Here is a 57,671-nt window from a genome sequence, read left to right as displayed (position 1 = left end):
TAAAGCCGCAGATGGATATATAATGATTAGCCCTGAGTACAATCACAGCATGAGTCCAGCCCTTGCTGACTTACTTAATCATTTTGGTAGCTCACTATTTTCGTATAAACCAAGTGCAATAGTAACTTACTCAGCAGGACAGTGGGGTGGTGTAAGAGCGGGCATTAGTATGCGCACGTTTTTATCTGAACTTGGCTGTTTGCCGGTATCAGCTATGATCCACGTGCCAAAAGCGCAAGATGTGTTTAGTGAGGATGGCAAACCTGTTGCAGGAGAGGGTCAATCATCGTGGTTTAATTATTTCTCACGCACGTTTGGCCAACTAATATGGTGGGCGCAGGCTGCTAAAGAGCATACCGAGGTGGTTGACCCACAAAGTTTGCTAAAAAGCTTTAAAACAGATCCTTCTCAGCGCAATGCGCCTTAATATCCGCTAACTAATTGTTTGGATTGATTATAGAAACATGGCTACATATAGTGGTATCATTAACGCTAAATATTTTTAATAATGCATAATACCAATTCGCAATAATAGTTAATCAATTTAAGGGATTAAATCGCTAACTAGTTTAAGTTTCTGATGTACAACATCTTAATAACGAAATTTTTGCTGTGTTCTCAACACGATTTTCTTGTCTCAAAATAGGTCACTGAATTATGCGAATTGGTGTAAGAAACAAGGAAATTGTGTCTTGAAATATCTAGCCTTACTAAGTGTGCTAACGCTTAGTGCATGTAGTTCTGTTCCCCATAAAATTGAAATGAGCCAAAGTACAGCTGCAAATATGAACCTTATCGCTTTAACTGAGCAAAGTGCACCTAAGGGGGTTGCTGGCACTTACCTGTTTCATATTAAAGCGGCGGGAGCTCAGGGGAGTTGGTTGTACTTAAATACAGAAACTGATTATCGCGACAGGCGTTCTATTACGATATCAATACAGCCTAATGTGGTAGCAGAGCTTCAAAGTAAATACGGGCAACCAGCAGACACCTTTTTTATTGATAAAACAATAGAAGTAACAGGCGAAGCTAAACGAGTAACTATCTATTTTATGATCCGTGGTAGAGCCACTAATAAATATTATTATCAAACGCACATAGCTGTGTCATCAATTAAGCAGCTTCGTGTTATAGAAAGTTAGCAAAAGCAATGTACTGTATTTATATACAGTGCATTGCAAAAGCTTACTTTGAGCTTTAACGTTTACACTTAAATTTACTGCTATGGCGCTACTTTAGCGCTGTTTTATTCCACGATTTCAAAACTCTTATTTAACCTATTGTAATCTCATTACATAAAACTAATAATTAGGGCGTGTTGATCTTTGGTGGGTGAATTTGCAGCAGTATGTTTGGTTTTTAGGCAAGGCGGAGCCTATGTAGTGTGGTTATTCCCCATGAATAGGCGATAACGCAGCATAAATACCAAACATGCGCTGCCCTTTGGGTTCTTTCTAGGGACGATTAACTCTTTGTTGCTCGGTTTTTACTTAGCCCACTAGGTTACAAACCTCGCGCCGCGATTTAATCTTCCTTGGATTGAACAAATTTCAATCAACAAAGATCAACACGCCCTAGTTAGTTTTATAAATTTGAGTACCTGTATTGAAAGCCAAAGAAATCCGCAATTTTTATATCAACGAAGAGCAATCTGTTTATTTGCTTTCGCACCGCGATGCTAAAAAACACCGCCAGTGGCTTAATATTTGTATTAAGCAGCTAACACTGCTGGGCTACAAAAACGTTGAAATGATTGGCTCGGGTGCTTTTGGTTTTGTGTTTGCAGGTGATGACGATAACGGCTTACCTTGGGTATTTAAGTTTTCGCGTATTACGCTTGCCCAAAGTGTACGCGACCGCCTAGAAGACGAAGCGTATATGCTTTCGCAAATTAATAACCCCTTAGTGCCTACCTTTTATGCATTTGAGCGAATTAAAAAACAAGGGATTTTAATGATGGCGCGCGCCATTGGAGAGGATCTTGAAAAAGTATCGCTTAAAACAGGGCGCTTTAGTGCCGCGCAAATAATGGCGTTAGCTGTTAGGTTACGTAATGTATTAATTGATTTACGTAGTCACAAAAACGGCGTTAGCCCACAACCTATAGTGCATGGCGATATAAAACCTTCAAACCTTGTTTGGGATGCAAACACTGACGCGCTTTCATTAGTGGATTGGGGCAGCTCTGTGTATGCACAGCTCGATAGTGATGGTAACCCTGTTGCCAGTAACTTTATGGATTTAATGTCGGGCGATTTAAGCACAACGAATGCCCGTATGGGCGATGTGTACTTTATTGGTGAAGCGCAAATGTCGGGAGAGCAATCATCCCCACGATTTGACGAACAAGGTGTAGCCGCTACGTTATATGCGTTAGCGTCGGCGCAGTCGTGCCGCTTTGGTGCACAAGCCATCCCTGCAAGCAGCTTAGGGCTCCCAAAAGAGCTGGCTAAGGTGATTGATGGCATGCTGTCAAAAAGTAAGGCCATACGTGATGGTGCTGGTGATTACTTTATGCGTAACATTACAACTATGGCCAAAATGTATTTACCTGAACTTGATAAAAAACAAAAAAAAGCAGATATCCCTTTTTGGTATGGCAACGACGAGCAGCCCGACACGGTGGTATATAGTTCACGAAAACAGTTTTTACGCCAAGCCGATCATAACGAGCAATTACTAGATATAAACGACGCGCAACTTGACCGCTATTATAAAGAGTTTTTGTTTGATACAGGCGATACCGAAAAAGCTTTTTTGGCATCAATAAGCCGATTAGCTAAGTACCCTGTAGTAGGTGGGCTTAGTTTTCATTGGAAGGATGAGTCAATGTTTGTTGAATCATCTTTAATAATGCATGACGAATCATTGGGTGATGCCTTTAGTGATGCGATTAATAACACAGTGATGCTAGCCCAAGCGATTAATCAAAAAGGGTTATTTAAGTGTTGTTTGTTCGATGCCCGTAAAACTATTCAGTTAGAGAGAGATGGCACCGGTGCATTTAAGTTTGATAGTCTGCCAGAGCTTGAATACGAAGTTGTAAGCATGAAAGTAAACGACATAACCCGTCCCCATTCATACTTTGAAGACGGTAAAGACCCTGATGAGCAACTACAGCTACCTAAAAAAGTTATTAAATGCGTATTTGAGCTTAACCAAATTCATCATACGGGGTGTATTATTTTTGAAGCACTGCCCGACAGAATGAAGATTCACCATTACTACCGCTTACTCGATTCGAGCAAAGAGGTTGAGTTTAAACGCCTTCTTAATAAACTAATGCAATACGCGGTAAATATTACGGACGTGGGTGTTGCGGGCTTTATGAAACTCCCATATAAAAACACCCGTGAGTTTAGTTTATGTGAGCAGCAACAAGAGCATTATTTTCCTAAAAATCCCAAGCTTGTATCTTTATAGAAAGAACCCTTCACTAAAGAGTGTTAAATAAGACGACAAAAATAAAAAAGAGCACAAATTGGTTTAACTTGTACTCTTTGCTACTTAATTATTTGGGTAAGTATCACTAATTAGTAAACACCTTACTAAAGGGCGACATTGGTGATAGCTCAAATTGATGAGTTAGCTTTTGCGTTTTATTAACCGCTGTAATTTGATAGTGCTGCTTGTGCTCATTGTTACTAAATAGCTTAACGTTAAAGTTAACCTTGGTTAGTTTACTAGGCAAAGAGTAGCGCCCAGTAATGGTTACTTGGTCTATATTGTTGCTTTTATGTGTATGCGACGCTTCTGGGTTTAGTAAAAGTCCGTCAATAGTAAATTTATACTGATGATCCGCTAAATAAACGTTCTTTTTAACTCGTTTAGCTATTAGCTTTTTATGAGCGTTAAACTCAATTATTGACACTTTGCCATCTTTGTTTTCATCAACCCTTTTAAAAGCCGACATAGGGATTGAAAGCACAATAAACACGTTATTATCAATAAAATTAAGCGTACCGTGCTCTGCAACCATTAAATGTGCGTTTGCTAAGGTTGATGTGCTTAGTAAGCCCAAGGTGGCCGCACTTAACAGATAATTTTTCATATAAGGCATAACTTACTCCTAATTAAACTTCGCCTTTAACGCAGCGTTGAAAAAACGGGTAAGTGTCTGTTGCGTAGTAGTGGTATATCCCATCAGGAAACTCAGGTGTTACGCCAACACGGCCATTACATTCGTCTAAATCACCAGAGCCTGCTACGTATTCCCAATCTTGTGCAAATGTACCTAATGGGTATATATCAGTAGAAGGGCGGTTTGCGCTTACCGTTGTTACGTGCTGGTAGCTTGCGGTCATTGCGGTTAGGGCTGAAGTTGCATCACTTGAGTCTGAATAGCCGTAACGTGCATAAATAGGAAAGCCGTCTGCTGCCCAGCCTATTAGAGTCATAGTGGAGCTATTACCACCTCGCAGTGTTACAAAGCCTTCAGGCATACCATGATAATGATATGTGCCATCGGGTTGTACGTGTGCATTGTTGTCGTCTGTTCCAAAACTAAACGTGTCTTGGCTTAAGGCTTCTATATTCCAATTACCGCTGTTGTCACCTAAATCGCAATCGGTGCCTGAATCATCGCAACTTCCGCCTGTGCCGGCGTCTATTTTAATGCCGTTAAGTACAACGCCTATCATTCCACGAGGGCCACCAAGCATGGTTGCTTGTGTTGTTTCTACAGGCTCAAGTGTGTAGCTTTCATTTACTGATTGTTCAGAAATAGTATTTGGGTTATCTGCATTAGGAAAGGTGCCTACTTCGTGATCAGGTATGCCATTAGCTACTAAGTCGCGTGTAGTTCCTGTGCATGACCAATCTGCAGCGCTGGTGGCTTGTACTGATTCTGACTCGTTATATTCACTGTAGCTATATTCACAAAGCACGCCTTGGGTTGAGCTACTCGTACCTGTACCGTTATCTGTGATATTTTGAGATGAATCTAAAGTTGTTGAGGTATCAACTATGCCTTCTCCACCTCCGCAAGCAACTAACGATGAAACAACTAGAGCCAAGGTACTTAGCTTTATAGCATTTATCCTATTTGAGTTTTTAATATTAAGTGCGTGTAGTTTCATTGCTGCTTACCTGTTCAATTAAGTTACTCAAACAATAATCAGCAATTGTGCAAATAGTGTGTAAACAATGATGACAAATTAGCAATGATGTTAATAGGCGAAGTATTAAAGCTAAGTTGAGATTTAACTTTATTGGATTGTGTTTTATTTTAAAATTTCAAAAAGTTAAACTAATGCAAAAATAGCTAATATAAAAGGTTACCTTAATGGCTAAAACAAAACCTGTAGTGACGTTACAAAGTCACGGTATTTACTCTAAGTGGGATAGCGAAAGTAAAGCATTGCCACAAATAGAGCAATTTACAACAAATGTAATAGCTGAGGTAGATGTTGAGTTTGGCTTAATCGTAAATATTAAAAAGGGCAAAGGCGAAAAGCTTCGCTACTGTATATACCACCCAGATATTCCAGACAGTCACGGTGATGTAATGGACCCCTTTGAAGGCGATGTATACGTTAAAAACAGTGATTGGAACTTTTATTTAGGCGACACGCTTTGGTTGCCAATAGAGAATAAATTGGGTGATTGGCGTATGACGATTGAGCTTAATGGAAAAATCATTGCTGATAAAACATTTAAGGTGGCATTAGAGGCAAAGCGTACTGAAACAGATTTTTGGAAAAACCGAGGGTATTGATTTCTATTTTTTCTCTATAAGGCGTGGATGTAATAGAAATTGATAAAAGAGAGTTGTAGAGCCATTTAAAATAGCTCTACAAAATTAAATTAGCGTGTTTAGTTACCCCAAGGGTTACTAGAATTAGAGCGTTGTTTACGATCGCGAGCACGTTGCTTTGATGCTTTTTTTTCCATAATGCGTTTTGCATCACTAAAACTTAACTCACATGGCTCACCAGGTTTATGATCAGCTGGGATCACGCGATCGCGTGGCGGTAATTCGTATTGCACATCATCAGGCTTAGGTAAGTTTTTTAGGCGATAAAGGTAAAAATTATCTACTTTTTCTTGTGCCCATTGTGTTTTACGTAAAAATTTAACCGCTGACTTTATATCAGGATTGTTTTTAAAGCAGTTAAGTTGTAAATAAGCGTGTAGGAGCTCCCACCCGTATTGTTCAACCAGCTCTTCAACCACTTGTTCTAATTTAACGCCTTGCAGTGGATTATTACTGAAAAGTTCTTGGTTGCTCATAGGTGTTGCCTCGTTATTAAAATACAAATTGCATTATAAATTTAATAACGAGGCTTTAACAGTGTAAATAGCTTAACTTTGACAATTAACTACAACACGACCGCGAATTTTGCCTTGCATAAGTAGCTCTGCGTTATCAATTACGTGTTCTAGTGATATTTCAGTCGAAATTTTATCTAAATAATCGGCGCTTACTAATTTAGCTAAACGATCCCACGCTTCAATTCTGTCGGCTTTAGGGCGCATTACGCTATCAATGCCTATTAGTGACACACCACGTAATATAAACGGGGCAACTGAGGCAGGTAAATCCATGCCTTGGGCAAGTCCGCAGGCGGTTACTACACCCCCATATTTTAATGATGCACAAATATTGGCAAGTGTATGGCTACCTACAGAATCTATTGCCGCTGCAAAGCGCTCTTTTTGTAAAGGCTTACCAGGGTTTGAAAGCTCATTTCTGTCAATTACCTGTTTAGCACCTAACTCTTTTAAATACTCACTTTGATCTAATCGACCTGTTGCTGCTGTTACGTTGTAACCAAGTTGGTTTAATAAATAAATAGCAAAGCTGCCTACGCCACCATTGGCACCTGTTACCAGTATTTCGCCAGATTCAGGCGTAATACCTTGTTTTTCAAGTGCTATAACACTTAGCATAGCAGTGTAACCAGCGGTACCTATTTGCATCGCTTGTTTTGGTGAAATACCAGTAGGTAAGGGGATTAGCCAATCGCTATTAAGTGCCGCTTTTTGAGCAAGCCCGCCCCAATGTTTTTCGCCTACACCAAAACCATTTAATATTACGTTATCGCCATTTTTAAATTCATCGCTGGTGGAATTAGTAACTGTACCCACTAAATCGATACCTGGCACCATAGGAAAACTGCGCACAACGGGGCCTTTACCAGTAATTGCTAAACCATCTTTATAGTTAAGTGTGCTGTATTGCACGTCAATAGACACGTTTTCGTTTGGTAAATCACTGCTTTGGATAGTCGATAATGAGGCGCTGTAGTTATTATCTTCTTTATTAATAACAATGGCTTTAATTGGGTTATTCATGGGATATCCTTTTAGACCGATCGTCTTTTAATTGGTAAATAAAAACGCATTAGGTTAGTAATGCGCGTAAAAACATTTCTGTATATAAAGTAAGTGGGGTATTTGATTTTGTGAGCTTTGCGCGCATAACCGCACCTTCCCACCCAATCCAAAAGTACTCACTCATCAATTTTGTATTTACATGGCTTGCAATAGTGCCTTGTTGCTTAGCTTGGTTTAAGCAAACTTCTACATGGTTTTGCCAAGCGGTATAGCTTTGCATTAACCTGGTTTTAAACTCTTCACTTAAATGGTTAAGCTCTTGATTTAAGTTACCGACTAAACACCCACGTTTGTAATCGTATTTTTTCATTCCTTTAATTGCGCTTTGGGTAAAATTAACGATTCGTTCAAGTGGGGGAACATCTTCTTGTTGCAGGTAATGGGTAAGCTTGGCAATAAAATAACTGTCGTATGCATCAACTAGGGCAATGCCGTAGGCTTCTTTACTTTTAAAGTAATGATAAAAAGAGCCTTTAGGTACAGCCGCTTTTTTTAAAATAGTATCTAACCCCGTGGCGCTAAAGCCAAACTCAGTTAATGTTTCTAGGCCCGTGCGAATAAGTAACGCTTTGGTATCGGCGTTCTCTCTGGCTATTTTAGGTGGGCGACCACGACGTATTGGCGTTGATGTATTTTTATTCATTCTTCTATATTAGACCGATCGACTTTAAATAATCAAGTGTAAATTTAAATTGTTTAAAAATAGATCATATTTAGGGTGAACTACTTATTTAGGATTAATGAAATAAAAGTGTCACGATTACATTTTTGTTCGGAACTTAGTCAAAATACACAGGTCGTAAATATGTACTTAAGTACATTTAGCGATTATTGAGTCGCATTTTATTTAGCATAAAACCGGTCAAATTAAATGTTGTATGACCACTTACTTTTTTAAATGTTAATTCATTTTTGCATCAGCAGCTTAGTTAAAGTCAAACAATTTAATTGCTTTTGCGATTTGAGTTTTACATTTTTATTAACTATTCATTAAATGTAGATTTCACTAATGCTACACAATATATAAATAAAAAGGTGAGGATATTACCGATGAAGAGACAGAAAAGAGATCGTTTAGAAAGAGCTCATTCTCAAGGTTTTAAAGCAGGTTTAGCAGGTCGCTCAAAAGAGCTATGCCCTTATCAACAAGTAGATCCCAAATCAGAGTGGTTAGGAGGTTGGCGTGAAGCGATTGAAAACCGCAACATGTATAAAACCTAAAATCAAGAATCGAATTTAAGCAAAAAGGCCTCCACATTGGAGGCCTTTTTGTACGCATTTAAAAAATTAAAACGCGCTAGTGTCTTGGAACAAGCCCACTTTTAAATCTTTTGCTTCGTAGATTACTCGGCCATCTACTTCTACAGTGCCATCTGCAACGCCCATGAACAATTTACGTTTAATTACGCGTTTCATTACAAGGCGGTAAGTTACTTTTTTATTAGTTGGTAAAATTTGGCCAGTAAATTTAACTTCACCCACACCTAGCGCACGGCCAAGACCAGGGCCACCAGACCAACCTAAGTAAAAACCAACTAGTTGCCACATAGCATCTAAGCCTAAACAACCTGGCATTACTGGGTCGCCTTTAAAATGACAATCGAAAAACCAAAGGCTAGGGTCAATATCAAGCTCAGCAACAATTTCGCCTTTCCCATGAATACCGCCATCAGCAGTAATAGAGGTAATGCGATCCATCATTAACATGTTGTCACTTGGTAAACGGCAGTTACCTTCACCAAACATTTCACCTTGACCACACAGGATCAACTCTTCTTTTGTATAGCTATTTTTAGGTTCCATAACACTTATCTTCGCTTAGAAATTGCCAAGTACTTTAGCGTACACTTGTACGCTAAACAACTCGGAGCAGTTAAAAAATCAAAATATTGCATATTAAATCATCAATCAATCAACGCGATTGGTTTTTGCACTATAAAACCGCGCAATTACAATCAGAAATCATTATAATTAACGCTGTCTTATAACCAGTCTAAAGGAAGTTTATGATCCTTTTTGTTAACTCACTAACTGTGATTGATTTTTCTTACTTATGTAACAAACGCGGCGCCGTTGGCGAGAGCTGGATTGTTGATTTAACTTTGCACGGTAAACTTAACGAAGAGTCTATGGTTTTAGATTTTGGTTTAGTTAAAAAGCAAATTAAAGGCATTATAGATGAGTGTATTGATCACCGTTTAGCAATTCCTACAGGGCTTAATGGCACTGTATCTGAATTTGACGAGCATAAAACACTCGACTGTACATTTGGTGAAAACAACCACTTAGCTATGAGTGCCCCTCATCAAGCTTATTGCATGATTAACGCAGACGAAGTAACTGTTGAATCGGTTACCGAATTTTTAATTGCGACTATTTTACCGAAGCTACCAGATAACATTGAAAAAATTGAGCTGTCTCTTAAGCCTGAACACAGCCAAAGTTTTTACTATCATTACAGCCATGGCCTTAAAAAGCATGACGGTAATTGCCAGCGTATTATTCATGGGCATCGTTCTCAAATTGGTATTAGCCTAGATGGTATTTCTATGCCACGCTTGCAAAAAGAATGGTCTCAAAAGTGGGAAGATATTTACTTAGCCACCAGTGAAGATCAAATTAACGCAGCTGATTTAAAACACATACCAGCCAAAGCGGGTGATGTATGTTTTGCTTATACATCGGCACAAGGCTATTTTGAAATGGCTATAAGCGAGTCTCGTTGCGACATTTTGCCAGTAGATACCACTGTAGAATGTATTGCTGAACATGTAGCAGGCCAAATTAAAGCCCAATACCCAGAAAAAGCTGTGAAAGTAACGGCTTATGAAGGTGTTGGAAAAGGATCGATTAGTTATGTTTAAAACACTTTTAGTAACAGCGCTTGTTGCCTCTGCTAGTTTTAGTGCTATGGCGCTTGAGTTAAAAGGACATTTAACACAAGGCGGTTTAGTTACTGGAAAGCTAGAAAACGCTAAATCAGTAAGCTTAGATGGCAAAAGCTTAAAACTTTCACCAAAGGGTGATTTTGTATTTGGTTTTGGTCGAGACGCAGAAACTACTCATACTTTAAAATGGGTAGATAACAATGGTAAATCGCATTCACAGCCAATAGCTATCACTAAGCGCGAATATAAAATTGATAAAATTACCGGCGTAGCTAAAAAATATGTCTCTCCGCCAAAAGAAGTTAGTGCGCGTATAAGCCGCGAAGCCGTTGCGGTACGAAAAGCCAGAGAAGTAGACTCTGATTTATTGTACTTTTTAGACCCTGTGCTAAAGCCTGCAGAAGGGCGCATATCGGGTGTTTATGGTAGCCAGCGTTATTTTAATGGCGAGCCTCGTCGTCCGCACTTTGGCTTAGACATTGCCAATAAAACGGGCTCACCTGTTTACGCGCCTATTAGTGGTACCGTGGTATTTGCTGAACCTGATTTATACTACTCTGGCGGTACATTAATTATTGATCATGGTCACGGTATTACCTCAACTTACATTCACTTAAGTAAGCTTGATGTAAAAGTGGGTGATAAAATAGAGCAAGGTAACAAAGTAGCTGAAATTGGTGCAACAGGGCGTGTAACGGGTCCTCACCTAGATTGGCGTTTTAACTGGAAAGGCGAACGCCTTGATCCTGCATTACTAATGCAAGATACATTAGCAAACAAAAAGTAGAGATTATGACTGACGTAAATCGCGATGCAATAATTGCTCAGCGTATTGAAGACTCAACCACATCGGTAACTAAAACCGTGTTTCCAGGGCGTACTAATCATCACAATACTTTATTTGGTGGTGATGCACTGGCGTGGATGGATGAAGTGGCATTTATAGCAGCAACTCGTTTTTGCCGTAAGCCTTTGGTAACTATATCATCTGATAGAGTCGACTTTAAAGAAGCCATACCAGCAGGTACTTTTGCAGAGTTAATAGCTAAAGTAGTGCATGTAGGTAACACCAGCTTAAAAGTTGACGTAGATATATTATTAGAAACGATGCACAAAGACGATAAACATTCAGCCATTAGTGGCAGCTTTACGTTTGTTGCAGTTGATGATAACCACAGACCGACGCCGGTAGTATGCGATAAAATGATTTATGGTTTTGATTAATTTAAAGCTTTGAATATACACTAAAGTAAATTTATATGAGCACCTTAATTGGTGCTTATATAAAACCCCTTAAAGAACACATCATACTAAATATTTATTAAGTATAACCTCAACAACAGAGCTGATATTAACTAAAAGATAATCAAACTTGGAGGGATTGATAGGGGTGAGCGTTGTTGGTTTTGGATACTAAAGAGGTATGCTTTTAACATACCTTCTTAGTTATATTTAGCTTTTAATTACACTTGCTAATACTTACAAAAATACTACTTAAAGCACCATTGCTGCAATCCAGCCAAATATCAGCAGCGGAATGTTAAAGTGAATAAACGTTGGAATAACAGAGTCTCTAATATGGTCGTGCTGGCCATCGGCATTTAAACCTGATGTTGGGCCAAGCGTTGAGTCTGAAGCAGGGGAGCCCGCATCACCTAAAGCGCCCGCAGTACCAACCAGTGCAGCGGTAGCCATAACAGAAAACCCGAGGTCTAAGCACAAAGGAACAAACAAAGTTGCAATAATTGGCACTGTTGAAAACGAACTACCAATTCCCATTGTAATTAATAACCCGACTAACAAAATAACACCGGCAGCAAGGGGTTTATTACCATCAAAAAGAGCGGCCGTGCTGTGCACTAAGCTTGCTACATCGCCAGTGGCTTGCATAACCGATGCAAAGCCTTGTGCCGATATCATAATAAAGCCAATCATGGCCATCATCGCAACGCCTTTGCTAAATACGTCGCCGTTTTCTTCCCACTTAACTACACCAAATACACTAAATATCATTACACCTACTAAACCACCTAAAATCATAGAGCCACTTAGGTTTTGTGCAACAAGTGAGGCAAGTACTGCAAAAAGCCCTACAACCATTACTTTTTTAGGGTTTTCGACATCAGCCGATTTACTCTGGGTTGTTAATGTTTGTTCAATATATTCACGGCGTTTTCTGTAGGTAATAAATACCGCAATAAGTAATCCAATAAACATACCTAATGCAGGAATTATCATCGCCATAGGTACTTGGGTATTTACAATATCTAGGCCGTTATCAACCAGGTTTTTATGCAAAATAGAATATAAGTAAATACCGCCAAAACCATAAGGCAGCACCATGTAAGACGTTGCTAATCCAAATGTCAAAATACACGCTATAGCACGCCTGTCTAATCTTAGCTGATTAAAAACAACGAGTAACGGCGGAATCAAAATAGGAATAAATGCTATGTGTACAGGTACTAAGTTTTGCGAAGAAATTGCACAACCTAAAATAATTAATAAAATGAAGTAACTTAAAAATGTTTCATTACCGCTGCCTTTTGCATTTACTTTAGCAAGTAGCTTATCAGCGAGAATGCGTGTTAAACCCGACTTAGAAATAGCAACGGCAAACGCACCGAGCATAGCATAACTTAGTGCAATTTCAGCTCCAGCTGAAAGGCCAGAATTAAACGCATCAACACTTTCTTTTATGCCCAAACCTGCAGTAAGACCTGCAACTAACGCGCTTATGATCATGGCAACAATGACGTTAACGCGAGCCAGAGATAGCCCGAGCATTAAAATAACGCCTATAACAACAGCATTCATAGTATTCTCTATTTGGAAATTTTAATTAATTTTATCAGATCTTTAGCCTGAGTTTTACGCTCTTTCGTAAAAGGTTTTTTACCATAGCGTACTTGGTTAAATAACTGCCTAAAAGTGTTTATGGATTGTGCAGAATGAGGAAGTTGACCAGCAAAAAAGTCTAACTGCTGACTCGGTGTTAAATTATCGGGTGTATTTATTTTTTGTTTTTTTGCCCATACTTTTACTTCATAAAACTCTTTAACCATAGGCGCTAATTTAGCTGGGCGTTTTGGTAAGTTTAAATAAATAAAATAACCTATAAAACAAAAACCAGCTGTTAGTAAAACCATTAATGGTACAAGCCAAATATTTTTACTACCAAAAATTGATTTTAAAAAATCATTTTGTTTTTCTTCGTCAAAACCAAGTACCCAGCTAGACCATTGATAATCGAGATTTTCAAGTTCCAACCTTAACCAATTAATAGCGGGGAAATTACTTAAACTCACTAAACCAAAATCAAGATTACTTTTAAATTCGTCATTCAGCTCTTCGTTTTGCGAAAGCGAGCCATTTAAACGCTCCGGTGCGACAACAGCAGTTGCATCAAAAATAACCCAACCTTCGTTTTGTAAATATACTTCTACCCATGCATGTGCGTCGTACTGGCGAACTGTTAGCGTATTATTATCTTGGTTTAATTCACCACCTAAATAGCCACTTACTAGTCGAGCGGGTATACCTGCGTTTCTAAAAATGTACGCGGCGGCACTGGCATAGTGGCCACAAAATCCACGTTGGTTATCAAATAAAAATTGGTCTATGGTGTTATCGCCACTCATAGGCGTGGGTGTTAATGTGTAAGTAAATCCCGTACCTGCAAAGTATTGTAATAAGCGGTTATAAAACTCGCGATCAGAGTGTGTATTTTGCTTTAAGGTTTTAGCAAGTGATGATGTTTTTACGTTCTTTTTATAAGCGAGGTATATGTAGCGTTTTTCTTCAAATTCGCCAAGCGGTAAAGTTGTAAAGTTATAGCTATTTACATCGTATTGTAAGTTTTTAGCTTGTCGACTTTTTTTACGCAATAAACCCAGCGAATTACCTTCAACATTTGGTGAGTTACTACTGGAATACGCTAAACCATAGAGCCATTTTTGTGTAGCAGGCTCTGTAATAACTGAGTAGCTTGAAATAAGTTGCTCATCATTTTCGCTCTGAGTATTTGTTTTTAAATTATTATATTTTAAAAAGTCAGACGTAAGCCACGCATTACCATTAAACTCATCATGGACTATTGCTCGCCAATAATAAGGCGCTACAGGCTTTTCTTTATTAAATTTAGCTCTAAACACAAGTTCATCTGAGTTTGACAGCTTTGCAATATCGAATGGATCGACTTGTTCAGAAAGCCCTGTTTTAGCAAGCTTAGGCCCAGGAAGCTGCCAAAAGGCGGGCATTTTTGGTAAAAAAAGCAGTAAAAATATAGCTAAAGGAAGCGCTAAAAGTAGCAATTTACCACTTTGCTTAGAGGCTATTTTTAAATTATGTTTGGACTCGAGTAGGCCAAGTACTGCAAAGTTTAATATGTATAAACTACTTACAGTTAAAGTCGTTAAAATGCTTTGGTTAAATAAATACACCGATGAGAGTGAAAAAAACGTAAGCGTTGTAATTACGTGATAGTGTTTTTTGGTTTTAGCCTGCAGCAGCTTAAATAAACTAGCAAGTAGCAGCATGGCCACAAATAAAATAACCGTATCCGACATGCCTACTGTGTAGAGCATTAAACCGAGTGACACACCTGCGAGTATATTTGCCAGCCAAGTATTTGGCTTTGGTTTATTACTCAGCGTTATGTAAAAATTCCAGGCACAAATAAGTGAAAGTACACCAACAAAAACAAGCGGTAAATGTGATACAAAAAATACAATCAAACATGCATATATAAAAGACAGCGAATAATTTATTACTTTTTCGTTTTTAAGTATGTCCATTACACATCACCATTAAATGAGCATAATAATTCTAAGCATTGCTGCTTATGTTGCTGTCCGGTATTTGTATTTATTGTTTTATTCGGTAGCTTTAACATAAAAGGGGTGTTTTTCTCGGTTGCTTCACACACTAAAAAGCATAACTGGCTTAAGCGCTGCTCTGTATCTCCATTCATTAACGTAAAATCGAGAAGCGCATTTGCTGTTTTAAAGTCTACAAACTCTTTAACTAACAACTGCTGTGTTTTTGCGTAATGCTTCCACGATATTCTTTGCAAGCCCATCTCTGGTATATGTGGGATAAGAGACTCAAACTCTTCGCTACCAGATTGTGTAGAAATACCTTTATCGGCTTGCTCATCAAGCATAGAAACATGCGCATCACTGTGTACTTGTTCAAGCGACGGATATACAAATACGTCTTCTTGTAATTGAATGTAGCTCCAGACAGTTATTAAGCCAAAGGGATAGTTACTCGCTATTTTAATACGTTGCACTGAGTACTTACCGCGTGAGCTGTAGGGTAAGTTGAGTGTAAGTAACTGAGGTTTATTATCAACTTGACTGGTATGTTTGTGAGTTTGCTCACTACCTTGATATGTTAAATTAATAGATTGAGTAACTCTAGGACTGTGTAATTCAAATATAATACTCGGTTTTTGAGGAGCGTAGCTGTTAAATGCATCTTTAAATTTAACCGTTAAGCCTTTAGCGTTACTGTAGCCCATTAATACAGCAATAATCATCACCACAAACATAAGATAAGACATTATTAAAATTAAATTATTTTGATAATTAATGCCCATCACAAAGTTTAAAATAGCTACAACTATAAAATACCAACCGAGGGATGATGGCAATACATAAATTGTTCTGTGTTCAAGTGTAATTGAGTTTTTTAAATGTTTATTTTTTAATAACTTATTAAATACACTTTGCTTAAATGACTTAAATAAAGAAGGGCGCTTAGCTGTTTTTTTTGGCATAAAAGTTTATACCGGAACTAATACATTTTTCAAAATATCGTTTACTTGAGCTTCACCTGACTCGTTATGCAAACTTAATCGATGCTGACAAACACTTGCAAATACGGCTTGAACATCTTCTGGCATTACAAAATCACGACCATCAATAAAGGCCCACGACCTAGCCGCTTTAGCCAGAGCCATACTGGCTCGAGGTGATAACGATCCAGCAAAAGCGTTGCTTGTGCGTGTGTAATTAACAAGCTCTATAATGTAGTCAATAACCGGGCTACTTAAAGTAATTTGGCTTATCTGGGTTTGAATTGCCGCTAACTCTTGTTGGTCAATACGCTTAGGTAACTGACTGTAATCTCGTTTTTGCATATTCAAAATTAAGCGTTTTTCGGCTTCTTTAGGAGGAAAACCTAAGCTAATGCGCATTAAAAATCGGTCTAATTGCGACTCTGGTAACGGGTAGGTGCCTGATTGATAAAGCGGGTTTTGTGTTGCTATCACAAAAAATGGATTTGGCAGCGTATATTTTTTACCATCCACTGTTACTTGTTGCTCTTCCATTGCTTCAAGCAACGCGCTTTGTGTTTTGGGCCCTGCGCGGTTAATTTCATCAGCTAAAACAACTTGGCTAAAAATAGGGCCTTTATGAAACGTAAAACTGTGCTCGGTAGAATTAAACACGTTAGTACCCAAAATATCAGCAGGCAGAAGATCACTGGTAAATTGTATACGCTGATACGATAAACCTAACACAGCTGATAATGCATGAGAAAGAGTGGTTTTTCCCATGCCAGGCAAATCTTCAATGAGTAAATGCCCTTCGCTAAATAAGCATGTAAGTGCCAGTTTTATTTGTTGTTGTTTACCAAATATAACACTTGAAAGATCTTCTATAATCGCAGTAACAGTACTATGCATGCTAACCTTACTATTATTCTATTATTTCAAGACGCTTCATTACAGTGTCTACTTTTTTTGTATTAAAAGGTTTTGCAATAAAACCTTTAGCGCCCATTTCCCACGTGTTTTGTACGTTTTCGAGACTATTGTGGCCCGAGCACATAACAACATGCGTATGCGGGTAAGCACTATTAATGTATTCCAATATATCTTCGCCGTTAGAGTCTGGTAAATCTACATCTACAAATATTACGCCTGGTGGTTTATTGTCCATAATAGGTTTGGCAGAGCTAAAATCAGCGCTTTCTAATATATCTTCAAACCCTAAGTCAGTTAAGATTTGGTTTAGATAATCACGAATTTCCTTAACGTCATCAATAATGAGGATGGGCTCTAGCGGGCGAACAAATTCCATATGTTGGTTACTTCTATTTTGAATACATCTAAGTGCTTTAATACTAAGCTAACCCCATCATAAGCTCAAGAAAGTTACTTAAAAAACACTAATAAATAAACTGTTTATAGGTTGCCCAACAGCCTATTTTAAAAGGATTACCTGCTTTTATGTCTACTACTAACTTATATTTTGTTAATTGTATTGAACAATAATGACAGATCTATAAGAAATGCCTTAACCCAATACAGCATTCAATCAAAATTTGATGTAACAAATTTGCTACTTAACTTATTGATTCAAAAAAATTTACATACAAATTCGATTTTTTGTAAACGTTTTGTAATAAAAAATCGTTGACCTTCTAAATTCATTCTGTGATTATGCTCACCAGATGGGCTTATGCTCACAAGTGCAATTTCATTAATCATTTAATGTTTTGCTCAGCAAGCCTCATCTATACACACTGAATTAATACCAATTTCATTAAATGAAAATGCAATTTAATAAAGTTGGCATCACACACCACACTAAATAAAGAGCTTATTATGTTGAATAATAAAAAGACTAAATTTGCAATTTCTCTCATAGCGGCAGCTATGGCTACATCGGCTCCAGCACAGGCTGATATTTCTGAATATTTAGATCGCGTTGACGTAGACTTTTTACTAATGCAAAACTTTCAGTCAATTCAGGCTAAAGACGGCGCATTTCGTCCAGAAGATGAAGAACAAGAATCAGGTTTTGGTCGTATTAGAGCAAATCTAATGCTTAAATTTCATATTAACGAGTTCATTACTGCCGATATAGATATTGCAGAAGAGCCTAATGACTTTGGTGGCGAAGATCGTGACTTTTCATTTCACAACGATTTTGCAGGTGTTGAATTTGACTTACTAGGTCTTTATGGCACACCAAAAGAAAACGCAAATTTAACACTGCGTTTAGGTAACATTGGTGGGTCGCCTTTTCAATTTAAAGGTTTTCAAGACGGCGCAGATAACCAAAGTAATGCACTTATTGGTAATGGTATTACCGATTACGCAACCGCAGAAAACGGTGCACAGCTAAGTTACAGTGAAACTTTCGATAGTGGTGTAGTACGTGCTTATAATGTTACAGGTCACATTACGACTTCAAGTTTCGGTGAAGCATTTCAAGAAGACAGAGGTTATAACTACCGTCTTCAAGGTACTTTAGAATTTGAAGGTGGTTTTAAAGCAGGATTAAACTTATTAAAAGCCAATCAAGGCGACCAGTTACGTTTTGAAAATGGCGTAGCAAGTCTTGATGGTGTAACCACAACAAACTATCGCTTTGGCGATGGTGAAAACTATAATTTCTCAGCGTCACCTTCGAACGAGCGTGACACTCACGTTGGTGCAATGCCAGGGCTTGAGCAATCAATCATTCAACTAAACTTAGCTTATCAACCATCTGACGAAACGAGCCTCATTTTTATGGTTGGTAAATCGTCTGATGATTACACATTTGCAGATGCCGCTGGTAATGCAGTTGCCGGTATTACCTACTTTGGTACAAACGGTATAGCAGATGAAAATGGTACTACTTTTGATTCAAACACTGTAATAGAAGGCGACTCATCGGTTGAGTACTTCGTTTTTGAAGCACAACAATATATTATCCCTAAAAAGCTATATGTAGCGGCTCGTTATGCAGAAGCCGAAAACACTTCCGACTTAATTGAACAAACAGACAACACAGTAGAGCGTATTCAAGTAGCCGCAGGTTACTGGTTTAACGATAAAACGCTTTTAAAAGTTGAGTATGTTAACCAAGAAGAAGGTGTTAATTCGGGCGGCCAAATCGGTAAAGGATTTGACGGCTTCACTTCTGAAATATCTGTTAAATTTTAAATCACTATCCAACTAGTCTAACTATTTATACAAAGGACCTAAAAAGGCACTTTGCGGGCAGTTTTATGCGTTAAAACTGCCATAAATAGAATTGGAAATAGAGTGAAATTTAATAGCACTTGTTAATACATAACGTGTATGGGGAATACCCGATGAAAAATAAATTAATTATGCTCGCGTGTGGCTTTATAAGCATGGGCGCTGCGGCAAAAGAAACAATTACAATTGCAACTGTTAACAACGGTGACATGATCACCATGAAAGAATTAAGCAGTGACTTTACCAGCCAAAACCCTGATATAGACCTAAAATGGGTAACTCTAGAGGAAAACATTCTTCGCCAACGTGTCACTACCGATGTTGCAACAAAGGGCGGCCAATACGATGTTATGACCATAGGTACTTATGAAGTACCAATTTGGGGCAAACAAAACTGGCTAAAAGAGCTGGATAATTTAGGTGAAAACTACGATTTAGACGATTTAATTCCGGCAATTCGAAGCGGTTTAACGATTAATGACAAACTTTATGCTGCCCCATTTTATGGCGAAAGCTCAATGGTTATGTACCGTACTGACTTAATGGAAAAAGCAGGCCTAACTATGCCTAAAGCCCCAACATGGGACTTTATACGCAAAGCTGCTAAAGCGATGACCGATAAAAAAGAAGGTGTTTATGGCCTTTGTCTACGTGGTAAAGCAGGTTGGGGCGAAAACGTTGCGCTTATTACATCCATGGCAAACTCGTTTGGTGCGCGTTGGTTTGATGAAAATTGGAAGCCACAATTTAATACCCCAGAGTGGGAAAATACCCTTCAGTATTATGTCGATGTAATGAAAGAATCTGGTCCTGCTGGTTCATCTGCAAATGGTTTTAATGAAAATCTTGCACTATTCCAAACCGGAAAGTGTGGTATTTGGATTGATGCAACCGTTGCAGGTGCATTTGTTACTAACAAGAAAGACTCAGAAGTTGCCGATAAAGTAGGGTTTGCACTTGCGCCAGATAACGGTCTAGGTAAACGCGGTAACTGGTTGTGGTCGTGGACTTTAGCCGTACCGGCAAGCAGCAAAAAACCAGATGCCGCAATGAAATTTATTAACTGGGCAACATCTAAAGAATACACGCAACTTGTAGCGGATAAAAAAGGGTGGGCAAAAGTACCGCCAGGTACACGTAAATCACTTTACAGTAATCAAAAGTACATGGACGCAGCACCGTTTGCGCAAATTACCTTAGATTCTATTCAATCTGCAGATCCTAAAAATCCAACCGTTAAACCGGTGCCTTATGTAGGTATTCAGTTTGTTGCTATTCCTGAGTTTCAAGGAATTGGTACAGCTGTTGGGCAACAATTTTCAGCAGCATTAACTGGCCAAATGACCGTTAAGCAAGCGCTTAGTACGTCTCAGCACCTCGTTGAGCGAACAATGCGTAAAGCTCGCTATCCTAAATAGCATGTAATGGGCGGGTAAGTACTCAAACTTACCCAATATTTTATGTCAATTCTATTTACTTGTTAGTTATAAACACTATCAAGGGTTTCTGATTTTCACTTGATAGTTAACAAGTAAATAGAATTGGCTTTTTTAAGGTCACCTTTATGGCAACAACTAACTCGCGCACGCTTGCTCGGTTTATGCTTCTTCCTAGTGTAATTTTATTACTTGCTTGGATGATAGTTCCGCTGTGTATGACACTGTATTTTTCATTTATTGATTACAACTTACTCGTTCCTGGGGATAAAGAGTTTGTAGGTTTTTTAAACTATGAATTTTTCCTAACTGATCCGGCTTTTTTTGAATCATTTTTTAACACGCTTTACTTAGTTACTGGGGTTTTACTTATCACTATTTGTGGTGGTATTGGCTTAGCTATTTTACTAGACCAAGCAATATGGGGACGAAATTACGTTCGCATTATGGTATTAGCGCCATTTTTTGTAATGCCAACTGTGTCGGCATTGGTATGGAAAAACATGCTAATGAACCCAGTTAATGGCTTATTTGCACATTTCGCGATTTGGCTTGGCTTTGAACCTATCGACTTTTTTGCTCAAATGCCGTTATTTTCAATCATCATAATTGTGTCTTGGCAGTGGTTACCGTTTGCAGCATTAATACTGCTAACAGCAATACAATCATTAGACCGCGAGCAATTAGAAGCTGCTGATTTAGATGGCGCGGGGCCATTTAGTAAGTTTTTTTACATCGTTTTACCGCACTTATCGCGGGCTGTAACGGCTGTTATTTTAATCGAAACTATATTTTTACTGTCAATCTTTGCTGAAATATTAGTTACAACTAGTGGCGGTCCTGGTTATTCATCAACCAATATAACGTACTTAATTTACACGCAATCACTACTTCAATTTGATGTAGGTGGCGGTTCGGCAGGGGGCATAGTTGCAGTTATTATTGCAAACATAGTCGCTATATTTTTAATGCGCTTAATTGGCAAAAACTTGGAGGGTTAATTATGACTATAAAAGATAGCCGTCGTTCCAAACTAATTTATACCATTGCTGCGTGGACAATAAGCGGCATGATTTTCTTTCCAATTTTATGGACGTTAGTCACAAGCTTTAAAACAGAAGCTGAAGCAATTTCAGCAAGTCCAAGCTTATTTGCGTTTGATTGGACGCTCGAAAATTACCGCGATGTACTGTCACGTTCGCCATACTTTAACCATTTTTGGAACTCTGTAGTTATATCACTAGGTTCAAGTTTACTGGGTTTATTAATTGCTGTACCTGCAGCTTGGTCTATGGCCTTTGTACAAACTAAAAAAACAAAGCATTTATTAATGTGGATGCTTTCAACCAAAATGTTACCGCCAGTAGGGGTACTTATTCCGATTTATTTATTGTTTCGAGACTTTGCGCTACTTGATACGAAATTAGGTTTAGTGATTGTAATGACAGTCATTAACTTACCAATAATGGTATGGATGCTGTACACCTACTTTAGAGAAATACCAAACGAAATACTTGAAGCTTCACGTATGGATGGCGCAACAATTGGTGAAGAAATATTCCATGTTTTATTACCAATAGCCTTACCGGGTATAGCCTCAACGCTATTGTTAAACGTAATTTTGTCGTGGAACGAAGCTTTTTGGACACTTATTTTAACCGCTGCAAATGCTGCACCTTTAACGGCATTTATTGCCAGTTACTCAAGCCCTGAGGGGTTATTTTACGCTAAGTTATCGGCAGCATCTGCCATGGCCATTGTGCCAATTTTAATACTTGGTTGGTTTAGTCAAAAACAATTAGTGCGTGGATTAAGTTTCGGCGCAGTAAAATAGGAGAATACACATGGGCAGCATCACACTAAAACAAGTCACTAAAAACTTTGATGAAGTTAACGTTATTAAACCACTCGACTTAGAAATTAAAGACGGTGAGTTCATCGTATTTGTTGGGCCATCAGGCTGTGGTAAATCTACATTACTTCGTATGATCGCAGGTCTTGAAGATACCACCAGTGGTAATATAGAAATTGACGGCATTGACGCTACAAAAACACCGCCTGCAAAAAGAGGCTTAGCAATGGTGTTTCAATCCTATGCGTTATATCCGCATATGACCGTGCGTAATAATATTGCTTTTCCTTTAAAAAGAGCCAAAGTTAGCCCTGCAGAAATCGAAAGTAAAATTGCTAACGCCGCTAAAATTCTTAATTTGACGGATTATTTAGACCGAAAGCCTGGGCAATTATCTGGCGGTCAGCGCCAACGTGTAGCGATAGGGCGCGCAATTGTACGTCAGCCTTCGGCATTTTTATTCGACGAACCGCTTTCAAATCTTGATGCGTCATTACGTGTAAATATGCGTTTAGAAATATCTGAATTACATAAAAGTTTAGCTACAACAATGATTTATGTTACGCACGATCAGGTTGAAGCTATGACAATGGCAGATAGAATCGCGGTATTTAATGCCGGTATTATTGAACAGGTAGGCACACCTTTAGAGCTTTATAAAAACCCCGTGAACAAATTTGTAGCTGGTTTTATTGGTTCGCCAAAAATGAATTTTATAGATGCTCCACAAAATGAAGATGCGAATGTTAGCTGTATTGGTATACGACCGGAGCATATAACACTCTCGACTGAGCAAGGTACTTGGGCTGGAACTGTAGGTGTAATTGAGCATTTAGGATCGGAGAGCTTTTTACATATAAATATTGAAGGCAAAGGGACCGTAACAGTAAAAGCAGATGGAGATTGCCCATTAAAATATGGCGACAGTATTTATCTAACTGCACCAGCAAATAAAGTATTAAAGTTTGATAATAACGGTTTAACAATTCGCTAGAGCCAATCTTTAATTACCTTAAATAGCACCTTTATAAGGGTGCTATTAACTAAATTCTAATTACATAATCCTATGAAACCTAGGTATTTTTTATTAAGGAATGGTATATTTACAACTATAAATAACAAAAACGTTATTGATAAATAGATACTCCAAAATTAATAAAATAATTTATATAGCAGCACATATAATTAAAATTATGTAATGAAAATAAGGACTTAGTTTTCCTTCTATTTTAAGAGGTTTACGTGGTAAAGCTATCAAATACAGAAATTAGAAAGCTAGATGATGCAGCAAGAGCAGGGTGGTTATATTATGTTGGCGGCAACACACAAGATGAAATTGCTAAAAAGCTAAATATATCTCGTCAATCTGCGCAAAGAATGGTCGCATTATCTGTGAGCCAAGGATTAATTAAAGTTAGACTTGACCACCCGATTGCTAAATGTATGGATTTGGCCGAAAAATTAAAAAGCCGTTTTGGGTTAGATTCGTGTGAAGTTGTACCGAGCGACCCGTCTGAACCATCGTCTACATTAGGTTTGGCTCAAGCTGGCGCGGCAGAAATAGAACGTCATTTAAAATCAGAACAACCCAAAGTACTTGCTATGGGAACCGGTCGAGTTTTACGTTCATGTGTGGATGAGCTAAGAACTGTTGATTGTCCGCAACATAAAATTGTAGCCATGCTAGGTAATATGGCTTTAGATGGATCGGCTTCACCTTATGATGTTGTAGTAAGAATGGCTGAACACACCAATGCAAGACATTACCCAATGCCATTGCCAGTTTTACCCAGAAGCATTGAAGAAAAAGAACAATTACACGCACAACAAAATATTACCGGTAATTTAAAACTCGCTAAAGATGCCGATGTAACATTTGTGGGTATTGGCAGCTTAGGTGAAAAGTCGCCATTACATATAGATGGTTTTATTGATGCGAAAGAACTTAAAGAGTTACAAGATCTTGGTGCTGTTGGTGAAATGATTAGTTGGGTGTTTGATAAAAACGGTAAGCTTTTAGATTGCAAAGTTAATCAGCGCGTAGCAAGTACGCCATTAAAAACAAATGCTAACAAACAGATTTATGCGATAGCTGCTGGTGAAGAAAAAGTGTTAGCCATTTTGGGCGCAGTAAGATCAAACATGATCAGTGGATTAATTACTAACGAATATACAGCTGAGCGTTTACTAAGTATTGATTGAACAATTTGAAAAATAAAGCATCTGTATTAGTAATACTTGTTATTGTAATAAAACCACTTAATGTCCGATACCGCCTAGTATTGGACATAGTAAGGGCGCATTTGAGCGCTCTTTCTATATGTGCCTTAACTTCCTATAATTTATATTATGTTAAATTAGCCAAATAAGCACAAATCTAAGTTACTCACCCTCATTAATTAACGTATAAGCGCTATATTTTGACTGTTTTATAAGCATTAACCTACTTATTTTAAAAATTAATGTTTTGCCTATTTACGCTATTTGTTATTTAAACATATAAAAATACCGCTTGGTTATTAATATAATCAAGCGGTATTACAATGATTCCTATTCGCTACTTTACTCAATAAAACTTAACGTATTGAAATAAATGGCTTTTTAATAAGCCTAGTAATTCACTAGAATGTTTTATCATTCATAAATTCACTAATAAGCTCAGACACTTTATCTGGATGTTCATCAATAACCCAATGTGCGGCTTTATCTATCCAAACCAATGACGAATTTGGAATTGCTTCTTCTAACATTGGTGCATACTTTGGTTTTTGAAATTTGTCTTCTTTACCCCATATTATGAGTGTTTCATGAGGTAAGCTTTTAAGATCGCCTGTAATAGCTTCGGTATATTCTTTATTGAGCCTGCGCATGTTACTAAATAAAGCGGCTTTTCCTTTTTCATTACTCCATGGTGCTAAGTATATTTTCATCAACTCTTCAGTCATTACGCTCGACTCGTAAACACCTTTGGGCATAAAATCTGTTAATGTATCGACAAATTCGTCTACCGTTGTTTTTTCTTCTACGCCTGGTTCTAGCAAAGGTTCAAATTCTGGTATTGGCCAAGAATCAAAACACACACTATCAATTAAAACCAACCCGTTTACTTTATCCGGATAATTTACAGCCATTAATTGAGCAACACCACCACCAATATCATGTGCAGCAATATTAACTTTAGAAATACCGAGCTCTTTTATAAACTTACACATTATTCTACATTGCGCATTTATAGATACATCTGTGTTACTTGGCATATCAGATTCACCAAAGTTTAGTAAATCTGGCGCTATTACTCGATATTTTGACGCAAGTGTTGGAATCACATTTCGCCATAATAATTTATTGGTTGGTATTCCGTGTATCAATAATAAAGGTGTACCTTGTCCCATTTCTTGATAAGCAATTTGATGACCTTCTATTGTAACGTACTGTGTTTTGCTCATGCTTGTGCCTCGTTAATTTTAAAAATTATAATGTTTATTAAACTATAAAATTGGAATATAGCCTTATAAAGCAAATTCCATCCCAATATGAGTATTTATTAGTTATAAAAAAACCTTAATGTTTTAAAAGTTAAACCCTCGTGATACGTGGGCTATAGGCCAAATAAATTTACTGACTTTACAATATTACAGTGTTTAATAATTGTGATTGTTAAACCATTTTAAGAAGTGTGAAACGTTGACTCGTATACATGCAACAATTACAAAAGCGAAGTTGATAATAATTTGAAGGGATTATTCTTATTAAATAGTTTTTAGTTAGCTATAAGTAATAAACAGTTAACCCCCCTACTATTGCCATTAATCACTTTGAGAAAGATCTAATATTTTCAATTAATACACTTTGCTTAACTGGCTTTAATAACAACCCATTAAACCCAAGCTTTATATATTTATTATTACTATTTTCGTTCTCACTAAATGTATGCGCAATAATTTTTGTTGCTGATGCATCAGCGTACTTTCTTATTTTTAGCATTGCGTCGGTGCCCGTAAATTGTGGCATGACTATATCCATTAAAATAATATCGTAAATGTTTTGAGAAACCATTAATAGTGCCTCTATAGCACTGGATGCAAAATCTATTAATATGTTTTCTTCTTTAAGCATTTTTCGTATTACAATTTCTATTAGCAAATCATCATCAACTAAAAGTAGTCGTGTAGTTTTATTTATAGGTTTTACTGTATTAAATCCGATAACTTTTATCGTATCTTCAATCGTGTTTTTCATTTTTTACCTCGAATATATTACGCTATATGTAACACCAACCGACATTAATATTTTATCGTTAAATAAAATCTGCATTAAGACGGTTGGTATAGCGGCCTATCTTTTTAAAATACGTGCTATTTGGTTTATTAATATTCCTTGTTTTACCGGTTTTAATAGCATGTCGTCAAAGCCCTGGTTTATATATTTAGATTCAGTATCTGGGGTTGATGTATGTGCAATTATCTTAGTTTTAGAATTATCACTGTGTTTTTTAATTTTTAACATAGCATCAGTACCTGATAATTCCGGCATTACTATGTCCATTAAAATAATGTCGTAACTATTTTGAGATACCATCAGCATTGCTTCAATTGCGCTGCACGCGTAATCTATTTTAATGTTTTCATTTTTTAGCATTGCTCTAATAACAATCTCAACAAGTGGATCGTCATCAACTAGTAATAGCGTGTTTTGTTCTTTATTAGTTAATGGATTAGTATTTACTAAATCGGTAGTTGTTAATCGACTATTTAATACTTCTTTTTCCTCATCTTTTATTTGCTTGCTTCCCAGGTTTACCAATATAGAAAGTGATATCGTCGTTTTATTTGCACTACTGCTAATAATTAACGCTTTCCCACCAAGCATTTTAAATATTGATATAAAAAACTTTAACTCTAATGACATATCTTTATCATCTATAAAGCGTGTTATATCATCACCCGAAATGCTTTTAAGCTCAGTTATAAAATGGCTCGTATTAATTAAATTACTTAATGAAAAATCGAGATGTAGGTAATTACGAGTACTTTCTTTTTTAATCTCGGCGTTAATTGAAAGCGTAGTATTGTTTGACGAATCCAAAACCTCAGTCACTAACTGGATAACCAATTGAGAAATTAACTTTTCATCACTTGCTACCGTTAATTCAGATGTAATATTATTTTTAAAAACTATTTTATTACTTTCAGCCTCTTTCGTTAAAATTGACATGTTATTATTGATCAGTTTTTTTAGATTAACGTTTTTAGCTTGAAGTTTTAACTTCCCGATCTCTGATTTATTTATATTTACGAGCTGTTGAATCACACTTTCAAGCTGGTCGCACACATCAGAAATATTACCCACATTGTTTTTAAATTCGTTAAAGCTTATTGGATCTTTAGATATTTCAATTAATGACTTTAAAGATGATAAAGGCGTTTTTAATTGACGACTAAGCCTTGTAACAAACTTTTCTTTTAATTGATTTGTTTGCTTAGATTTTTCAAGAACATCAGCGAGTAAACATTCTTTTTGATGTGCCTCTGTATCATCTCTAAAGTAGCAAACAAAACCATTAAAATCTGTATGCCTTTGTAATACAGTAATCCATTTCCCGTCTGTAAAACCTATATCTATTAATTGGTTACGGTCATTATCAAGCTTATGATGCTCATGGTAATGATTTATAATATTATTTTGCTGTGCAATACTTATCAGCTGGCTATACGATAGCTGACTGTTCTGTTTATTCACTTGAGCAAATAAAAGATTAAATGCATTGTTGGTAATCACAGGAAATTCGTGGCTATTAAAAATAGCAAACCCATGCGGAAGCGCATCAAGAGAACTTGAAAAAAGCTCTTCCCTATTAAGTATTAACTGATTTTTTTGTTTTATTTCATTGTGTAAACGCCTAGGTAAACGTAAAAAATAGTACACAAACGCGAATACACAAAAGGCAATCAGTCCTAATCTAACTAAACTGTATTTAGTTATTTTTGGTCTTACTATTTTATTCATAGGTTGCACATGTAAGCGCCAAGTAGGTGGAAAACGACTGCTTAAAGCGCTAATACTATTTTTAATTATGCTCGGATTAACTTCTCCTTGTTTTCCTAAAGTAAACTGAGGTGTTACTATAAAAACGTTATAATTCTCAGTGTTTAATTTTCCAATAACGGCTTTTAAAAACTTACTTAAATCAAATGCAGTAAGTGTATAAATTGAGCCTTGTTTTATATTTATTTCAGAAATTAAGAAGGCAGTATCAGCAACCGTAAATACTTCTACGGCTTGTTTATTTGCTCTTTTATTAAATTTTTCTAACCAGTTAGTAAATCCATACGCGGCTAAATCAAAATTATTTTTTGACCATAGTGCAAGCTGATTATAATCAGAATCAAACACAACATACCCTTTGTAAGTTAAGTTTTTTGATACCTGGCTTTGCACTAAATTGTTAAGCTGCTCTTTTGTATAACTATTTTGGCTTTGCAAAAAGCCTGCTATGACTAAATCTTTTTGCGATATATACAACCCCTGATTATCAAATCGCTCTAATGCATTAAATAACGTTTTACGTAATTGCTGATTTTGTTGATTATAATTACTTTGCAGTTCTTTTTTTTCAATAGTATAAAGTAGTAATGCAGTGAATGAGCATAATACTAATGCAATTAAAAAAGCGACGGGCGCTAAACTAAATACATGAATATACTTTTCTCCATGATTTTTTCTTGCCGATTTAGCACTTTGATTAACTACTGAATCTGACCCTTTATTTAGTTGTGTCTGTAACAATTGAGAAAATGAAATAAACTGATCTTTTTGTGAGCCTATTAATGTTTTAGGTGCTAAATCTGCCATTAGTAATACACCAATTATTTTATTAGTCGTATTATAAATTGGATATTGCGCATAAAAACGAATTAATTTATGAGTGTTGTTTGATATATCATCAAAAAATGTATCTTCGAACAAATATAATTTTTCTTCTGTACAGCGCTGTTGATAATTTAATAACTCATTTTCGACGCTTTCTTCATCGTTGCAAGTTATTAGTTGCTCTGAATAAACTTCTCTAAAGTCGATAAATTTAACAATAGGTACATCATAAAATTGTTTTAGTAATGTCAGGGTTTCTTTAATTTCTGTTGATATTTCATCAGTGTGTGTATCTGATAAATTAGCATGTGAGGTAAATATATTTGAGGCGTTCATTGACGTTCTCCTTCCCCTTTTGGGGGAGTATGTATCCACGTTGTACTGTTTTGGCCGCTATGTACTGGCAGTAAAACTTTAAATGGTGGTGTTAAGCTACTAAGTGCAGGTTCGCCTGTGGTGATATTAATTACTTGTTCTGCATTTACTAAATTCAGTGATGTTTTACAGTATGTAACGCCTGGCTCAATACCTATTAAGCTTAGTGTTTCGCTAATAATAAGGTTGTTGACTAAGTCGATACCGACCAGCTCAAATGTTGTTTTTAAAACAGTGAAAACAAGTGTCTCAACAATGTTTTCATCTTCTTCTAAGCGTGTACCTTCTGGACAGCATATTGTACCTAGCTCTATATCAACATTTGTTCCTATACCAACTAATGAAAGCGCATTTAGGGTTGTATTTAAAAGCGGCTCTACCTGTGGTAAATATAAATCAAGTATGTCACCTTGCGATTCGTACCCTGCTTGGCATGTATCACATGACTGCGATAAACCTTGATCGCTTGTACCTAAAAGTGGATTACCCAACGCTGTTACTCCAACTAAACAACTGCTGTCGGCCGGTTGTTTATCTATTTCAAAGCTTTCACAAGGTGAGCCTGTTACTACTTTTTGTGATACATAACGAGATAGGATTTGTTCACTATTAGCAGGGCATTGTTGTGGCGTACTTCTTAATAACTGACCAATAACGGTATTACCTAACTGCCCTATTGCGTAATTTGGACCCTGCTGCAGCGCATTTATATAACTCACATTACCGGTATTATTTAACTTGCTCACACCTTGGCTATCGGTTGCTTCGTCGCTTAAGCCCTTTAAACAGGGGTTACCTTGGCAATTTGGAGCATCGTAATAAACAGCTTCTCGCGAGGTAAACCTATCATCTCGTATGCCTATTAATGCCCTGTACGTGTTGTTTGCTCCACGGTCTGTATAAAATATGAGTGGTGCTTGGTGCTCATCAAAACTTACTGCAATACCGAGTGGTTTGTTATTAGCATCGACTACGGTAATTTGATTATCTACCTTAGTTTGATGACGCTTAATAAGTGCGTCCCTTACTAAAACCACCCCGCCAATTGAGCCAATAATTAAAATTGTTATAATTAATATAAGCTCAATAGTAAGTATGTACCCTTGTTGATAATGCTTTTTCATATCAGGCTCCTATAACACTTCTACAAGCATTTTAAGTACGTTCATTACTTGTAATGCGGCGGGAAAAAACACCAATACCAAAAACATCGGAAAGCAAATTAAGATAATGGGAAAGGTTGTGTGCATCGCTTTTTTGTTTACCTTTTTAGCGAGTAAAATATTCTTTTTTAGAGCTAGGCCTTCAAGTTGAGCCTCTACTGCTTGGATAAGTGGCGTACCAAGCTTTGAGCCTATTAACATTAAGTTGGCGAGCTTTTTAATTCCTAATACGCCGGTTCTTTCAAAAAGTGAATTAAATGCAAATTCACGATCTTTACCTGCGCTAAGCTCGAATAAAAATAACTTTAGTTCTTTGTATAATGGGTGTTTTTGACTTAATCCATGATCAACTGCTAGTGCAAATGAACGTTCTAACGAAAATCCAGCGCGCATATAAACCAGTAACACCCGTAAAAAAAACTCTAAACTATTATTTATAACGGTTTTACGTTGATTTTTACGTAATAAAAACCAGCATTCGGGTGCAAAAAAACACATAAAACACAGCAATAATTTAATTGATTGGCTCAGCTCATACCCTGTTAGTTCTATAACCGTAAATGCACTAAAAGTAGCAGCCACTTTAAAGCAGTACAGGCTTATTAATATTTTATTAATTTGAATCCCTGCTTGTCTTAATTGACGTTTAGAGATGATGATTAGCGGATACCAATTAATGTTTTTAGTATCAGGTTTATCTAATTCGACTTTAAGAGATTGCCTATGAATATGGATAAATGAGCCCATACTTACTAAAAGTCCGATAAGTAAAAGTATATCAATCATAATGTTACCCTTAAGCTAAGGCGTAGCCATAAAAAGCCAAATAGCTGACAAAGAAGCGCAACCGTTATAAATGCAATCCCATTAGGATCGTTTAATAAAGGTTCAAACCAGGTTGGATCGGTATAGCTAAATAAAGGAATTAGTGCATAAGGTAAAAAACCACTAAATACAGCAGCGTACTTAGTACCCGAAAGCTTTGCTTTTAACTGTTGGCGGTCGAGGGTGCGAAGCGACATCATGTTACATACGCTTTTTAGCATGTCGGTTAAATCGCACTGGCTTTGTGTATGTGTGATGATGCTATGAGCAAATAGTCTTACAGTCTCGCAGTTGTATCTTTCAATTAATGGAGCAAACGATGTTTCTGCATCGCTCCCCATGCTCATGCGTTGTAATAGCAAAGAGCTTTGTGTTTTTATATATGAGTCTGCATGTTCATCAGCAAACTGCATTGATTGTTGTAGCGACAGCCCCGTACTTAAACACGATTGTACGGTTTCAATAAATTCTAAAAAATGATGTTCAAATTTTGCTAATTTATAATGAGCAAGGTCTATCACAGTTATAAAACAGGTTACAAAAACCACGATTGAAATAATAAACGCGCTGGTTGATGCCTCAGGGTAATATAATTTAGCTAAAAACCATGAACTACTAGAGAGCGAGCACGCCATGCTTATAAACCAAGCGTTACTTATGTTTAAGCCTAGCACTCGTAGTGACAAAGTAAGTACGTCTTTTTCTTCTAAAATATCTACTTTTTTAGCGCTCTGGTTACTTTTATTTTTAGCATACAAAGAAACCAACACACTAGCTGCAAGTACAAAAGTAATAACCGTTGCTATAGCTAATAAATAATCAAGTTTAGTCATTATTAGCCTCCAGGTTAGTGTGTAGTAATGCTTTTAATTCTTTTTCATTTGCGCCTTGGCCTTTCATAAACTCAATAACACTTGAGTTATCTATTAACTCATTTTGTACAGGCTCTGCTTCGTTAATACTATAAAGCGGGCTAAAATGTGCGCCGCCATTAACACGCTTAATTTCACCAATACTTTTTAGAGTTCGGGTACCATTAGTTGAGCGAGAAACATGCACTATAAGTTGAATGCTCGACGCAATTAACGAACTTGTATGGGTATCGCTCAGTTGTGCATTGTGTAGTTGTACCAAGGTAGATAAACGAATAACGGCATCATTTGCGCTATTAGCATGTATAGTCGTCATCGAACCTTGGTGACCACAGTTCATTGCTTGGAGCATATCGATTACCTCGCCTGAGCGTACCTCACCAACAAGTATTCTATCGGCGCGCATTCTAAGAGCTGCTTTTACTAAATCTCTTAGGCTTACAGCGCCTTTACCATCGCTGTTTGTGTCGTGGGCTTCTAATTGAACAACGTGGTTATGATGCAAATTAAGCTCAGCGCTTTCTTCAATGGTGACAACACGTTCATTTGGGTTAATAGAGTTAGCAAGTACATTTAATAACGACGTTTTACCTGCACCTGCATTGCCACATACTAAAATATTAACGCCTGTTTTAACTGCACTTTTTAAAAATGATAAGATGTTTTTATCTAAAAAATGGTTATTAACTAAAAAGTCATCGTTTATTTTTTTATGATTAAACTTACGAATCGATACAATAGCTGCGCTGGTACACGCAGGCGGTACAATAATATGAACACGGCTACCATCTTTTAGTTTGCCATCAACAATTGGCATAAGCGCATTGACTTGGCGGCCACAACCATCAAGTAAGCGATCAACAAATCGGCGTAAATGACGTTCGTCATCAAACTTACTGGCAGTGCAAAGTAGCTTGCCTTGTTTATCAATCCATATATCTTGCGTGTCGTTTATTAAAATATCACTTACCTGGTCGTCCAGCATAAACTGTGCAATAGGACCCAGGCCTTGAATTTCATCAAACACAGCCTGAACAACCTGTTCTTGTTGGTGTTGATTAAATGAAGATTGATTAAATTGTGGAATTTCACTGCAAAGTGCAGAAATTTTTTCGAGAACATTACTTGATAAAAGCGCGGTTGGTTCTTGTTCGTACTCTTCGATAACGGCATCGTGTAATAGCTTTTTAAGCTCTTCAAAGGTACTTAAACTGGTTTGAACTTCTTCATGTTTGCTTGATAAATTAAACATAAAAACTCACTTAGCTACATATACAGCTTCATTTTTAACGCCTTTAACCACTTCGATTGTGCGACTGGTTTGTAAGCGTGAAAAGTTTTGCAAACGACCTTGTTCAATGTCATAAGCGCTATGCACAATAATTGAAACTTTGTCGGCGTTATCTATACCCGCCAACGAATAAACATCTTTTGGAAGTACCGCAAGGACTAATGACACACCGCCCGCAGCAGAATTAGACTCTTTAGCTAAGTTATCCATTACGCCACTTTTAGCGGCTTGCGATTTAGGGCCTTTTGAAACACCAATGAGTTGTACATCACGGGCAACTGTTCTTACTAGACGATTAGTTTTAGCGACTATGTCGAGTCGGTCACCTTTGTGTATACGCGAAAGCGGAATATCTAAGGTATTTAGTTTTAAAGTATATAAAACACGCCCTGCCGGTATCGCTTCTGATAAATTTTGGCTTTTTGCTCTAATAAAATCTGTGTCAAATAGTGGTTGTTCAACCATTTTATTAGTTGCTAATTTTTGACCAATTAGTGCACGTGGGTTTTGAACGCTCAGTGCAATATTTGAATAGTTACTTGGATCTATACTCTTTTGCTCTACATCGTGAACGGTTACTGTTTGACCGACCGACATATTTTTGTTTACTACCCAAGCTGTTACGCTATTTTCATCGTTTACCTGTCTAATACCCAAAGCCGAAGCTAACATGCCAGAGGTGATGAGTAATGTGAGAGCCGCTGTGGTTGCGCCTTTGTTACTTTTACTTTTCATAATATTCCTCCAGAGTAACTTTCACTGCCACACTTTTGTGGCAGTGAGCCTTAAGCTTGGTATTCAAACCTACTTACCTTGCGTTAGTTACCTTGCGAACCGCCTGCTGCTGTACGCGTTGCAGCATCACCACTTGGTGTTGCACTAATAAGTGCCGCATTTTCACTAAAGTCTGATGCAACAAAAGTGAATGAACTACCATCGCCTGCGTACACATCAACTGAATCTACAAAGCCTGAGCCAGACACTTCAGCTGTTCCTTCGGCGTTAATCATTCCGTCAAATACATAGCTTTGGTCAAGTGAGCCAATTGCTTCAGCTACATCTTCAAGTTCGCTGGTTACCGAGTCACGTAATGTAGATAAACCAATTACAAGTGCCGCTACCATTGAAGTAGAAAGAATGATTAGCTCTGACGTTAGTACAAAACCTTTTTGCTTTTTGCTATTTAAGTTATGTTTAATAGTTTTCATAATCGTAGCCTTTAAATTAGAAGAGCTTATGCTCACTTTATATATTGCGAGGAGCATGCCAACTAATAAAAACCTTTTAATACATGCGGTTAATGTATTTTTGTAATGTGCCCTTTAGCTGTTTTTACTTTTGATTTGCAAAATGCAAATCAATATTAAAAAATGATTTTTAGATACTTAATGTTAAAGATGCTCTGTTAAATTATTAAAACTAATAGGTGCTCAAAAAGGGGTTAAATATTAAAAGCGGTATTGTGGGGTAACTTATAAAACGTATGATTAGCGTAAGCTTTACTACTATTTTTGATAAATAATAAGGTGGTTTTGGCTCCTTAATATTGCCAAATTTTAGGTATAAAAAAAGGCCCGAAGGCCTTAAGAATAACAATTACCTAAAACAGAGAGTTTACCGCGCCTAGCAAGTGCTTTTTGATGCGTGGGCTCGACACGTAAAACTTGCTCATAGTAGCCACAAGCCAATAAATTATTGGTATTAGCTTCTTCAATTAGCCCTTTATGATAAAAATAGGCGGTACTATTTAAACCAAACTTAACCGAAAGCTCTAAATAGTTTGAAGCTACAACGTAGTTGCCCTGGGCATAATGTATAGAAGCCATTTGCAGGTATGGTGAAGCATGTGTACCAAAAACATCTACACCGTATTGGGCAATGCTTTTTGCTTTAGCTAAATTACCTTGCTCAATTGCTAAAGTGACTCCTAAAGTAATTGCGCTTAGCGGCGGGTTAGCTTTATTAAGTAGAGTGTTTATAACCTGTTGAGATTGATTAGCACGGCCACTTTTATAAAGTACATATGCTGATATTGAAAGTATTGCCGTGTTATCGGGGTGTTCAAGCATTAACTGATTCACCTCATGCACTAGGTTTAAACAGTTACTTGCATTAATACCTTCGCACTTTAATGGTTGGGCGTTTAATTGGTATTTATTAACTATGTCACCCAACGCGTTGTAAGGATTTACTGTTGGCTTGTAATCAATATGAGCGCAACCCGATAAAGTAAGCAGTAAAATTATATAAAGTATTTTCATAGCCCTTGCTCCTGTATATAGCTAAGTATCTGGTTGTCTATATTTGCTTGTTCCCACGAACGTAATGTATTAATTGGCTCGCGCACCAGGTTTGGAGTTACAACAATTATAAGCTCGCGGTTGTTTTCACTTTTACTGGTTGTCTCGCTTAACTTTCCTAACATGCTATTGCCGTTGCCATCAGGCACAAAGTCGTGGCTTGCGTTGTTATCGGTGCTAATTAAGCCACCAATAATAAGAGGTTGTCCGTCTTTTAAACGTGTTGATGTTTGCATGCTGCGTGTATTAAATGCACTACTGTTTAAACTGCTGCCTGTGCTTTGTGCAATTTCAGCGGTTAACGTGGTATCGGGTAATGAAATTACGGGGTTTAGATCAAGTGTTATTCTGTCTTTGTCGTCAACCATGGCGCGTACATTTAATTCAACTCCAAATGATTTAAATTCTGTACCACTAAACACCGAACCACTACTACCTTGCTGCCCGCTTGTAATTCCTGAAGGGCTATAACTTGTAGGTACGGGTACTTCTCCACCAACCTTAAATACGGCACTTTCTCCGGCTAAAACCGTGATTGTTGGGCGAGAAAGCGTTCGAGAAATACCTTCTTGTTCAAGTAATGAAAACAACATATCAATGGCAAACTGTGAGGTAGAAAGCTGTAAGTTATTAGTTAATTGACCACCAATTAATTGAAGCGCGTTTTCTATTGTTGCAGAGCCTGATTCGCGTTCAGTCATACCGTCACGACCAAACAATCCCGCTTCTTTTTCATACCCATTAGAAAGCACGCTAATATCTGGGCGCCATTGCTTTAATCTACGTTGATTTACTTCGTATAGCTGCACCGACACACGCACTTGGGGTAAATCTTCAACTTCAATGCTCGACAAAACTTTACCGCCAGCCACCGAAAGCAACGTTGCTCTTGCAATATTAGAGCTTACATTACTTAAGTTTAATCCTGAGGTAGCATCATTTATTAAGCCACCCGACTCGTTGGCAAGTACTTCAATACCTGCACTTTTATCTTGTGTTGCGCCACTCATTAAATTATTAGGATCAAGGGGAGAGCCCTGAGTTTGTAATGCTTGCTCTGGTTCGAATAATTTATTAATTGTATTTAATAAGCGCACTAGCTCTATCTGATTTTTTACAGAGCCTGACAGTAAAAATACATCGCTATCATCATTTGATAGCTCATCAACGGAGATGCGTTTAATTTTAACCTTATCTGCACCCATTGATTTAATAACTTCGCTAATACGTTCTTCTTTAGGCTTGGGTGCTTGAGTCACTTTTATTAAATTAATAATAGCGACTTTGCTCGAGTTTTGAGAGGTACCACCGTTTGTGTTACCCAACCCTTGCAAGCGTTGAGCAAGTGAATTAAACATTCCTTGGTTAGGGTTTGAGGTAATAACGGGCTGTGATGCTTGTGAGCTACTGGCGTATAGGTAGTTTTTTGCAGCCTCGTAAGCGGCATGACGGTAATTTATAGTAGGTACTTCACCGCGTAATACAACAGCATGGCGATCGGGGGCTATAGTTAGCTGCACGTCAGGGTGAATATCGTTGAGGGCATTTTCCAGTACGCTATAGTCTTCGGTAACACCAAGTAAAAATGTTTCCGAGCTTTTATCGTCGTACCACACCATCATAGATGTACGGCCTAATTTTTTAGCTAAAATTAGTAGCTCGCGACCATTAACCACGTTCACATCAAGTGTTGTTTCATGGCCAAGTGCTATACGCGAAATATCACGGGTAAACACAAAGCGAGTATGTGTCCATTTAACTAAGTGTGATACTTTTTGTACCCGCTCACCATTTGCATTTTCTATATAATCTAAATGACTTTCACTGCCCATAGCACTAAAAGATATTAGTAATAGTATAAAAGTAAATTTTAACATAAGCCTTTCCCTCAATTTGCTTAATGTATAGGTAGCAAGTATGAGACCAAACGCTTTTAGCTTTATTATCAATGCATTAATATGTGAAAAAGTGTGTTTTATTATTTTGATTCGCAAATTGCAAATCAATAATTCATGAAGGGTTTAACCAAGAAATGAGAGTAGAGGTAGATGGCGCAAAGCAAATAAAATAGCTCTGCGCTAGTTATAATTAATGCAAAGCGGCTGTAAACGGGATGCTTTCGCAGATTTTAGCTTCAGCTATAAGTAACTCTTCTAGGCGAGTATCAACTTCTTCTTTATCAAAGTATTCGTAAGCAAGTTCTACAAATAAGTTTTTATGTTTTTCTTCTGACTTGGCAATCGCAACATAAAAGTCTTTTTCTTTACCCTCAGGAAGTGCTTGTGCAACTAAAGAAAAACGTTCGTGGCCACGTGCTTCAATTACACCGCCAACCAGTAATCGGTCCATTAAAAAACCATCACGACCGTGTCTAAACAATGCACGAATTTGTTTTATGTACGGATCTTTTTTGTCGTCACCTAAGTTTACATCGCGCTCTAAAAGTAACTTAAGCACTTGTTTAAAGTGTATTAATTCTTCTAATGCTAAGTCGGTCATGGCTTTTACTAATTTACGTTTGTCTGGATAATGCGAAAGCATAGACATAGCCATACCCGATGCTTTTTTTTCTGCAGCGGCATGATCTTGTAAAAAAGTATTAAAGTCAGCAAGGACAACTTCGGTCCATTCAAATGGGGTGTGGTATTTTAATTCAAACATGTTCTGTACAACTTATATAATAATGCGGGGATTTTAACGTATTTGTTTTAAAAAATCTTGTAAGGCAGTAATTTATCTATGCGCCCTTTAGCGGTAGATTCAACTTTAAGCGGGTGTTTAATATCGTTCCATGCGGTGACTTTGCCGCCCATATTCATTTTTTCAAAATCAGCTTTGTCACTTTTTAATGCTAAAAAATTGCATAGTTTTTTGTAGCTATCGGGCTTTGCTATATCAATGGATAAAAAATCGTTGTCACGGTTATTAAAGTGCGTTTGAGCATCATTAAAATGTGTTTCATAGCAGTGAGCTAAGTAACTGTCGTCACTAATATTATTAAGCGAAAGCTCACTAAACGTATTTAAATAACAGCGCTTTATATGAATATTAAAGCCCCCGTCGCCGCGCGTTAGATTTGTGTGCATACGCGTTAAAAGCTGCTTTATGGATGGCAGCCATGCACCAAGTTCGCGCTCTAAATAAATAAACTTAGAGTCTGGGTAATGAATATCAAGCGCTTTAAAATCGTTAAATATGGGAGTGTCGGCAATCGCGCTAGCATTTTCAAAACAGGCATTAGTATACGCAGTATGCGCTGTTGTAATACCAAGCTCTAAAAATGCATGGCACACACTGGTTGTGCCGGTACGCGGTAAACCTATTATAAATATTTTGCTCATTAACTTTTCTTTAATTAACCGCGTGTTACTAGTAATACAAAGGCGCTGATAATCATGACTAAAAATGTAGTAATAGTACCTATTTGGCGGTATTTTAGGCTTTTTTCTACTATGCCTAAATTTTGAAACACACGCCCTACTAATAACGCACCACCTAATATATGGCAGTAATGGCTAGCAAGCCCTTGGTACTCTGCTAAAAAAAGCAAAATTAATGCAAATGGCACGTATTCCATAAAATTTGCGTGTGCACGCACAGCACGTTGTAGCGTTGCATTACCGTTATCACCCAGTGATATTTGCTCCGCACGGCGCACTTTTATTACGTTAAAACTCAAATAAATGTAAAAGAATGCGAGTAATGCTGCATAAGTTGAAATGATCACGGCGTTTTCCTGTTATTTTTATCGCATAAAAATGCGCTCTATTATTGTGGGCGTGATAATAACACATAAATTTGAGCAGCATTATCAGAAGTTTAATAATTGCCTATGCTAAGCTAGCGGTATTAAGTTAGTAGAAAATACATAAGGATTTTATGTTTGTACCTCGCAAAGTAGCCGACAGTTACCGTGAAATGATTAACAGTATTGGCTTTTACCCTTCTATGCTTTCAGTGGGCTTTTTGGTATTTGCCATTATTACTATGTCGGTTGAATATTTAGCACCTGTTGAGCAGCTAAAGTCATTTATATCGGTTGTACTTGTAGATAGCGCAGAAAACGCACGTACTATTTTAAGCACCTTAGCAGGCAGCATTATTTCGCTTACCGTGTTTAGTTTTTCAATGGTAATGGTGGTTTTAAATTCGGCCAGCGCGAGTTTATCGCCTCGCGTAGTCCCTGGGCTTATTACGCGTAAATCACATCAAATGGTTTTGGGTTTTTATTTAGGCAGCATAATTTACTCAATTATTATGCTTATAAATATTAATAAGCTTGAAGGTGGCAGTACGGCTATTCCTTCAATTGGTGTATTGTTCGCCCTTATTTTTGGCTTGATTTCATTGGGCCTGTTTGTATTTTTTATACATTCAATTTCACGTGCTATTCAAGTTGATAACGTGTTAAATGGCTTATTTAGCCAAACTAAAAACGAAATTAAAACAATAATACTAAGACAACAAGAAAACCCAGTTGAAGACTTTCCAGACTTTAGCAAATGGCATTCGGTTAGCAGTAAAACAGAAGGATATTACAAAGGAGTACATACCGATAAGCTGTGCGCTATTTTGGCAGAGCAAGATATAAAGGTGTACATATCTGTAAACCAAGGCTATTTTACAGTTAAAGGGTATCCGTTTTTAAAATGTAATAAAGACATAGCAAACGATGAAGAGCTGATTAATAAAATTCTCGACTGCTTTATTTTTTATATAGAAGAGTACATTAGCGACCATTACCGTTATGGATTAACGCAAATATCAGAAATTGCGGTTAAGGCAATGAGTCCAGGCATAAACGATCCCGGTACTGCGGTTAAATCAATTGATATGCTGAGTATTTTACTTATTCAACGACTTTCAATTAACGATATTAACTACTCGTTTAAGCACAGTGATAATGCCCCATTGTTATACCTTCATGAAACAAGCTTTGATGAGTTATTACACGACAACTTTACACCGCTGCGTAATTACGCCAAAGGCGATGCATACGTAATGACAAACGTGCTTGAGGCATTTAAAAATATTTTGTTTGTTGCCCATAAAGATACCGATGCACGAAACAGTTTATTTAATTATTTAAATGCAATTGTTGATGACATAAACGAGCATGTAACTAATGAATACGACAGACGCGAAGTGACTAATATGCTCAACTCTATAGCACGTATTAGCCAGGAGCAAGGTGAGAAGTTGGTGGCACGTTTTGAGCACCACCAAAATTAAAGTTTAATCTATGTAGTAAACAGCATAGCTTGACGCTGTTACTTTAATCTCTCCAGCATGGTAGGCATCAGGTACATAGTTACTTGGTGCGCTATCAGCCATCATTACTTTTTCTGCGCGCATGTAAGGCTGCGACTGCACATTAAGTGGACTCAGTGATGCGCTGTACAACCCTTTTAAATCAACGCCATAATCTTCACTAAACTCTTTTGCTGCATCCCGTGCGTCTTTAATTGCTAACTTTTGCGCTTTTTTATGTAGCTCGTTGTAGTTACTTGCTAAAAATTGTGTTTGATTAATTTGGTTAATGCTGTTGTTAACTAAGCTTTGTAGTAACTCTGGGTATTTATTTATATCGCTGAGTTTTACTGTTAACGTACGAGAAACTTTAAAACCTTTAAATTCTTGATTACCGGTAGTGCGGTTGTATTGGCTATCACGGTTTATTGAAATTTGCCCTGCGTTTATATCGCCTTTTTTAACACCAATTTCTTTTACGAGCTTAATTGCCTTGGCGATAGTTAAGTCGGTTTTATTTTTAGCTGCAATTAAGTCTTTATCAACTTCGGTAATACCTACACTAAGCTGTACGTAATCTGGCATTGTAGTAAGAGTCGCTTCGCCCTTAACATAAATATGAGGAGCATCGGGAGTCGCTGCCGCAAGTGCATCAAAGCTAAGTACGTTTAAAGCCAGTGCACTACCTAAAACAAGAGTCAGTGTTTTCATTAAGTCGATCCTTTAATTATATAAAAGCAAGTAAACACCGTACGTGGTTAATTAAATATGAACAAGCACAAAAAAACAGGCAATTGCCTGTTTTTTGTTAAGCGTTGTAACTAATGCTATTACACCATCTACTTAAAATTACGTATAAACGTTACTAAACACTACAACGTTTATAGTTACGGTATTTTGGTAACCAGTAATTCTTGTCTATTGCTGCCCATAATGCATCATCCGTAATCTCAAGAGCAACGCCCTCTTCGATTGCTTTTTTAGCGATGGCAAATGCAATACGTTTGCTTAGCGTTTCAATTTCAGTCAAGGCTGGTAATAAACTACCTTTACCTGTGTTTGCACGCGGCGACGACTCTGCAAGCATTTCGCTAGACACACTTAACATAGCATCAGTAATGCGTGTCGCTTTAGCGGCAATAACACCTAAACCAATACCCGGGAAAATATAACTGTTGTTACATTGTGGAATTGGGAACGTTTCGCCATTGTACTCAACCGGATCAAATGGGCTACCTGTAGCAACAAGTGCTTTACCGTCAGTCCACTTAATCACATCAGCAGGATGCGCTTCTACTTGCTTAGATGGATTACTTAATGGGAAAATAATTGGCTGTTCACAACCGGCATGCATAGCGCGTATTACTTGTTCTGTAAATAAGCCAGGTTGACCAGAAACACCAATTAGAATGTCAGGTTCAGCACAGTGCATAACATCAAGAAGTGATGCGTATTCACCGCTGTATGTCCAATCACTTAAAGAGCCTTTAGGTTGTGCAAGTGCTTGTTGGAAATCGCGTAAGCCTTCCATACCCTCACTAAGCAAACCAAAACGGTCAACCATAAATACTTGGCTACGCGCTTGAGCTTCTGAAATACCTTCAAAAACCATTTGGCTAATAATTTGCTCAGCAATACCACAACCAGCAGAGCCTGCACCCACAAAAACTACTTTTTGCTGGCTTAGGGTTGAATTTTTAACACGACACGCAGCAAGTAAAGAACCGACCGTTACAGCCGCAGTACCTTGAATGTCATCGTTAAAGCTACAAATTTCATTGCGGTAGCGCTTAAGTAACGGCATTGCATTTGGTTGTGCAAAATCTTCAAACTGAAGTAATACATTTGGCCAGCGACGTTTAACTGCTTTAATGAATAAATCTAAAAACTCATCATATTCGTCTTGAGCAATACGCTTATGGCGTGCGCCCATGTACATAGGATCGTTTAAAAGCTTTTCGTTATTAGTACCTACATCAAGCATTACAGGCAATGTGTATGCTGGGCTTATACCACCGCACGCTGTGTAAAGTGACAATTTACCAATTGGAATACCCATGCCACCAATACCCTGATCGCCTAGGCCTAAAATACGCTCGCCATCGGTTACAACAATAACTTTTACTTTACCTTTGGTAGCGTTGCGTAAAATGTCGTCAATTTGGTAGCGATCTTCATACGAAATAAATAAGCCACGCGCGCTGCGATAAATGTCTGAGAATTTTTCACAAGCGTCGCCAACTGTAGGCGTGTAAATGATTGGCATCATTTCTTCAAGGTGGTCACGCACTAAACGGTAGTAAAGTGTTTCGTTGTTATCTTGAATCGCACGTAAGTAAATATGCTTATTAAGGTTGTCGGTAAAGCTAGAATACTGCTGATAACAACGCTCAACTTGCTCTTCTATTGTTTCAAAGCGAGGAGGAAGTAAACCAGCAAGATTGAAATTTTCGCGTTCTTTTTTACTAAAGGCGCTGCCTTTATTTAATAGCGGTGTTTCAATTAGGCCAGGGCCAGAATGATGAATATATAAGTAGTTAGGATCAGTATTAGTTGTCATATTTCCAGGCTTTAACGGAGTCTTAAGTTATGATCTGTCATTATCAGTGTTAGAGGTTTAATTGCAACGACAATTAAGCTAGTCAGACCATTGAGAGAAAATACATGCGGGCTTCACTGCCCGCATGTATATTATACATAATTTAAAATTTGATAGTGGCGTTATTATCAGTTAAATCAGATAACGCAACACCTTCACGGCGCGGATCAGCGCCACCATATAAGGTATTATTTTTAACTTCAACTGCGTGTAAGCCTGAGTTTAAATCAATAATACGTACATTGTGGCCGCGCTTGGTAAGTGCAGGCGCAATGGCTTCAATGGCTGTGCCTTTTTCAAGGCTGGTGTAATCGTTACGATTTGTTGTACGCGGTAAGTTAATAGCGTCTTGCGCTGATAAATTCCAGTCAATAACACCCACAACAACTTGTGCAACGTAATCTATGATACGGCTACCACCAGGTGAGCCTACGATTAAGCGTAAGCTGCCATCTTTATTAAATACCATTACCGGTGACATAGAACTACGCGGGCGTTTACCAGCCTCTACACGGTTTGCTACAAGCTTGCCATTTTTACGTGGCGATAACGAAAAGTCAGTTAGTTGGTTATTTAAAATAAAGCCATTAACCATAACCGTAGAGCCAAACGCCATTTCAATTGAACTGGTCATCGAAACAGCATTACCTTTACTATCTACAATAGAGACATGCGAAGTAGAAGGTAACTCGTATGAATCATCCATTGCATAACTTAAATACCCTACAGGATTACCTGCTACCGCTTTTTGGTCTGTTTCGGTAATTAATTTAGCGCGTGAGGCAATATACTCTTTGTTTAAGAGCTCTTGTGTAGGTACTTGAGTAAAGTCGGGATCGCCCATGTACATATCGCGATCGGCAAATGCAATACGTGAAGCTTGGCTAAAGTAATGAATCGCTTTTTCGCCATTTGGCTTAAGTGCACTCATGTCTTTATGTTCAAGTAGACCAAGCATTTGTAGCACTGCTACACCGCCACTACTTGGTGGCGCCATAGAACAAACGTTATAAGCACGGTATTGTATACATACCGCATCGCGTTCTTTACTTTTGTAATCTGCTAAATCTTGCACACTTAATTTACCAGGGGCAACTTTAGAGTGCTGTACAGCATTAACCATTTGTTTAGCGTTTTCGCCTTTGTAAAATGCATCAATGCCTTGCTTTGCAATGTCTTTGTATAAATCAGCAAGTGGTTGATTTTTTTTAACACTACCCGCTTCAATTAATTTACCGTTCGGGTAAAAGTATTCGTTAATAATCGGCATACTCAATACGCCTGGGTTTAACTGGCGTGCTAATAAGCCATGTAAACGCGGCGAAATTACAAAGCCTTGCTCTGCAAGTTCAATAGCCGGTTTAAAAAGCGCTTCCCACGGCAATGTACCGTATTGTTTATGCGCGCTTGCAAAGGCATGTAAAATACCAGGCACACCAACAGAGCGTCCGCCTACTACAGCTTCAATCCATTTAACGGCTTTACCGTGCTTATCTAAAAACAGTGTTTCGTCTGCATTTGCAGGTGCTGTTTCGCGGCCATCAAAACTAGTCAGCTTATTGTTTGCTTTGTTGTAGTACATCATAAATGTACCACCGCCAATACCAGATGATTGCGGCTCAACTAAAGTAAGCACTAGTTGAGTAGCAATGGCAGCATCTACGGCACTGCCGCCTTGGGCTAAAATTTGTTGACCGGCTCTTGAGGCATATGGATTTGCCGCAGCTACCATGTATTTATCACCTTGCACTACTTTTTTATGGATTAATCCGGTAGCGGCTTCAGGTTCGCGAGTTTCAATTTGAGTTGCTTGCTGTGCAAATGAAGGCAGTGATACTGCGCACAGTCCAATGGCAAATAATGAGTTAAGTTTAAAATGCATAAAAATACTAAAAACACTTAATTACGTAGTTGTATTTGGCATCTTAAAGTTAAACGGGCACAATATGCAAAAATTTTGACTAAAAAAATATAATAAAATGCTTAATTTACCTATTCAACCTCGTTATATATTACCGCCTATTATTCTGATGCTATTTAGTACCATTTTTGCTGCATTTGATTTAAATAATTTACTTGAATTTAACCGAAGCCTAATTGATGAAGGCGAACTGTGGCGAATTTTTTCTAGCCAATTTGTTCATGCTAATTGGGCTCATTTTGGACTAAATGCCAGTGGTGTTTTACTAATATGGCTTTTACATGGCGAATACACATCACCTACTCGCTACGCTTTTAATACAAGTGCGCTGGCGCTGTGGTGTGGATTCGGTGTTTACTGGTTTTGCCCAAACATAAATATTTACACTGGATTGAGTGCTCTATTGCATGGCGTAATTATTTGGGGGGCAGTTAAAGATATAACCGTAGGGCTTAAATCGGGTTATTTATTATTTGTAGGCGTATGGATTAAAATAGCGTTTGAGCAATTTAGCGGCCCAAATGCTGATATAGGAAAACTTATTAACTCCACTGTTGCTATTGACGCACATTTAATTGGTGTAATTGGCGGAACTCTGCTTGCCATACCACTGGCTATAGAGCTCCTTAAAAAGAACTTTAAAAAGAAAAAATAAAGTTAGGTTTTGTTCAATCCAATAAAAACGCCGCATTGGTTAATTAACCCAATGCGGCGTTTTTGTTTTTATAATTAAAGATTAAAGCGTTTCTTTAAATAACTTATGAATACGGCGGTATTCGTCTAACCAGCTTGAAGGCTGTACAAAGCCATGAGGTTCAACTGGGAATATGGCTGTTTCAAAGTTTTGTTTTTCAAGCTCTATTAAGCGCTGTACTAAACGCACTGAGTCTTGAAAAAACACGTTATCGTCAACCATTGGAGCATTAATGAGTAAACGTTTGTTTAAACCCTCAGCGTAATAAATTGGCGAGCTGCGCTCATACGCAATCGGGTCAACATCAGGATGGTTCAATATATTAGCCGTGTAGCCTGTGTTGTAATGTGCCCAATCGGTAACAGGTCTAAGTGCCGCACCCGATTGAAACAACTCTGGTGCTGTAAATAAGGCCATAAAGGTCATAAAGCCGCCGTATGAGCCACCATAAGTGCCGACTGCTTTGGTATCAACATTGGCATTTTGCGCCATCCATTTAACGCCATCGGCTAAATCTTGTGTTTCAGGCGTTCCCATTTGACGATAAATTGCAGTACGCCAATCACGGCCGTAACCTTTAGATGCGCGGTAATCCATATCCATTACTATGTAACCTTCATCAGCGAGCAATGAATGGAACATAAATTCACGAAAATAAACCGAAAACCCCATGTGTGAGTTTTGTAAGTAACCCGCACCGTGGTTAAAAATAACTGCTTTGCGATTTTTACCTACTTCACCTTCTACGTAATCAGCTGGGTAGTACACTTTTGCGTATATTGGTTGTTCGGTATGGCTTGATGGCACGGCAACAATTTTAGGGGCTGTTAGCTTTTTAGCTAAAAACTCATCCGACACTGTGTGCGTTAAGCGCGTTGCTTTTGCATTGGCTTTAGCGTCTGCTACATAAAGCTCATTAGGCATAGTAATTGTTGAGTGCTTAAGGAGTAACTTGCTTTCATCTGGGCTTAACGTGTAGTCAGTCATGCCGTTTAAGTCGGTAACTTGCTCACTTTTACCAGTTTGCGGGTTAACGCGGTAAATTTCGTAAAGGCCAGGATGCTCAACATTCGCTTTGTAATAAATAGCGCTGTCGTCGCTAGTAAGCGTTAAATTAGAAACCTCAAATTGGCCTTGTGTTAGCGCAGTTGCACTACCATTAATTGGTTTTTTATAAAGCTGGCTGTAACCCGACTCTTCCGAAAGGTAATAAAGCGTGTTTGAGCTATGTAACCACCCAAAGTCGTTAAATGCGTAAGCAATCCATGCATCGTCATGTAGGCGATGTTGCGAGACAAGTTTGTTGTTTTTAAAATCAACGGTAGCAAGCCAGCGGTCTTTGTTGTCCCATGCTTCTAGCATGACAGCTACTTGCGAGCCGTCATCATTCCATACTATTGGGCTTTGCTCAAAACCCCAGTCCATAATAAGGTTAATGCCACGAAGCGCCTTTTTAGACTTATATGTTTTACCTTCACGTGCATAATTTTCTTTTTTAACTGCGGCTAAAACATCTTCGTCAAAACCCGGTAAGGTATTAAAGCTAAGTGATGTTTGTTCTTTGTTAGTTAAATTGATGTAGACAAGCTTTGAGGTTTCTTCTTTAGCATCTGCTACACGTCGGCGTGCTTTTTTAGGCTCTATTGTCGCGTCATTTGTAATGTAGTTAGGCATAATATCGCCATCACCGCGCCAATCTGTTTGCTTTTGTACAACAACTAATAACGCATCACCATTTGGCGAAAGCTGTGCCTCTGCCACTTTATTACCATCACCTAAGTAGTAAGCCGTATTAGCAATTGAATCGTTTTGTTCATTAATTTGCTCGTTGCGTGCTTGCTTGTCTTTTTTATTTTTTTGTTGAAGCGCCACAAATTTAATTAGTTTATGCTGCTCTTTAGCAATATACGTGCTTGGCTCTTCAACCCCTTTTGGCTCATCAGTAAGTTTTAAGTTAGCAAGCTCGCTCGTTAAGCCTGTATTAAAATCAACTTTAAAAAAAACATTGCCTTGGCGGTAAACTAAATCACCATTATTTAAAAATTGTGGTTTAGACTCGCTTGCTGATGTCGCTGTAATTTGCTTAAGTTCACCCGTTTTTAGGTTTTTAACAAACACATTACCTTTAAATGTGTAGGCCGCCATTGTTTTATTTTTTGAATAAACGGCTTTATTAGAACCCACAGTATGAAGTTTATTAAGAGCTACTTGCTCTGCTGTTTGGCTAGTAACAGATTGGCTAAATAAATTGCGTAGTGTATTACCTTGCTCTTTTTGAGCATAAATAATAGTAGCCGAATCACTAGCCCAGTAAGCACGCTCTGGTTGATTGCCCATCCAGTCTGGATCGGCCATTGCTTGTTCTAGCGTTATTTTTTGTGAGCCGATATCTGCTGGCGTGTTTACAACCGCAGCAACCTTGGTTGCTGGTAAAGCATTTTGTTGTGTTGAAGAAGTGTTAGCAGTTGCGCTACAACCTGCAAGCATTACACTTGAGGCAACAGCTAAGGCCACTAACGTTTTAGATGAAGAAAAATTAAAAATCATAGTGCTTCTATACGGTTATTATAATTAAGCCGTATTTAAGCAGAAGCACTCAAGTTATTGCAATTTTTTAAGATAAATAGCCATTAAATAGGGTAAAGCTCAGTTTACTAATGCCCCCTTTATTAGTGGACGCTATTCAACTATTAAATCAAGCCACACCAGTCGGTGATCGCTTGAAGCATTTCTGTCTTTAATTAAACGATATTCATCGCTAGTTTTAGTTGGCCAAAACACCCCACCGCTCTTAATTTTTAAACCATAGTTTGACGGTAAAACGTAATCAACACGCGCTTGCCAATTAGCACTGTAATTTTGTGCATAAGGTTCATCGTATTGCTCTTTAGCACCTTCACTTTTTGGAACAAATTGAGCGTTAATAAGTAGGTTTTTAAGCAGTTGGTCGGTGGTATTAGTACGCGCTTTATCGCCCTCAGGGGCTGCATTTAAATCGCCTAAAATAACAAAACGAGAGTAAGTTTTTAAACCGCCCTTTTCGCCTTTATCGTCGTAAATATACTTGGCGTTTGAAACGTAATCAGCAATTAACCTTACTTCATCGTGGTTACGCTTGCCGTTTCTATCCTCTTCACCGTCAAATACTGGCGGTGTTGGATGAGATGCAATAACATGAATGGTTTTATCATTTACGTTAATAGGTAAATCCCAAAATGATTTAGAGCTAAGTCTAAGTGCTTGCCATTCTTGTGCGTTATACCAGTTTTCACCTGTGTTAGGCATTACGGGCATTTGTGCATTTGGCATGTCTTTATATTTAAAGGTTTGAAGAGTTCTTACTTTATCAAAATCGATTGGGTATTTTGACAAAATAGCCATACCGTAATGGCCTTCAAAAAAGCCAAAGCCTTGTGCATCGCCCATCATGCCATTTTTTTTGCCATCATTATCTAAATCAAACTCGGTAGCTAGGCCTGTATTTACCGGGGCTATATAAGAGTAAGGGTAGTTAATAGCCGCTTGTTTTTGCTGACCTACATTTAAAAAGTGTTTATTAAAGTATTCAATACCCTGCTCTTTTGGGATGTAATCAAATTCGTTAAGTAAAATAATGTCAGGGCGAACACGTTGAATAATTTCGGCTATGTTTTTAATTTGCTGGTGGTTTGCTTTAAGTGCGTTAACTAAAGCATCACTTTTAATTTGCTCACCTTTAGGCGTGTGATTAGTTGCATCCATACTTACATTAAATGTAGCAACACGAAGAGAGTCTGATGCAAATGCACTGTTACTAAAAAAAGTACTAAAAGAAGCGGCAACAAGTAGTGCGCTATAAATTGCTTTAAGTTTCATTAAATAATTTCACTGTAAAATTTTAGACTCAATCATTATTCCACAAACTGGGTATCCACGCGCCTTTTTTAAACATAAAAAAGCCGAGCAAGCTCGGCATTTAATAAAACGAGTATTTAGCCGTTTAATGAAGGATTAAATTAGCTGCCGCTTTTAAAATACCTGGGTAGTCTTTCTCAGGTAAATATTCAGTAAGCTCGCCTAATTTATCTGCTAGGTCGTTCATGCTAGTGGCCGATACGTTTATATGGCCCATTTTACGACCTGGTTTTGCAGTTTTACCATACCAATGGCTAGTCACATCTGCGTATTTTAGTACGTCAGCTGGAATACTAGGTAGCCCTAGTACGTTTATCATCGCGGTAATGTGTTTAAGCTCTGTATTACCAAGCGGTAAACCTGCAACAGCACGCATGTGGTTTTCAAACTGCGAACAGTGACAACCTTGCTGCGTCCAATGGCCTGAGTTATGTACACGCGGTGCAATTTCGTTAACGAGTAACGTGCCTTGTACATCAAAAAACTCAATAGCTAGTACGCCAACATAGTTAAGTTCGTTTGCTATTTTAGTAAATGCATCGTTTGCTTGAGCTTCAACGCTGCGATTGTTTTTACCAGCAATAGATAACGTTAACACACCATTTGTGTGCTCGTTTTCTGTTAGCGGATAAATAGCAACATTACCGTGTTTATCGCGCGCACCAATAATAGATACTTCACGATCAAACGGGATCATTTTTTCAGCAATAATTGTATGTGGCGCAAGCTCTGTGCCTGATGCAATAAAATCAGCCATTTGTGACCAAATTTCGTCTATTTGATCATCTGACTTTAATCGCCATTGACCTTTTCCATCGTAACCCGCTTGGCATGTTTTAATAACAAGTGGCTTACCTAAGGTTTTAACAGCGTGTTCAAGGTGCGCTTTTTCAGTAATTAATTGGTACGGCGCACAAGTTACATTTGTTTTATCAAGCAATGCCTTTTCAAGAGCACGATCGCCACCGGTTTTAATAGCAGCTTTTCCTGGGTAAAACTTATTGCTGTTGCAGCAAAGTGTTAGTACGTCATCAGGGATGTGCTCAAACTCAGCAGTAATTGCATCTGCGTTTGATATTGCTTGCTCAAGTGATGTGGTATAAACCTCGCCAGTTAGCGGGTGCATAATTTGCTTGCTGCCTACATCGTACGCCACTACGTTTAAGTTAAGTGGTGCGCCTGCAAGGCTCATCATACGTGCAAGTTGCCCTGCACCTAATATTAAAATATTCATTATTACTCTGCAGGGTTTGGATTAGCTAATATAGTGTCGGTTTGCGCTTTACGAAACGCTTCAATTTTTGTAAAAATTTCTGAATTTTGACATCCTAAAATTTGTGCAGCTAATAAACCCGCGTTTGCTGCGCCCGGCTCACCAATTGCAAGCGTACCTACTGCAACACCTTTAGGCATTTGGCAAATAGATAAAAGTGAATCAACACCATTCAATGCTTTTGATTTTACAGGTACGCCAAGTACAGGAAGCGACGTAAAAGCAGCTGCCATACCTGGTAAGTGTGCTGCGCCGCCAGCGCCAGCAATAATAACTTTAATGCCACGTTCTGCGGCTGAACTTGCGTAATCAGCAAGTAATTGAGGAGTGCGGTGTGCAGACACGACTTTGGTTTCGTACTTAATGCCAAAATGCTCTAGCATGAGTGCTGCATGTTCCATGGTTGGCCAATCTGATTTAGAACCCATAATAATGCCAACAGTCATAAATACTCCTCAGTAATGTATTTTAAAAATAGCGGACTTATGTCCGGTTTTAGGCGGGTATTATACCCAAACCAAGTTTAATTGCGACTCACAAAAACAAAAAAAGCCATGTTTAAACATGGCTTTTTAGAGTTAACGGGTAAATAGCTAATTAAGCTTCTTTACTCGCTAGGTATTCTGCATAGTTGCCTCTAAAGTCGATAACTTTACCGTCTTTAATTTCCCAAATGCGGGTCGCAACCGATGATACAAACTGACGGTCGTGAGATACAAACATCAATGTACCCTCGTAAGCTTCAAGGGCTAAGTTAAGCGCTTCAATAGATTCCATATCCATGTGGTTAGTTGGCTCATCCATTAACAATATGTTTGGCTTATGCATCATAATTTTACCAAACAACATGCGGCCTTGCTCACCACCTGATATTACTTTAACTGATTTTTTAATATCGTTTTGAGAGAATAACATACGGCCTAAGAAGCTACGAACCACTTGCTCGTCGTCGCCTTCTTGTTGCCATTGCTCCATCCACTGAAACAAGTTCATGTCGGTTGCAAACTCATCAGCGTGATCTTGCGCGTAGTAACCAATGTTCGCGTTTTCAGAGAACTTAAACTCACCAGCTTTAGGTGCTAAGCGCCCTGCTAATGTATTAAGTAATGTTGTTTTACCAACACCATTTTCACCAATAATAGCAATACGTTCGCCAACTTCTACTAAACCTTCAAGTCCAGAAAACAACGTATTGTCGTCAAAACCTTGCGTTAAATTAGTCATTTCAAGCGCGTTTCTGAATAACTGCTTTTCTTGGTCAAAACGAATAAACGGAGTTTGACGTGAAGACGCTTTAACTTCGTCTAATTGGATTTTGTCGATACGTTTAGCACGCGATGTTGCTTGCTTAGCTTTAGATGCGTTAGCAGAGAAACGAGAAACAAACTGTTGAAGTTCAGCAATTTGATTTTTCTTTTTCGCGTTTTCGTTAAGTAATTGCTCACGTGCTTGCGTTGCTGCAAACATGTATTCGTCATAATTACCTGGATAAATACGCAGCTCGCCGTAGTCAATATCTGCCATGTGTGTACACACAGAGTTTAAAAAGTGACGGTCATGCGATATGATTATCATCGTACAGTCGCGCTGATTAAGTACGTCTTCTAACCACTTGATGGTGTAAATATCCAAGTTATTAGTAGGTTCATCAAGTAGCATAATGTCTGGGTCTGAAAACAACACCTGTGCAAGTAGTACGCGCAGCTTAAAACCCGGTGCAATTTCTGACATTGGGCCAAAGTGTTGGTCAGTGCCAATACCTACACCTAATAAAAGCTCACCTGCTTTAGATTCCGCAGAGTAACCATCCATTTCAGCAAATTCAGTTTCAAGGTCGGCTACTTTCATACCGTCTTCTTCACTCATTTCTGGTAAAGAGTAAATGCGGTCACGTTCTTGTTTTATTTCCCACAACTCTTTGTGGCCCATAATTACGGTATCAATTACTGAGTATTCTTCGTAGGCAAACTGGTCTTGGTTTAGTTTAGCAACGCGTTCATTTGGATCAGTACTTACATTACCTGAAGACGCTTCAAGCTCACCACTTAAAATTTTCATAAATGTTGATTTACCACAACCATTTGCACCGATTAAACCGTAACGGTTACCGTCGCCAAATTTTGCTGAGATATTTTCAAATAATGGTTTAGCACCAAATTGCATGGTGACATTAGCTGTACTAATAATAGCGCTACCCTCCAAGGGAGTATTGATGTATTTAAATTGCGCGCAGTTTAAACCAAAATGGCCTGTTTTTCTATGAAAGTTTAAAGTCAAACCACGTGGTTTAAGGCATTTATTATGGCTATGTAGTTAGTAGTAAAAATAACGGATTAGATTTAATGGTTTCGTTAATTTTTATTCAACTTATTCTAATTAAAATTCATAAAGTATGTTTTACAAACAGGCGTAAGAGATTAGAAATTACGATACAAATTAGAGTAAAAACACTTTTAACGTGTTTGTGTGTTTACTTAACTCATTTTTGTACAACCTATAATAATAAAAAGTTATATTTATGAAAATAAAGTACTTTTAGAGCTTTTACACTAGTTACTATTTTTTAATCAAGATGAAATTAATTCAAATTCAAATTTTTACACACCACTTATTACCAATCCTTTTTACCTACAAAAAAACTAAAAAAACAAACCTCAGCAACACCTGAAAAACAAAATTAACCTTGAGTGAATGTTAATTAAGTTTTCCTTCCAATTTTGTTGATTTTTTTTCACTTTTGAGCCGTTTATTGCTTTGTTAGTCTTCGAATCTGAATTTTTACCTACGTAAAAAACTGACCAATTTACACAGGGCAACACACAAGATGAGCAAAAAATTAGCGACGCTTATTAGCGCAAGTATTGTATTCGCACCCGCTGTTTCGGCAGTAGAGTTATACAAAGATGACAAAAACACTGTTGAAGTAGGTGGGTATCTTGATGTGCGTGTAATTAATACACAAAACGAAACCGAAGTTGTTAACGGTACCTCGCGGATTAACTTTGGATTTACCCGAAAGCTTAAGAAAGACTGGACTGCCCTCGCACTCGTAGAATGGGGTGTAAACCCTGTTGGCAGCAGCGATATTATTTATAACAATCGTTTTGAGTCTATTCAGGATGAGTTTTTATATAACCGTTTAGGTTACGCAGGCCTTTCACACGAAAAGTACGGCCAACTTACCATTGGTAAACAATGGGGTGCTTGGTACGACGTGGTTTATGGCACAAATAATAGCTTTGTATGGGATGGTAATGCAGCTGGTGTTTATACCTATAATAAAGACGATGGCGCTGTGAATGGCACTGGCCGTGGAGATAAGTTAGTGCAGTACCGCAACAGCTATAACGATTTTAGTTTTGCAGTACAAGCGCAGCTTAAAAACAGCGAGTTTTATACCTGTGACGTAACCGACATTTCAGAAGAAGAATGCGAAACGCTTTGGAACTCTGGTGATAGTGCTGCCCAAGAAGTTGAATTTAATTACACATTTGGTGCGTCTGTAACTTATACTCCAACTGACATGCTAACACTTACAGCGGGTATTAACCGTGGCGAGTTTGATTTAACGTTTGGCGATGGTTCTACACGCAATGTTGAAGATTTAATTTATGGTGCAGGTATTATGTGGGGCAACATTGATAAGCTCGGCTTATACGTTGCTGCCAACGTAAATAAAAACAAAAACCACGACACCGATAATATTGGCCGCTTAATTAAAAACGCAATCGGTGTAGAAACATTTGCATCTTACCGCTTTGATAACGATTTTCGCCCTTTTATTGCCTACAACGTGTTTGATGCCGGTGATGACTACGTAATTCAGCCAAACTTTAACGCCGATCCAGACGATGTATTTAAGCGTCAGTTTGCTGTTATTGGCCTTCACTACTTAATTGACGAAGACACTATTGCCTACGTAGAAGCACGTAAAGACTTTAGCGACTTTGAAAGCGATAACGACGAACAACAAGCACAAATGGAGCAGTCGGAAGATGACGGTATAGCATTTGGTTTTAGATATAAGTTCTAAATATAAGCTCTAAATATAAGTTTAAAAAAAGACTACAACTTCCCTAAGCACAACCCTTTTAGCCCTTTTAACTTTTTTAACTGGGCTTTTTTTATTCCGCCATACTTTTTTGAATACTTAGTTTTGCATTTAAGGCTATTTCAACAAATGCATTAACAGCTGCATTGGTATCTGCTTTTTTAATTTGTAATAGCACTGGGATTTGCGTGAGTACGTCGCTCAGTTTTATAAAATGGCACCCTTCACTATATAATTTACGTACGCAATATGGCGCAATTGCCACACCAAGGCCAGCAGCCACTTCAGTAACTAATGTTTGCATATGCCTAGGTTGGCTAATAATGTTCGGTGAAAAATGAGCTTGTTTGCATTGCAAAATAGTTTCATCAAAAAGACCAAGTGCTTCCTCTCTATTAAAAATAATAAATGGCTCATTTTTTAGTTTAGCTAAATCAATATTTTTATAATTTGCCAGCGCATGGTTTTGATTAACGATGGCCACCAATGAATCTACATAAATAGTATGACTTACAAATTCATCATTAATTGAATCAGGTAAAGGCCGTGAAAAACCTACATCAATTAAATCATTTTTAAACGCATGTATTTGCTCAGTTGCAGTCATTTCAAACAATGTAACGTGCACGCTTGGGTATTGCTGTTTATATTCTCGAACCAGTGCTGCCATAAAGGTTAAACATGCCGAGCTTAAGTGCGCAATATTAAGTGTACCTACCTGCCCGTTGTGGGCACGTTTAACCTGAGTTTTAGCTTTATCAGCTAGAGTCAAAATAGCGCGTGCATCTTTTAATAGCTGCTCACCCGCTTGAGTTATTGCAACATCGCGTGAATTTCTTATAAACAGCACAACATCAAACTCGCTTTCGAGCTGTGCAATATGCCTACTTATTGCAGGTTGCACGGTATGTAGCTCTTTGGCCGCTTCTGAAAAACTCTGATGCTTAGCCACGCTGACAAAACTTTTTAATGTTTTAATATCCATCACACACCTTAAATACATTATTTGTATAGATTCTATAAAATAATATCATTTTTGTTATAGGTAAAGAACTCATACCATAGCTATATGAGTTAACAACACTAGACAGCTATGACCAAACCCAAACAAAATCAGTCATTAAGTCGATTTATTTTATTACTGATGACCACTGCAATTGCCGCAACAGCAGCAAACTTATACTACAACCAGCCTATTTTACCGCTTATAGCGAACGAATTTAATTTAACTGATTCGCAGCTTGGGAGTATTCCCGCGCTTACACAAATTGGTTACGCGTTTGCGTTATTATTTATTTCTCCTTTGGGTGACTCGATTGCTCGCAGGCGTTTAATTACTATTTTGTCGAGCTTATTAGTAGTGGCTTGTAGTGCAGCAATGCTTGCACCTAACTTACCTTTATTACTTATATCGGTATTTTTAATTGGTGTAAGCGCCAATATAACCCAGCAATTAATACCCTTTGCAGCATCGCTTGTATCGAGCGAGCAAAAAGGTGCCACGTTAGGCACATTAATGATGGGTTTAACTATCGGTATTTTACTTTCAAGAACGTTAAGTGGGTTTGTAGGTGAGCAATTTGGTTGGCGAAGTGTATTTTTAATGTCGGCAGTACTCGCAGCATTATTTGGTGTATTACTGCGCGTGTTTTTACCTGGCAATAAGCCACACACTAATTTGCGTTACTGGCCTCTCATTAAAAGTACGTTGGCGTTGTTTATTAAACATAAATCACTGCAGCATTTTACACTTTCGGGCGCATTTTGGTTTGCATCATTTAATGTGCTTTGGG

The 57,671-nt window shown here is 37.8% G+C and carries 52 protein-coding genes (2 of these 52 running past the window's edge); 18 read left to right on the top strand and 34 right to left on the bottom strand.

Translation table 11 applies throughout. The features are described 5' to 3' along the window. From EU510_RS04150 to EU510_RS04140, 3 genes are all read left to right on the top strand, one after another. A protein-coding gene (locus EU510_RS04150) for an NADPH-dependent FMN reductase (RefSeq protein ID WP_149592385.1) crosses the window boundary here: on the top strand, positions 1-427 show its 3' portion. 233 nt of this gene lie to the left of the window's left edge; the window shows 427 of its 660 coding nt (coding positions 234-660); its start codon lies off the left edge, out of view; its stop codon occupies positions 425-427. Between the two features lie 265 nt (positions 428-692). Beyond that, positions 693-1,142, top strand: coding sequence for a hypothetical protein (locus tag EU510_RS04145; protein ID WP_149592384.1), 450 nt, complete (start codon positions 693-695; stop codon positions 1,140-1,142). A 463-nt stretch (positions 1,143-1,605) separates the two neighbouring features. Further along, a complete protein-coding gene (locus EU510_RS04140; protein ID WP_149592383.1) occupies positions 1,606-3,423 on the top strand; it encodes a protein kinase domain-containing protein in 1,818 nt (605 codons plus the stop codon). 106 nt (positions 3,424-3,529) lie between these two features. Here EU510_RS04140 and EU510_RS04135 read toward each other — a convergent pair whose 3' ends face one another. Together EU510_RS04135 and EU510_RS04130 are read right to left on the bottom strand one after the other, a co-directional pair. Further along, complete coding sequence (locus EU510_RS04135) at positions 3,530-4,060, bottom strand: hypothetical protein (protein ID WP_149592382.1); 531 nt, start codon at positions 4,058-4,060, stop codon at positions 3,530-3,532. Positions 4,061-4,073: 13 nt separating this feature from the next. Further along, positions 4,074-5,078, bottom strand: coding sequence for a YHYH protein (locus EU510_RS04130; protein WP_149592381.1), 1,005 nt, complete (start codon positions 5,076-5,078; stop codon positions 4,074-4,076). Between the two features lie 206 nt (positions 5,079-5,284). Between EU510_RS04130 and EU510_RS04125 the strand changes: the two genes are divergently transcribed. Beyond that, a complete protein-coding gene (locus EU510_RS04125) occupies positions 5,285-5,716 on the top strand; it encodes a DUF3859 domain-containing protein (RefSeq protein ID WP_149592380.1) in 432 nt (143 codons plus the stop codon). A gap of 98 nt (positions 5,717-5,814) precedes the next feature. Here the strand turns inward: EU510_RS04125 and EU510_RS04120 are convergent, their stop codons facing one another. The 3 genes from EU510_RS04120 to EU510_RS04110 all read right to left on the bottom strand — a co-directional run bounded on the left by EU510_RS04120 (position 5,815) and on the right by EU510_RS04110 (position 7,981). After that, positions 5,815-6,231: a VF530 family DNA-binding protein gene (locus tag EU510_RS04120; protein ID WP_149592379.1), complete on the bottom strand. Its 417-nt coding sequence runs from the start codon at positions 6,229-6,231 to the stop codon at positions 5,815-5,817. Positions 6,232-6,303: 72 nt separating this feature from the next. Continuing rightward, positions 6,304-7,296 carry an MDR family oxidoreductase gene (locus EU510_RS04115; RefSeq protein ID WP_149592378.1) on the bottom strand — a complete coding sequence of 331 codons (993 nt, stop codon included), beginning with the start codon at positions 7,294-7,296 and terminating at the stop codon, positions 6,304-6,306. Between the two features lie 49 nt (positions 7,297-7,345). Further along, complete coding sequence (locus EU510_RS04110) at positions 7,346-7,981, bottom strand: TetR/AcrR family transcriptional regulator (protein ID WP_024589313.1); 636 nt, start codon at positions 7,979-7,981, stop codon at positions 7,346-7,348. 407 nt (positions 7,982-8,388) lie between these two features. Between EU510_RS04110 and rmf the strand changes: the two genes are divergently transcribed. Beyond that, a complete protein-coding gene (gene rmf, locus EU510_RS04105) occupies positions 8,389-8,559 on the top strand; it encodes a ribosome modulation factor (protein ID WP_002960897.1) in 171 nt (56 codons plus the stop codon). Positions 8,560-8,625: 66 nt separating this feature from the next. On the opposite strand, the gene fabA is transcribed toward rmf, so the two are convergent. Beyond that, positions 8,626-9,141, bottom strand: a complete 516-nt coding sequence (gene fabA, locus EU510_RS04100; protein ID WP_002960896.1) for a bifunctional 3-hydroxydecanoyl-ACP dehydratase/trans-2-decenoyl-ACP isomerase — start codon at positions 9,139-9,141, stop codon at positions 8,626-8,628. Positions 9,142-9,344: 203 nt separating this feature from the next. On the opposite strand from fabA, the gene EU510_RS04095 reads away from it, so the two are divergent. The 3 genes from EU510_RS04095 to EU510_RS04085 are packed head-to-tail and all read left to right on the top strand — an operon-like array spanning position 9,345 to position 11,450. Continuing rightward, a complete protein-coding gene (locus EU510_RS04095) occupies positions 9,345-10,202 on the top strand; it encodes a 6-carboxytetrahydropterin synthase (RefSeq protein WP_002960893.1) in 858 nt (285 codons plus the stop codon). After that, a complete protein-coding gene (locus tag EU510_RS04090) occupies positions 10,195-11,013 on the top strand; it encodes a M23 family metallopeptidase (RefSeq protein WP_149592377.1) in 819 nt (272 codons plus the stop codon). Before EU510_RS04095 ends, EU510_RS04090 begins: the two co-directional genes overlap by 8 nt. A 5-nt stretch (positions 11,014-11,018) precedes the next feature. Beyond that, positions 11,019-11,450 carry an acyl-CoA thioesterase gene (locus EU510_RS04085; RefSeq protein ID WP_002960891.1) on the top strand — a complete coding sequence of 144 codons (432 nt, stop codon included), beginning with the start codon at positions 11,019-11,021 and terminating at the stop codon, positions 11,448-11,450. 270 nt (positions 11,451-11,720) lie between these two features. On the opposite strand, the gene EU510_RS04080 is transcribed toward EU510_RS04085, so the two are convergent. From EU510_RS04080 to EU510_RS04060, 5 genes are read right to left on the bottom strand one after another with little or no spacing between them, the layout of a single operon-like run. Then, positions 11,721-13,043, bottom strand: coding sequence for a Na+/H+ antiporter family protein (locus EU510_RS04080; RefSeq protein WP_149592376.1), 1,323 nt, complete (start codon positions 13,041-13,043; stop codon positions 11,721-11,723). Positions 13,044-13,051: 8 nt separating this feature from the next. Next, positions 13,052-15,022 (bottom strand): transglutaminaseTgpA domain-containing protein, encoded by a 1,971-nt coding sequence (locus EU510_RS04075; RefSeq protein WP_149592375.1) that lies wholly within the window; start codon positions 15,020-15,022, stop codon positions 13,052-13,054. Beyond that, entirely contained in the window at positions 15,022-16,008 is a 987-nt protein-coding gene (locus EU510_RS04070; protein WP_149592374.1) for a DUF58 domain-containing protein, read from the bottom strand. The genes EU510_RS04075 and EU510_RS04070 overlap by 1 nt, the downstream gene beginning before the upstream one ends. 6 nt (positions 16,009-16,014) lie before the next feature. Beyond that, positions 16,015-16,920 carry an AAA family ATPase gene (locus tag EU510_RS04065; RefSeq protein ID WP_149592373.1) on the bottom strand — a complete coding sequence of 302 codons (906 nt, stop codon included), beginning with the start codon at positions 16,918-16,920 and terminating at the stop codon, positions 16,015-16,017. A 13-nt stretch (positions 16,921-16,933) separates the two neighbouring features. Continuing rightward, a complete protein-coding gene (locus EU510_RS04060; RefSeq protein WP_149592372.1) occupies positions 16,934-17,317 on the bottom strand; it encodes a response regulator in 384 nt (127 codons plus the stop codon). A gap of 527 nt (positions 17,318-17,844) precedes the next feature. Here EU510_RS04060 and EU510_RS04055 point away from each other — a divergent pair. The 6 genes from EU510_RS04055 (at position 17,845) to EU510_RS04030 (ending at position 24,702) form a co-directional block, all read left to right on the top strand. Beyond that, positions 17,845-19,173: a hypothetical protein gene (locus EU510_RS04055; RefSeq protein ID WP_149592371.1), complete on the top strand. Its 1,329-nt coding sequence runs from the start codon at positions 17,845-17,847 to the stop codon at positions 19,171-19,173. A gap of 152 nt (positions 19,174-19,325) precedes the next feature. Continuing rightward, positions 19,326-20,630: an ABC transporter substrate-binding protein gene (locus EU510_RS04050; RefSeq protein ID WP_149592370.1), complete on the top strand. Its 1,305-nt coding sequence runs from the start codon at positions 19,326-19,328 to the stop codon at positions 20,628-20,630. Between the two features lie 146 nt (positions 20,631-20,776). Beyond that, positions 20,777-21,649 (top strand): carbohydrate ABC transporter permease, encoded by an 873-nt coding sequence (locus EU510_RS04045; protein WP_002960879.1) that lies wholly within the window; start codon positions 20,777-20,779, stop codon positions 21,647-21,649. Positions 21,650-21,651: 2 nt separating this feature from the next. Beyond that, on the top strand, positions 21,652-22,482 hold the full coding sequence (locus EU510_RS04040) for a carbohydrate ABC transporter permease (RefSeq protein ID WP_149592369.1): 831 nt from the start codon (positions 21,652-21,654) through the stop codon (positions 22,480-22,482). 10 nt (positions 22,483-22,492) lie between these two features. Then, positions 22,493-23,494, top strand: coding sequence for an ABC transporter ATP-binding protein (locus tag EU510_RS04035; RefSeq protein ID WP_149592368.1), 1,002 nt, complete (start codon positions 22,493-22,495; stop codon positions 23,492-23,494). Positions 23,495-23,742: 248 nt separating this feature from the next. Next, positions 23,743-24,702, top strand: a complete 960-nt coding sequence (locus tag EU510_RS04030) for a sugar-binding transcriptional regulator (protein ID WP_149592367.1) — start codon at positions 23,743-23,745, stop codon at positions 24,700-24,702. 419 nt (positions 24,703-25,121) lie between these two features. Here the strand turns inward: EU510_RS04030 and EU510_RS04025 are convergent, their stop codons facing one another. The 14 genes from EU510_RS04025 to EU510_RS03960 all read right to left on the bottom strand — a co-directional run bounded on the left by EU510_RS04025 (position 25,122) and on the right by EU510_RS03960 (position 39,923). Beyond that, a complete protein-coding gene (locus EU510_RS04025) occupies positions 25,122-25,946 on the bottom strand; it encodes an alpha/beta fold hydrolase (RefSeq protein WP_149592366.1) in 825 nt (274 codons plus the stop codon). A 364-nt stretch (positions 25,947-26,310) separates the two neighbouring features. Beyond that, on the bottom strand, positions 26,311-26,739 hold the full coding sequence (locus EU510_RS04020; protein ID WP_149592365.1) for a response regulator: 429 nt from the start codon (positions 26,737-26,739) through the stop codon (positions 26,311-26,313). Between the two features lie 96 nt (positions 26,740-26,835). After that, positions 26,836-29,706 (bottom strand): response regulator, encoded by a 2,871-nt coding sequence (locus tag EU510_RS04015; protein ID WP_149592364.1) that lies wholly within the window; start codon positions 29,704-29,706, stop codon positions 26,836-26,838. Next, positions 29,703-30,869 carry a hypothetical protein gene (locus tag EU510_RS04010; protein ID WP_149592363.1) on the bottom strand — a complete coding sequence of 389 codons (1,167 nt, stop codon included), beginning with the start codon at positions 30,867-30,869 and terminating at the stop codon, positions 29,703-29,705. The genes EU510_RS04015 and EU510_RS04010 overlap by 4 nt, the downstream gene beginning before the upstream one ends. Positions 30,870-30,878: 9 nt before the next feature. Further along, entirely contained in the window at positions 30,879-31,694 is an 816-nt protein-coding gene (locus tag EU510_RS04005) for a type II secretion system F family protein (RefSeq protein ID WP_024589372.1), read from the bottom strand. Next, positions 31,691-32,566, bottom strand: a complete 876-nt coding sequence (locus EU510_RS04000) for a type II secretion system F family protein (protein ID WP_149592362.1) — start codon at positions 32,564-32,566, stop codon at positions 31,691-31,693. Before EU510_RS04000 ends, EU510_RS04005 begins: the two co-directional genes overlap by 4 nt. Further along, positions 32,559-33,857 carry a CpaF family protein gene (locus EU510_RS03995; protein WP_149592361.1) on the bottom strand — a complete coding sequence of 433 codons (1,299 nt, stop codon included), beginning with the start codon at positions 33,855-33,857 and terminating at the stop codon, positions 32,559-32,561. Before EU510_RS03995 ends, EU510_RS04000 begins: the two co-directional genes overlap by 8 nt. A gap of 6 nt (positions 33,858-33,863) precedes the next feature. Further along, positions 33,864-34,631 carry a hypothetical protein gene (locus EU510_RS03990; RefSeq protein WP_149592360.1) on the bottom strand — a complete coding sequence of 256 codons (768 nt, stop codon included), beginning with the start codon at positions 34,629-34,631 and terminating at the stop codon, positions 33,864-33,866. A gap of 83 nt (positions 34,632-34,714) precedes the next feature. Further along, positions 34,715-35,104, bottom strand: a complete 390-nt coding sequence (locus EU510_RS03985) for a hypothetical protein (RefSeq protein ID WP_002960855.1) — start codon at positions 35,102-35,104, stop codon at positions 34,715-34,717. Positions 35,105-35,479: 375 nt separating this feature from the next. After that, a complete protein-coding gene (locus tag EU510_RS03980) occupies positions 35,480-36,157 on the bottom strand; it encodes a tetratricopeptide repeat protein (RefSeq protein ID WP_149592359.1) in 678 nt (225 codons plus the stop codon). Next, positions 36,154-38,073, bottom strand: coding sequence for a pilus assembly protein N-terminal domain-containing protein (locus EU510_RS03975; RefSeq protein WP_149592358.1), 1,920 nt, complete (start codon positions 38,071-38,073; stop codon positions 36,154-36,156). The genes EU510_RS03980 and EU510_RS03975 overlap by 4 nt, the downstream gene beginning before the upstream one ends. A gap of 211 nt (positions 38,074-38,284) precedes the next feature. Continuing rightward, the gene (locus EU510_RS03970; RefSeq protein WP_002962521.1) at positions 38,285-38,857 is read right to left on the bottom strand and encodes a tRNA-(ms[2]io[6]A)-hydroxylase; all 573 of its coding nucleotides are present in this window, start codon (positions 38,855-38,857) and stop codon (positions 38,285-38,287) included. Between the two features lie 47 nt (positions 38,858-38,904). Further along, positions 38,905-39,537, bottom strand: coding sequence for a sulfotransferase (locus tag EU510_RS03965; protein WP_149592357.1), 633 nt, complete (start codon positions 39,535-39,537; stop codon positions 38,905-38,907). A 14-nt stretch (positions 39,538-39,551) separates the two neighbouring features. After that, entirely contained in the window at positions 39,552-39,923 is a 372-nt protein-coding gene (locus EU510_RS03960) for an MAPEG family protein (RefSeq protein ID WP_002962524.1), read from the bottom strand. Positions 39,924-40,075: 152 nt separating this feature from the next. Here EU510_RS03960 and EU510_RS03955 point away from each other — a divergent pair, with 152 nt between their 5' ends. Next, positions 40,076-41,428 (top strand): DUF2254 domain-containing protein, encoded by a 1,353-nt coding sequence (locus EU510_RS03955; RefSeq protein ID WP_149592356.1) that lies wholly within the window; start codon positions 40,076-40,078, stop codon positions 41,426-41,428. Between the two features lie 3 nt (positions 41,429-41,431). Here EU510_RS03955 and EU510_RS03950 read toward each other — a convergent pair whose 3' ends face one another. From EU510_RS03950 to ggt, 3 genes are all read right to left on the bottom strand, one after another. Further along, positions 41,432-42,157, bottom strand: coding sequence for an SIMPL domain-containing protein (locus tag EU510_RS03950; protein WP_149592355.1), 726 nt, complete (start codon positions 42,155-42,157; stop codon positions 41,432-41,434). Between the two features lie 154 nt (positions 42,158-42,311). Next, positions 42,312-44,006 carry an NAD-dependent malic enzyme gene (locus EU510_RS03945; protein WP_149592354.1) on the bottom strand — a complete coding sequence of 565 codons (1,695 nt, stop codon included), beginning with the start codon at positions 44,004-44,006 and terminating at the stop codon, positions 42,312-42,314. 142 nt (positions 44,007-44,148) lie between these two features. Then, positions 44,149-45,927, bottom strand: a complete 1,779-nt coding sequence (gene ggt / locus EU510_RS03940) for a gamma-glutamyltransferase (protein ID WP_149592353.1) — start codon at positions 45,925-45,927, stop codon at positions 44,149-44,151. A 97-nt stretch (positions 45,928-46,024) separates the two neighbouring features. Between ggt and rrtA the strand changes: the two genes are divergently transcribed. Beyond that, complete coding sequence (gene rrtA / locus EU510_RS03935; protein ID WP_149592352.1) at positions 46,025-46,621, top strand: rhombosortase; 597 nt, start codon at positions 46,025-46,027, stop codon at positions 46,619-46,621. Between the two features lie 81 nt (positions 46,622-46,702). Here the strand turns inward: rrtA and EU510_RS03930 are convergent, their stop codons facing one another. The 5 genes from EU510_RS03930 to EU510_RS03910 all read right to left on the bottom strand — a co-directional run bounded on the left by EU510_RS03930 (position 46,703) and on the right by EU510_RS03910 (position 54,014). Continuing rightward, positions 46,703-49,207 carry a prolyl oligopeptidase family serine peptidase gene (locus EU510_RS03930; protein WP_149592351.1) on the bottom strand — a complete coding sequence of 835 codons (2,505 nt, stop codon included), beginning with the start codon at positions 49,205-49,207 and terminating at the stop codon, positions 46,703-46,705. A gap of 132 nt (positions 49,208-49,339) precedes the next feature. Then, on the bottom strand, positions 49,340-50,515 hold the full coding sequence (locus EU510_RS03925; protein ID WP_149592350.1) for an endonuclease/exonuclease/phosphatase family protein: 1,176 nt from the start codon (positions 50,513-50,515) through the stop codon (positions 49,340-49,342). Positions 50,516-50,639: 124 nt separating this feature from the next. Then, positions 50,640-51,788 carry a 5-(carboxyamino)imidazole ribonucleotide synthase gene (locus EU510_RS03920; protein ID WP_149592349.1) on the bottom strand — a complete coding sequence of 383 codons (1,149 nt, stop codon included), beginning with the start codon at positions 51,786-51,788 and terminating at the stop codon, positions 50,640-50,642. Positions 51,789-51,790: 2 nt separating this feature from the next. Beyond that, complete coding sequence (gene purE / locus EU510_RS03915) at positions 51,791-52,273, bottom strand: 5-(carboxyamino)imidazole ribonucleotide mutase (protein WP_149592348.1); 483 nt, start codon at positions 52,271-52,273, stop codon at positions 51,791-51,793. A 151-nt stretch (positions 52,274-52,424) separates the two neighbouring features. Next, positions 52,425-54,014, bottom strand: a complete 1,590-nt coding sequence (locus EU510_RS03910; protein WP_076914937.1) for an ABC-F family ATPase — start codon at positions 54,012-54,014, stop codon at positions 52,425-52,427. Positions 54,015-54,651: 637 nt separating this feature from the next. Here EU510_RS03910 and EU510_RS03905 point away from each other — a divergent pair. Then, on the top strand, positions 54,652-55,860 hold the full coding sequence (locus EU510_RS03905) for a porin (RefSeq protein WP_149592347.1): 1,209 nt from the start codon (positions 54,652-54,654) through the stop codon (positions 55,858-55,860). A gap of 91 nt (positions 55,861-55,951) precedes the next feature. On the opposite strand, the gene EU510_RS03900 is transcribed toward EU510_RS03905, so the two are convergent. Further along, positions 55,952-56,863 carry a LysR family transcriptional regulator gene (locus EU510_RS03900; RefSeq protein ID WP_149592346.1) on the bottom strand — a complete coding sequence of 304 codons (912 nt, stop codon included), beginning with the start codon at positions 56,861-56,863 and terminating at the stop codon, positions 55,952-55,954. A 108-nt stretch (positions 56,864-56,971) separates the two neighbouring features. Here EU510_RS03900 and EU510_RS03895 point away from each other — a divergent pair, with 108 nt between their 5' ends. Beyond that, on the top strand, positions 56,972-57,671 hold the 5' portion of the coding sequence (locus EU510_RS03895; protein WP_149592345.1) for an MFS transporter. 473 nt of this gene lie beyond the right edge of the window; 700 of the gene's 1,173 nt are visible here — the first part of the coding sequence; it begins with the start codon at positions 56,972-56,974; the stop codon falls past the right edge of the window.

It is taken from the genome of Pseudoalteromonas sp. FUC4 (assembly GCF_008370255.1).
Classification (GTDB): Bacteria; Pseudomonadota; Gammaproteobacteria; order Enterobacterales; family Alteromonadaceae; genus Pseudoalteromonas.
The sequence above is the reverse complement of the archived record's forward strand: the minus strand, read 5'-3'. Positions and strand labels throughout refer to the sequence as shown.

Bases quoted from the DNA above. Each gene is read 5' to 3' on its own strand.
- EU510_RS04135 (WP_149592382.1), bottom strand. From the start codon at position 4,060: ATGCCTTATATGAAAAATTATCTGTTAAGTGCGGCCACCTTGGGCTTA.
- EU510_RS04130 (WP_149592381.1), bottom strand. From the start codon at position 5,078: ATGAAACTACACGCACTTAATATTAAAAACTCAAATAGGATAAATGCT.
- EU510_RS04125 (WP_149592380.1), top strand. From the start codon at position 5,285: ATGGCTAAAACAAAACCTGTAGTGACGTTACAAAGTCACGGTATTTAC.
- EU510_RS04120 (WP_149592379.1), bottom strand. From the start codon at position 6,231: ATGAGCAACCAAGAACTTTTCAGTAATAATCCACTGCAAGGCGTTAAA.
- EU510_RS04115 (WP_149592378.1), bottom strand. From the start codon at position 7,296: ATGAATAACCCAATTAAAGCCATTGTTATTAATAAAGAAGATAATAAC.
- EU510_RS04110 (WP_024589313.1), bottom strand. From the start codon at position 7,981: ATGAATAAAAATACATCAACGCCAATACGTCGTGGTCGCCCACCTAAA.
- rmf (WP_002960897.1), top strand. From the start codon at position 8,389: ATGAAGAGACAGAAAAGAGATCGTTTAGAAAGAGCTCATTCTCAAGGT.
- fabA (WP_002960896.1), bottom strand. From the start codon at position 9,141: ATGGAACCTAAAAATAGCTATACAAAAGAAGAGTTGATCCTGTGTGGT.
- EU510_RS04095 (WP_002960893.1), top strand. From the start codon at position 9,345: ATGATCCTTTTTGTTAACTCACTAACTGTGATTGATTTTTCTTACTTA.
- EU510_RS04090 (WP_149592377.1), top strand. From the start codon at position 10,195: ATGTTTAAAACACTTTTAGTAACAGCGCTTGTTGCCTCTGCTAGTTTT.
- EU510_RS04085 (WP_002960891.1), top strand. From the start codon at position 11,019: ATGACTGACGTAAATCGCGATGCAATAATTGCTCAGCGTATTGAAGAC.
- EU510_RS04080 (WP_149592376.1), bottom strand. From the start codon at position 13,043: ATGAATGCTGTTGTTATAGGCGTTATTTTAATGCTCGGGCTATCTCTG.
- EU510_RS04075 (WP_149592375.1), bottom strand. From the start codon at position 15,022: ATGGACATACTTAAAAACGAAAAAGTAATAAATTATTCGCTGTCTTTT.
- EU510_RS04070 (WP_149592374.1), bottom strand. From the start codon at position 16,008: ATGCCAAAAAAAACAGCTAAGCGCCCTTCTTTATTTAAGTCATTTAAG.
- EU510_RS04065 (WP_149592373.1), bottom strand. From the start codon at position 16,920: ATGCATAGTACTGTTACTGCGATTATAGAAGATCTTTCAAGTGTTATA.
- EU510_RS04060 (WP_149592372.1), bottom strand. From the start codon at position 17,317: ATGGAATTTGTTCGCCCGCTAGAGCCCATCCTCATTATTGATGACGTT.
- EU510_RS04055 (WP_149592371.1), top strand. From the start codon at position 17,845: ATGTTGAATAATAAAAAGACTAAATTTGCAATTTCTCTCATAGCGGCA.
- EU510_RS04050 (WP_149592370.1), top strand. From the start codon at position 19,326: ATGAAAAATAAATTAATTATGCTCGCGTGTGGCTTTATAAGCATGGGC.
- EU510_RS04045 (WP_002960879.1), top strand. From the start codon at position 20,777: ATGGCAACAACTAACTCGCGCACGCTTGCTCGGTTTATGCTTCTTCCT.
- EU510_RS04040 (WP_149592369.1), top strand. From the start codon at position 21,652: ATGACTATAAAAGATAGCCGTCGTTCCAAACTAATTTATACCATTGCT.
- EU510_RS04035 (WP_149592368.1), top strand. From the start codon at position 22,493: ATGGGCAGCATCACACTAAAACAAGTCACTAAAAACTTTGATGAAGTT.
- EU510_RS04025 (WP_149592366.1), bottom strand. From the start codon at position 25,946: ATGAGCAAAACACAGTACGTTACAATAGAAGGTCATCAAATTGCTTAT.
- EU510_RS04020 (WP_149592365.1), bottom strand. From the start codon at position 26,739: ATGAAAAACACGATTGAAGATACGATAAAAGTTATCGGATTTAATACA.
- EU510_RS04015 (WP_149592364.1), bottom strand. From the start codon at position 29,706: ATGAACGCCTCAAATATATTTACCTCACATGCTAATTTATCAGATACA.
- EU510_RS04010 (WP_149592363.1), bottom strand. From the start codon at position 30,869: ATGAAAAAGCATTATCAACAAGGGTACATACTTACTATTGAGCTTATA.
- EU510_RS04005 (WP_024589372.1), bottom strand. From the start codon at position 31,694: ATGATTGATATACTTTTACTTATCGGACTTTTAGTAAGTATGGGCTCA.
- EU510_RS04000 (WP_149592362.1), bottom strand. From the start codon at position 32,566: ATGACTAAACTTGATTATTTATTAGCTATAGCAACGGTTATTACTTTT.
- EU510_RS03995 (WP_149592361.1), bottom strand. From the start codon at position 33,857: ATGTTTAATTTATCAAGCAAACATGAAGAAGTTCAAACCAGTTTAAGT.
- EU510_RS03990 (WP_149592360.1), bottom strand. From the start codon at position 34,631: ATGAAAAGTAAAAGTAACAAAGGCGCAACCACAGCGGCTCTCACATTA.
- EU510_RS03985 (WP_002960855.1), bottom strand. From the start codon at position 35,104: ATGAAAACTATTAAACATAACTTAAATAGCAAAAAGCAAAAAGGTTTT.
- EU510_RS03980 (WP_149592359.1), bottom strand. From the start codon at position 36,157: ATGAAAATACTTTATATAATTTTACTGCTTACTTTATCGGGTTGCGCT.
- EU510_RS03975 (WP_149592358.1), bottom strand. From the start codon at position 38,073: ATGTTAAAATTTACTTTTATACTATTACTAATATCTTTTAGTGCTATG.
- EU510_RS03970 (WP_002962521.1), bottom strand. From the start codon at position 38,857: ATGTTTGAATTAAAATACCACACCCCATTTGAATGGACCGAAGTTGTC.
- EU510_RS03965 (WP_149592357.1), bottom strand. From the start codon at position 39,537: ATGAGCAAAATATTTATAATAGGTTTACCGCGTACCGGCACAACCAGT.
- EU510_RS03955 (WP_149592356.1), top strand. From the start codon at position 40,076: ATGTTTGTACCTCGCAAAGTAGCCGACAGTTACCGTGAAATGATTAAC.
- EU510_RS03950 (WP_149592355.1), bottom strand. From the start codon at position 42,157: ATGAAAACACTGACTCTTGTTTTAGGTAGTGCACTGGCTTTAAACGTA.
- EU510_RS03945 (WP_149592354.1), bottom strand. From the start codon at position 44,006: ATGACAACTAATACTGATCCTAACTACTTATATATTCATCATTCTGGC.
- ggt (WP_149592353.1), bottom strand. From the start codon at position 45,927: ATGCATTTTAAACTTAACTCATTATTTGCCATTGGACTGTGCGCAGTA.
- rrtA (WP_149592352.1), top strand. From the start codon at position 46,025: ATGCTTAATTTACCTATTCAACCTCGTTATATATTACCGCCTATTATT.
- EU510_RS03930 (WP_149592351.1), bottom strand. From the start codon at position 49,207: ATGATTTTTAATTTTTCTTCATCTAAAACGTTAGTGGCCTTAGCTGTT.
- EU510_RS03925 (WP_149592350.1), bottom strand. From the start codon at position 50,515: ATGAAACTTAAAGCAATTTATAGCGCACTACTTGTTGCCGCTTCTTTT.
- EU510_RS03920 (WP_149592349.1), bottom strand. From the start codon at position 51,788: ATGAATATTTTAATATTAGGTGCAGGGCAACTTGCACGTATGATGAGC.
- purE (WP_149592348.1), bottom strand. From the start codon at position 52,273: ATGACTGTTGGCATTATTATGGGTTCTAAATCAGATTGGCCAACCATG.
- EU510_RS03905 (WP_149592347.1), top strand. From the start codon at position 54,652: ATGAGCAAAAAATTAGCGACGCTTATTAGCGCAAGTATTGTATTCGCA.
- EU510_RS03900 (WP_149592346.1), bottom strand. From the start codon at position 56,863: ATGGATATTAAAACATTAAAAAGTTTTGTCAGCGTGGCTAAGCATCAG.